Source organism: Actinacidiphila cocklensis (genome assembly GCF_907177275.1).
Taxonomy (GTDB): Bacteria; Actinomycetota; Actinomycetes; order Streptomycetales; family Streptomycetaceae; genus Actinacidiphila; species Actinacidiphila cocklensis.
In genome coordinates this window covers 1-46,170 of sequence record NZ_CAJSLV010000089.1, presented here as the reverse complement: position 1 = coordinate 46,170, position 46,170 = coordinate 1, and the positions used below count along the sequence as shown (strand labels likewise).

Annotated in this window: 38 protein-coding genes, 1 tRNA gene, 1 other RNA gene and 1 pseudogene; 10 read left to right on the top strand and 31 right to left on the bottom strand. The window is 73.2% G+C overall.

Features of this window, described 5'->3' with window-relative positions; all coding sequences use genetic code 11:
• Window positions 1–265: DUF2510 domain-containing protein (locus NFU81_RS31985; RefSeq protein ID WP_251497900.1), on the bottom strand; the 265-nt coding region annotated here is incomplete at its 3' end.
• Window positions 266–535: 270 nt separating this feature from the next.
• Between NFU81_RS31985 and NFU81_RS31980 the strand changes: the two genes are divergently transcribed.
• On the top strand, window positions 536–1,006 hold the full coding sequence (locus NFU81_RS31980) for an SsgA family sporulation/cell division regulator (RefSeq protein ID WP_251497897.1): 471 nt from the start codon (window positions 536–538) through the stop codon (window positions 1,004–1,006).
• A 15-nt stretch (window positions 1,007–1,021) separates the two neighbouring features.
• Here the strand turns inward: NFU81_RS31980 and NFU81_RS31975 are convergent, their stop codons facing one another.
• Together NFU81_RS31975 and hppD are read right to left on the bottom strand one after the other, a co-directional pair.
• Window positions 1,022–2,389, bottom strand: a complete 1,368-nt coding sequence (locus tag NFU81_RS31975) for an FAD-binding oxidoreductase (protein ID WP_251497894.1) — start codon at window positions 2,387–2,389, stop codon at window positions 1,022–1,024.
• An 85-nt stretch (window positions 2,390–2,474) separates the two neighbouring features.
• Window positions 2,475–3,599 (bottom strand): 4-hydroxyphenylpyruvate dioxygenase, encoded by a 1,125-nt coding sequence (gene hppD / locus NFU81_RS31970; RefSeq protein ID WP_251497891.1) that lies wholly within the window; start codon window positions 3,597–3,599, stop codon window positions 2,475–2,477.
• A gap of 131 nt (window positions 3,600–3,730) precedes the next feature.
• Here hppD and NFU81_RS31965 point away from each other — a divergent pair, with 131 nt between their 5' ends.
• From NFU81_RS31965 to NFU81_RS31955, 3 genes are all read left to right on the top strand, one after another.
• Window positions 3,731–4,201: an Lrp/AsnC family transcriptional regulator gene (locus NFU81_RS31965; RefSeq protein WP_251497909.1), complete on the top strand. Its 471-nt coding sequence runs from the start codon at window positions 3,731–3,733 to the stop codon at window positions 4,199–4,201.
• A gap of 100 nt (window positions 4,202–4,301) precedes the next feature.
• Complete coding sequence (locus tag NFU81_RS31960; protein WP_251497888.1) at window positions 4,302–4,907, top strand: winged helix-turn-helix domain-containing protein; 606 nt, start codon at window positions 4,302–4,304, stop codon at window positions 4,905–4,907.
• A gap of 35 nt (window positions 4,908–4,942) precedes the next feature.
• Window positions 4,943–6,217, top strand: coding sequence for an MFS transporter (locus NFU81_RS31955; protein ID WP_251497885.1), 1,275 nt, complete (start codon window positions 4,943–4,945; stop codon window positions 6,215–6,217).
• 9 nt (window positions 6,218–6,226) lie between these two features.
• Here the strand turns inward: NFU81_RS31955 and NFU81_RS31950 are convergent, their stop codons facing one another.
• From NFU81_RS31950 to NFU81_RS31935, 4 genes are all read right to left on the bottom strand, one after another.
• Window positions 6,227–7,015 carry a S16 family serine protease gene (locus NFU81_RS31950; protein WP_251497881.1) on the bottom strand — a complete coding sequence of 263 codons (789 nt, stop codon included), beginning with the start codon at window positions 7,013–7,015 and terminating at the stop codon, window positions 6,227–6,229.
• 57 nt (window positions 7,016–7,072) lie between these two features.
• Entirely contained in the window at window positions 7,073–7,867 is a 795-nt protein-coding gene (locus tag NFU81_RS41430) for an IclR family transcriptional regulator (protein WP_251497878.1), read from the bottom strand.
• A gap of 244 nt (window positions 7,868–8,111) precedes the next feature.
• On the bottom strand, window positions 8,112–9,893 hold the full coding sequence (locus NFU81_RS31940) for a DEAD/DEAH box helicase (RefSeq protein WP_251497875.1): 1,782 nt from the start codon (window positions 9,891–9,893) through the stop codon (window positions 8,112–8,114).
• Between the two features lie 270 nt (window positions 9,894–10,163).
• Window positions 10,164–11,723 (bottom strand): MFS transporter, encoded by a 1,560-nt coding sequence (locus NFU81_RS31935; RefSeq protein WP_422665342.1) that lies wholly within the window; start codon window positions 11,721–11,723, stop codon window positions 10,164–10,166.
• Window positions 11,724–11,788: 65 nt separating this feature from the next.
• On the opposite strand from NFU81_RS31935, the gene NFU81_RS31930 reads away from it, so the two are divergent.
• The 3 genes from NFU81_RS31930 to NFU81_RS31920 all read left to right on the top strand — a co-directional run bounded on the left by NFU81_RS31930 (window position 11,789) and on the right by NFU81_RS31920 (window position 12,988).
• Window positions 11,789–11,863, top strand: a tRNA-Cys gene (locus NFU81_RS31930).
• A gap of 99 nt (window positions 11,864–11,962) precedes the next feature.
• Window positions 11,963–12,109, top strand: a complete 147-nt coding sequence (locus tag NFU81_RS31925) for a hypothetical protein (protein ID WP_251497868.1) — start codon at window positions 11,963–11,965, stop codon at window positions 12,107–12,109.
• Window positions 12,110–12,232: 123 nt separating this feature from the next.
• The gene (locus NFU81_RS31920; RefSeq protein ID WP_251497865.1) at window positions 12,233–12,988 is read left to right on the top strand and encodes an isocitrate lyase/PEP mutase family protein; all 756 of its coding nucleotides are present in this window, start codon (window positions 12,233–12,235) and stop codon (window positions 12,986–12,988) included.
• Window position 12,989: 1 nt separating this feature from the next.
• Here NFU81_RS31920 and NFU81_RS31915 read toward each other — a convergent pair whose 3' ends face one another.
• The 7 genes and pseudogenes from NFU81_RS31915 to NFU81_RS31885 form a co-directional block, all read right to left on the bottom strand.
• Window positions 12,990–15,287: a xanthine dehydrogenase family protein molybdopterin-binding subunit gene (locus tag NFU81_RS31915; RefSeq protein WP_251497906.1), complete on the bottom strand. Its 2,298-nt coding sequence runs from the start codon at window positions 15,285–15,287 to the stop codon at window positions 12,990–12,992.
• Window positions 15,288–15,423: 136 nt separating this feature from the next.
• Window positions 15,424–16,200: pseudogene (locus NFU81_RS41425) on the bottom strand ((2Fe-2S)-binding protein); the annotation flags it as partial.
• Between the two features lie 506 nt (window positions 16,201–16,706).
• Window positions 16,707–17,579 (bottom strand): FAD binding domain-containing protein, encoded by an 873-nt coding sequence (locus NFU81_RS31905; protein WP_251497860.1) that lies wholly within the window; start codon window positions 17,577–17,579, stop codon window positions 16,707–16,709.
• A gap of 265 nt (window positions 17,580–17,844) precedes the next feature.
• Window positions 17,845–19,452 carry a beta-N-acetylhexosaminidase gene (locus NFU81_RS31900; protein ID WP_251497857.1) on the bottom strand — a complete coding sequence of 536 codons (1,608 nt, stop codon included), beginning with the start codon at window positions 19,450–19,452 and terminating at the stop codon, window positions 17,845–17,847.
• Window positions 19,453–19,940: 488 nt separating this feature from the next.
• Complete coding sequence (locus tag NFU81_RS31895) at window positions 19,941–21,206, bottom strand: tetratricopeptide repeat protein (RefSeq protein ID WP_251497854.1); 1,266 nt, start codon at window positions 21,204–21,206, stop codon at window positions 19,941–19,943.
• Window positions 21,207–21,233: 27 nt separating this feature from the next.
• Window positions 21,234–21,536, bottom strand: a complete 303-nt coding sequence (locus NFU81_RS31890) for a DUF3039 domain-containing protein (protein WP_033176250.1) — start codon at window positions 21,534–21,536, stop codon at window positions 21,234–21,236.
• 11 nt (window positions 21,537–21,547) lie between these two features.
• Window positions 21,548–22,126 (bottom strand): YqgE/AlgH family protein, encoded by a 579-nt coding sequence (locus NFU81_RS31885; RefSeq protein ID WP_251497851.1) that lies wholly within the window; start codon window positions 22,124–22,126, stop codon window positions 21,548–21,550.
• A gap of 214 nt (window positions 22,127–22,340) precedes the next feature.
• Here NFU81_RS31885 and murA point away from each other — a divergent pair, with 214 nt between their 5' ends.
• Window positions 22,341–23,708: a UDP-N-acetylglucosamine 1-carboxyvinyltransferase gene (gene murA / locus NFU81_RS31880; protein WP_251497848.1), complete on the top strand. Its 1,368-nt coding sequence runs from the start codon at window positions 22,341–22,343 to the stop codon at window positions 23,706–23,708.
• A gap of 74 nt (window positions 23,709–23,782) precedes the next feature.
• Here the strand turns inward: murA and NFU81_RS31875 are convergent, their stop codons facing one another.
• The 11 genes from NFU81_RS31875 to ftsE all read right to left on the bottom strand — a co-directional run bounded on the left by NFU81_RS31875 (window position 23,783) and on the right by ftsE (window position 36,705).
• Entirely contained in the window at window positions 23,783–24,064 is a 282-nt protein-coding gene (locus NFU81_RS31875; RefSeq protein WP_016645140.1) for an HU family DNA-binding protein, read from the bottom strand.
• Window positions 24,065–24,278: 214 nt separating this feature from the next.
• Window positions 24,279–25,730: an NAD-dependent malic enzyme gene (locus NFU81_RS31870; protein ID WP_251497845.1), complete on the bottom strand. Its 1,452-nt coding sequence runs from the start codon at window positions 25,728–25,730 to the stop codon at window positions 24,279–24,281.
• A 587-nt stretch (window positions 25,731–26,317) separates the two neighbouring features.
• Window positions 26,318–28,609, bottom strand: a complete 2,292-nt coding sequence (locus tag NFU81_RS31865; protein ID WP_251497843.1) for a HelD family protein — start codon at window positions 28,607–28,609, stop codon at window positions 26,318–26,320.
• A 154-nt stretch (window positions 28,610–28,763) separates the two neighbouring features.
• Complete coding sequence (locus NFU81_RS31860; RefSeq protein WP_251497841.1) at window positions 28,764–29,342, bottom strand: CGNR zinc finger domain-containing protein; 579 nt, start codon at window positions 29,340–29,342, stop codon at window positions 28,764–28,766.
• 418 nt (window positions 29,343–29,760) lie between these two features.
• Complete coding sequence (locus tag NFU81_RS31855; protein WP_251497838.1) at window positions 29,761–30,933, bottom strand: uroporphyrinogen-III synthase; 1,173 nt, start codon at window positions 30,931–30,933, stop codon at window positions 29,761–29,763.
• A gap of 131 nt (window positions 30,934–31,064) precedes the next feature.
• Window positions 31,065–32,429 (bottom strand): nitrate/nitrite transporter, encoded by a 1,365-nt coding sequence (locus NFU81_RS31850; protein ID WP_251497834.1) that lies wholly within the window; start codon window positions 32,427–32,429, stop codon window positions 31,065–31,067.
• Window positions 32,430–32,621: 192 nt separating this feature from the next.
• Window positions 32,622–32,991, bottom strand: a transfer-messenger RNA (tmRNA) gene (gene ssrA / locus NFU81_RS31845).
• A 148-nt stretch (window positions 32,992–33,139) separates the two neighbouring features.
• The gene (gene smpB / locus NFU81_RS31840) at window positions 33,140–33,619 is read right to left on the bottom strand and encodes an SsrA-binding protein SmpB (protein ID WP_251497831.1); all 480 of its coding nucleotides are present in this window, start codon (window positions 33,617–33,619) and stop codon (window positions 33,140–33,142) included.
• Window positions 33,620–33,637: 18 nt separating this feature from the next.
• Window positions 33,638–34,897, bottom strand: a complete 1,260-nt coding sequence (locus NFU81_RS31835) for a S41 family peptidase (protein ID WP_251497828.1) — start codon at window positions 34,895–34,897, stop codon at window positions 33,638–33,640.
• A 122-nt stretch (window positions 34,898–35,019) separates the two neighbouring features.
• The gene (ftsX, locus tag NFU81_RS31830) at window positions 35,020–35,937 is read right to left on the bottom strand and encodes a permease-like cell division protein FtsX (protein WP_251497825.1); all 918 of its coding nucleotides are present in this window, start codon (window positions 35,935–35,937) and stop codon (window positions 35,020–35,022) included.
• A gap of 78 nt (window positions 35,938–36,015) precedes the next feature.
• Window positions 36,016–36,705, bottom strand: coding sequence for a cell division ATP-binding protein FtsE (gene ftsE / locus NFU81_RS31825; protein ID WP_251497822.1), 690 nt, complete (start codon window positions 36,703–36,705; stop codon window positions 36,016–36,018).
• A gap of 284 nt (window positions 36,706–36,989) precedes the next feature.
• Here ftsE and NFU81_RS31820 point away from each other — a divergent pair, with 284 nt between their 5' ends.
• On the top strand, window positions 36,990–37,181 hold the full coding sequence (locus NFU81_RS31820; RefSeq protein WP_073493555.1) for a hypothetical protein: 192 nt from the start codon (window positions 36,990–36,992) through the stop codon (window positions 37,179–37,181).
• Between the two features lie 38 nt (window positions 37,182–37,219).
• On the opposite strand, the gene NFU81_RS31815 is transcribed toward NFU81_RS31820, so the two are convergent.
• The 6 genes from NFU81_RS31815 to NFU81_RS31790 all read right to left on the bottom strand — a co-directional run bounded on the left by NFU81_RS31815 (window position 37,220) and on the right by NFU81_RS31790 (window position 44,808).
• Complete coding sequence (locus NFU81_RS31815) at window positions 37,220–37,474, bottom strand: DUF6332 family protein (protein ID WP_251497819.1); 255 nt, start codon at window positions 37,472–37,474, stop codon at window positions 37,220–37,222.
• 30 nt (window positions 37,475–37,504) lie between these two features.
• Window positions 37,505–37,891 carry a VOC family protein gene (locus NFU81_RS31810; RefSeq protein ID WP_251497903.1) on the bottom strand — a complete coding sequence of 129 codons (387 nt, stop codon included), beginning with the start codon at window positions 37,889–37,891 and terminating at the stop codon, window positions 37,505–37,507.
• Window positions 37,892–38,315: 424 nt separating this feature from the next.
• A complete protein-coding gene (locus NFU81_RS31805) occupies window positions 38,316–39,005 on the bottom strand; it encodes a hypothetical protein (RefSeq protein WP_251497803.1) in 690 nt (229 codons plus the stop codon).
• 239 nt (window positions 39,006–39,244) lie between these two features.
• Complete coding sequence (gene prfB, locus NFU81_RS31800; protein ID WP_251497800.1) at window positions 39,245–40,363, bottom strand: peptide chain release factor 2; 1,119 nt, start codon at window positions 40,361–40,363, stop codon at window positions 39,245–39,247.
• Between the two features lie 104 nt (window positions 40,364–40,467).
• Complete coding sequence (locus tag NFU81_RS41420) at window positions 40,468–42,663, bottom strand: protein kinase domain-containing protein (protein WP_422665341.1); 2,196 nt, start codon at window positions 42,661–42,663, stop codon at window positions 40,468–40,470.
• A gap of 315 nt (window positions 42,664–42,978) precedes the next feature.
• Window positions 42,979–44,808, bottom strand: a complete 1,830-nt coding sequence (locus NFU81_RS31790; protein WP_251497797.1) for a serine/threonine-protein kinase — start codon at window positions 44,806–44,808, stop codon at window positions 42,979–42,981.
• Between the two features lie 592 nt (window positions 44,809–45,400).
• Between NFU81_RS31790 and NFU81_RS31785 the strand changes: the two genes are divergently transcribed.
• On the top strand, window positions 45,401–46,170 hold a 770-nt coding region (locus tag NFU81_RS31785), incomplete at its 3' end, for an FHA domain-containing protein (protein WP_251497793.1).

Sequence of the window (46,170 nt, the reverse complement as noted above, 5' to 3'; positions counted from 1 at the left end):
GTGCCGGCGGCGGGGCCTCCGGGACGCCCTGCACCGCGACCGGCGCGCTGGGATCGGCGTCCAGGAACATCGGCCCGGACTCGTCCACCGCCTGCTGCGCCGGCGCGGGTTGCACACCCTCGGGCGCGGGCCGGCTCGTCCCCGGAACCCAGCCGGAACCGCTCCAGTAGCGGATGTAGTTCGGGATGGACGGGTCCGGGTAGTAGCCCGGCGCCGGGGACGCGGACGACGAAGAACCGGAGGAGCCAGAAGGAGGTGCGCTCATGGTTCACAGGTTCCGTATCTGCTCGGCCAGGGTGTGCAGCGTCCAGAGATACCAGACCGGCGGACCCGGCGGGACCGCGCCGCCGCACACCACCCTCTCTGACACGTCCTTACCCTCACACGGAGCCGCGCGCCCTCTCTTCACGAAATTTGAACCCAATCCCGCGAAGCCGCGTAATGGTGGGAGAGGCACGCGCTCTCTCCAGGTGCAGGCCCCGATCGCGAAACCCGCCAACAGGGGCCGCCGCGCCAAGGAAAGGACGTCGACTCGATGCAGACCGTGGTGGAACGCGAACTCGAAATGCAGCTGGTGCTGTCGCCCGAGCGCAGCATCCCCGTACCGGCGAAGCTGGCCTACCGCACGGAGGACCCCTTCGCGGTGCACGTCACCTTCCACGTGGGTTCCGACACGCCGGTGAACTGGACGTTCGCCCGGGAGCTGATCGTGGAGGGGGTGTTCAGGCCGTGCGGGCACGGCGACGTGCGGATCTGGCCGACGAAGGTCAACGGCCGCAGCGTGCTGTGCATGGCGCTCAGCTCGCCGGACGGCGAGGCGCTGCTCGAAGCGCCGTCCTCGCCCGTCGCGGCCTGGCTGGAGCGCACCCTGCGGGTGGTGCCGCCGGGCACCGAGCACGAGCAGCTCGGCATGGACGACGGCCTGAGCCGGCTGCTCGCCCCCGTGGCGGGGGACGAGCTGTGGCTGCAGGGCCGGCAGGACGACACCCCGGACGCGGGTGCGTAGCCGGCCCTGCCGCGGTCAGAAGACCTTGCCGGGGTTCAGCAGCCCCAGCGGGTCGAAGACGGCCTTGATGCCGCGCTGCAACTCCAGTCCCGTGGGGCCGAGTTCCTGGGCCAGCCAGTCCCTTTTCAGCAGCCCCACCCCGTGCTCGCCGGTGATGGTGCCGCCCAGTTCGAGGCCGAGCGCCATGATCGCGTCGAAGGACTCCCTGGCCCGGCGGGACTCGTCCGGGTCGTGCGCGTCGAAGCAGACCACGGGGTGGGTGTTGCCGTCCCCGGCGTGCGCGCACACGCCGATCGTCAGGTCGTACTCGGCGGCGATCGCGGCGACCCCGTCCAGCATCTCGCCGAGCCGCCCGCGCGGTACGCACACGTCGTCGATCATCGTGGCGGTGGAGATCCGCTCCAGCGCGGTGAGCGACAGCCGCCGTGCCTGGAGCAGCAGTTCGGACTCCGCCGCGTCCTGCGCGGGCACCACGTCGGTGGCTCCCGCCGCCGTGCACAGCTCGCCGAGCGCGGCCAGGTCGGCCGCGGGGTCGGGGGTGTCGAACGCGGCCAGCAGCAGCGCCTCGGTGGACTCCGGCAGCCCCATCTGCGCCATCGCGTTGACCGCGCGGATGGTGGTGGCGTCCATCAGTTCGAGCAGTGACGGTACGTGGCCGCCCTCCATGATCGCGCAGACCGCGGCGCAGGCGGCCGCCGTCGAGGGGAACTCGGCGACCAGCGCGAGCTGTTGCGGCGGCGCGGGCCTGAGGGCGACGACCGCCTTGACCACGACGCCCAGGGTGCCCTCGGAGCCCACGAAGAGCCGGGTCAGGTCGTAGCCCGCGACGCCCTTGGCGGTGCGCCGCCCGGTGCTCAGCAGCCGGCCGTCGACCAGGACGACGTCCAGGCCGAGGACGTACTCGGCGGTGACGCCGTACTTGACGCAGCACAGGCCGCCCGCGCCGGTGCCGATGTTGCCGCCGATGGTGCACTGCTCCCAGCTCGACGGGTCCGGCGGGTAGTACAGCCCCTGCTCGGCGACCGCGCGGGACAGCACCGCGTTGACGACGCCGGGTTCGACCACGGCGATCCGGTCCACCGGGTCGATCTCGACGATCCGGTCCATCTTCCGCAGCGACAGCACGATGCAGCCGTCCACGGCGTTGGCGCCGCCGGACAGCCCGGTCCGCGCGCCCTGCGGCACGACCGGCACGCGGGCGGCGGTCGCGGTGCGCATGACGTGCTGCACGTCCTCGACGGTCCGCGGCGTCACGACGGCGAGCGGCTCGCCGACCGCGGAGAAGCTCGCCATGTCCCGTGCGTAGGAGGCCATGACCTCCGGGTCGGTCACCAGCGCCTCTGCGGGCAGCCCCGCCGCCAACATCTCGATCACGTCACCCATCCCCCCACCCTGGCACCCTGGCGGGTGCCCCCACCAGGGGCGCGGGGGGACTGCGCGCGACGGGGACCGCGGTCCGGCGCGGGGCCTACAGGTTGCCGCGGCGCTCCTGCTCGCGCTCGATCGCCTCGAAGAGCGCCTTGAAGTTGCCCTTGCCGAAGCCCATCGAGCCGTGCCGCTCGATCATCTCGAAGAAGACCGTCGGCCGGTCCTGCACCGGCTTGGTGAAGATCTGCAGCAGGTACCCGTCCTCGTCCCGGTCCGCCAGGATCTTCAGCTCGCGCAGCTGGTGCAGCGGCACCCTGGTGTCGCCGACCCACTCCCCGAGGGTGTCGTAGTACGAGTCGGGGGTGTCGAGGAACTCCACGCCCGCGGCCCGCATCGCCCGCACCGAGGCGACGATGTCGTTGGTGGCCAGCGCGATGTGCTGGACGCCGGGGCCGCCGTAGAACTCCAGGTACTCGTCGATCTGGGACTTCTTCTTGCCCACCGCCGGCTCGTTGAGCGGGAACTTGACCTTCAGGGTGCCGTCGGCGACGACCTTCGACATCAGGGCGGAGTACTCGGTGGCGATGTCGTCGCCGACGAACTCCTTCATGTTGGTGAAGCCCATGACCTCGTTGTAGAAGGTCACCCACTCGTTCATCCGGCCCAGTTCGACGTTGCCGACGCAGTGGTCGATGGCCTGGAAGTACCTCTGGGCCGGGGGTTCGACGACCGGCTGCACCGCGTCGTAGCCGGGCAGGTAGGGGCCGTCGTAGCCGGTGCGGTCGACGAGGGTGTGCCGGGTCTGGCCGTAGGTGGCGATCTCGGCGAGCACCACGGTGCCGTGATCGTCCTTCAGCTCGTACGGCTCGGCGAGCCCGCGCGCGCCGTGGGCGACGGCGTAGGCGTAGGCGGCGCGGGCGTCGGGGACCTCGATGGACAGGTCGACGACGCCGTCGCCGTGCGCGGCCACGTGGTCGGCCAGGAAGCGGCCGTGCTCGGTGGCGGGCTTGATGACGGAGGTGAAGACGAAGCGCGCGCCGCCGGACTCCAGGACGTACGAGGCGGTCTCGCGGCTGCCGTTCTCCGGCCCGGAGTACGCCACCCGGCGCATCCCGAAGGCGGTCGAGTAGTAGTGCGCGGCCTGCTTCGCGTTGCCCACCGCGAAGACGACGGCGTCCATGCCCTTGACGGGGAAAGCGTCCTTGGCGTCCTTGGTCTCAGTCATGGCAAAAGCGTCCCGCCGCAGCTCAGGGTGCGCAACAGTTCCGGTTTTCGCTGGACAGTCTGCACAGCGCAGGTGACGATCGACGGGTCAATCTGTGCAGGATGACCATGGCGAAGGGCAGGCGGGCGGGGATGGGCATCGACGCGCTGGACGGGCGGCTGATCACGCTGCTGGACCGGGAGCCGCGGATAGGCGTCCTGGAGGCGTCGCGGCGGCTGGGGGTGGCGCGCGGCACCGTGCAGGCCCGCCTGGACCGGCTGCAGGCGCAGGGGGTGATCCGCGGCTTCGGTCCGCAGGTGGACCCGGCGGCGCTGGGCTACCCGGTGACGGCGTTCGCGACGCTGGAGATCAAGCAGGGGCTGGGCGCGGACGTCCGCGCCCATCTGGCGTCGGTGCCCGAGGTGCTGGAGCTGCACACCACGACCGGCGAGGGCGACATGCTGTGCCGGCTGGTGGCCAGGTCGAACGGGGATCTGCAGCGGGTGATCGACAAGGTGGTCGGCTTCGAGGGGATCGTGCGCGCGGCGACCGCGATCGTGATGGAGAACCCGGTGCCGCTGCGGATCATCCCGCTGGTGGAGCAGGCCGCGCGGGACGTCTGAGCCGTCCCCCGGTGGTCGCCGGGCGGACTCCCGACCCGTGTGCAAAGCTTCCTTTGCAAAATCCGTTGCAAAGCAAGCTTTGCATTCGTAGTCTGCCATCGTGCCCGAGAACACCCCTGAGAACCCCGCGTCCCACGCCGACGTACGACCGCTCGATCCGCGCACCCTGCGCGGCCTGGCGCATCCGCTGCGGATGCGGCTGCTCGCCGCGCTGCGCGAGGACGGCCCGGCCACCGCCTCCGGCCTGGCCGCCCGGCTCGGCGAGTCCAGCGGCGCCACCAGCTACCACCTGCGGCAGCTCGCCGCGTACGGCTTCGTCGCCGACGACCCGGACCGCGGCACCGGCCGCGAGCGCTGGTGGAAGGCGGTGCACCGGGGCAGCCGGGTCGACAGCATCGACGAGTTCCTCCACCACCCCGACCCCGAGGTGCGCGGCGCCGCCGCCACCTTCTTCTACGAGCACGCCGCCGTGCACGCCGAGCAGGTCACCACCTGGCTCGGCACCATGCACGAGTGGCCGCAGGAGTGGCAGAGCGCCTGGGACCTGAGCGACTTCACCATCCGGCTGACCCCGCAGATGGCGGAGGAGCTGACCGGCCGGGTCCACGACCTCATCCAGTCCTACCGCGACCGGCTGCCCGAGCCCACCGACGAGGCCGCCCGGGTCCGCATCCACCTGCACGCCTTTCCGCGCCGCGCGGACTGACCTCGCGCCCGCACGACTTCCCACGGGGGGAACCCATGCCAGACACCGCCCGCGACCGCCGCCCGCTGGCCGTCCTGCTCACCGCCAACGTCATATCCGTCACCGGCAACATGCTGACCGCGGTCGCCGTGCCCTGGTTCGTGCTCCAGACCACCGGCAGCCCGGCCAGGGCCGGCCTGGTCGCCTTCGCCGCGACGCTGCCCGTGGTGCTCGCCGCACTGCTCGGCGGACCGCTGATCGACCGGCTCGGGCAGCCGGTCAGCAGCGTGCTGTCCGACACGGTGTGCGCGGTCGCGGTCGGCGCGATCCCGGTGCTGCACATGGCCGGGGCGCTGTCGTACGGGGCGCTGCTCGCCCTGGTGGCCGTCAGCGGGCTCTTCCACGGACCCGGCGAGACCGCCCGCGAGGTGCTGATGCCGCGGCTGGCCGCCCGTGCGGGCACGACCGTGGCGCGGGCGTCGAGCGGCTACGAGAGCGCCTCGCGCGGCGCCAGGATGCTCGGCGCACCGCTGGCCGGCCTGCTCATCTCGGTGACCGGCGCCGCCGACGCGCTGCTGGTCGACGCGGCGACCTTCGCCGCCTCCGCCCTGCTGATCGGCCTCGGCGTCCGCGGCGAGCCCGCCCCCGAGCGCCCCGCCGGGCCGACCACGGCACGCGGCTACCTCGCGGAGCTGCGCGAGGGGTACGCGTACCTGGTAGGCGCCCGGCTGCTGTTCGCCGTCGTGGCGATGGTGATGGTGACCAACGCGCTGGACCAGGCCTGGTCGGCGGTGCTGCTGCCGGTCGACGCGCGCGAGCACCTGGGCGGCGCGACCGGCATCGGCCTGGTCACCGGGACCTTCGCGGCCGCCGCGCTGACCGGCTCGCTGCTCTACGGCGCCGTCGGGCACCGGCTCCCGCAGCGCGGCCTGTTCATCGGCGCCTTCCTGGCCTGCGGCTTCCCCAAGTCCGCGGTCGCCGCCTTCCTGCCGGGGCTGGCGCCGCTGATCGCGGTGTGCGCGGTCTCCGGGATCTTCGCGGGGGTGCTGAACCCGATCATCGGCACCGAGATGGTCCGGCTGGTCCCCGAGCGGCTGCGCAGCCGGGTCTTCGGCGCGGTCACCTCGGGGGTGCTGGTGGCGGTGCCGATCGGCGGGCTGCTCGGCGGCTACGTCGTGCAGTACGCGGGCCTGCGCACCGGTATGGCGGCGGTCAGCGCGGTCTACCTGCTGACCACGCTGAGCCCGCTGGTGCTGCCCGCCTTCCGCTCCTGGGACACGCCCGCGCCCGCCGCCGCCCGCACGCCCGTGGTGGCGTCCACGCGCCCCTGAGCGCGGCCGTCAGCAGGTCGGGGTCTGCCGGCCCGCGTCCAGTGCCGCCAGCGCCGCCAGGGCGCCGTCCAGGGTCTCGACGGGGATGAGCCGCAGGCCGCCGGGCAGCTGGGCGGTGGCGTCCGAGCACTCGGCGCGCGGCACCAGGAAGACGGAGGCGCCGTCCTTGCGCGCGGCCAGCTCCTTGAGCGGGACGCCGCCGACCGCGCCGACGTTGCCCTTGGCGTCGATCGTGCCGGTGCCGGCGACGCTCCGGCCGCCGGTCAGGTCGCCGCCATGGCCGTTGCCGTTGATCTTGTCGATGATGCCGAGGGAGAACAGCAGCCCGGCGCTGGGGCCGCCGACGTCGGCGAGCCGCAGGTCGACCTTCACCTTCTGCGGTGACAGGCCGAGGTGGGTCAGCGCGGCCGTGGTGGCCGCGTCCTGCGAGTCGGTCATCTCCTTGAGGTTGGCCTTCTCGATCTCCTTGACCGACCCGCCGCTGGGGTAGACCGAGTCCCGCGGCATCACGGCTTCCTTGCTGTTGAACCACGCCTTGGCCACGTCGGTGAAGTGCACCGAGGCGTCCGGCGAGGTCGCCGCGATGGTGACCATCCGCAGCTGCCCGCTGGTGGCGCGCACCGGTGCCCCGCTGACGGTGATGACCTCGGTGCCGCTCTTGGCGCCCAGCACGTTCACGGTCAGGCCCGGAACCACGATGGACACCGGCAGCGGCGCGAAGGCGGCCACGGCCAGCAGGACGGCCACGACCGCCCCGCACACGGCGAGGGTCAGGGACCGGCGGGAGAGCGTAGGCATGCGCCCGACCCTATTTCACCGCCGGGCCTGACCCGAACCCGCCCGTTCCCCACCCGGTCAGCGCAGGGCGTCCGACACCTCGGTCGCCGCCTCCACCACCCGCGGCCCGACCCGCTCGGGTACGGCCTCGGAGAGCATCACCACACCGACGCTGCCCTCCACGCCCGGCACCCCGAGCAGCGGGGCCGCGGCGCCGCTCGCGCCGGCCTCCAGCTCGCCGTGGGTCAGGACGTAGCGGACCTGGTCGGTGGCCAGGCTGGTGGCGACCGAGGCGGTGCCGATCCTGGCCATGGAGCCGCGGTCGTCCTCCGGCTGGTCCTGGCCGCCGTCGCGCCCGTCGAGGTCGTCCCCGCCGTCGTGCGCGTCCGCGAAGCGCTCCCAGCGGCTGCCGTCCGGCGTCGGCTGCATGCCGCGGCCCGCGAGGATCGCCCGGCCCGCCGCACCCCGGTCCAGCGGGTGGCGGAAGCCGGTGCGGTAGGCGACGTGGTAGTCGGTCCAGGTCGGCTCGACCACGGCGACGGCCAGCGCCTCGCTGCCGTCGACCAGGGTCAGATGGGCGGTCGCCCCGATGTCCTCGGCCAGCGACCGCAGCGCGGGCAGCGCCGCCTCGCGCAGCAACGGGTGGACCTGGTGGGCGAGTCCGAGCACCCCGAGCCCGACCCTGGCGCGGCCGCCGAGGTCGCGGCGGACGAGCGAGTGCTGCTCCAGGGTGGCGAGCAGCCGGTAGACGACCGTCCGGTTCACCCCGAGTTTGGCTGCCAACTCGGTCACGGTCAGGCCGTGATCGGTGTCGGCGAGCAGTTTCAGGACCCGCAGGCCCCGGTCCAGTGTCTGAGACGTCTCCGCGGTCACGACGCCCCCTCCTCATAGAATCGGCGGCGCTTGTCACGGAGACGACGCACCACCGGTCCCGCGGCAGTGCGCGGAGAGGCCGCCGGTTGTCGGCTTACCGGCTGCGCTCCGCGGCGGCTCTGCCACGGCGCGTGCGTGATCGGCACGGTAGCGAGGTTGTACCGCTCAGCGGAAGAGGCCGTCCACAATCCGGGCAGTCCGATGACGCCTCGTCGCTTGTCATATCCGCGTAACACAGCGGAAATCATCGCATTCGGGTGGCCCATTCCTGCACCTTCTTGATCCGTTCGCCGAGCTGCCCGGCGGTCGCCTCGGCGCTCGGCGGACCCCCGCAGACCCGGCGCAGCTCGTTGTGGATCACGCCGTGCGGTTTGCCGCTCTGATGGTTGTATGCGGCCACCAGGGTGTTCAACTGCTTTCTCAGCTCCAGCAGCTGGCGGTGCGAGACCACCGGGCGCCGCTCGGCGGGGAGCTCCAGCAGGTCGGCCTCCTCGTCCGGCTTCCTGCGGCTGTGCGCGATCTGCCGGGCCTGCCGCCGCTGCAGCAGGATCTGCACCTGGTCCGGTTCCAGCAGCCCGGGGATGCCGAGGTAGTCCTGCTCCTCCTCGCTACCCGGGTGCGCTTGCATGCCGAACTCGGCGCCGTCGAAGAGGACCCGGTCGAAGACCGCGTCGGACTCCAGCGCCTCGAAGGGCAGTTGGTCGTCCTCGGTGTCCTCGTCCTCGGCCCGCTCGGCGTCCGCGAGGAGCTGGTCCTCCTCGGCGAAGGGGTCCTCCTCGCCGGCCTTCTTCGGCTTGTCGAGCACGTGGTCGCGCTCGACCTCCATCTCGTTGGCGAACTCCAGCAGCATCGGGATGGTCGGGACGAACACCGACGCCGTCTCGCCGCGCCGCCGCGACCGTACGAAACGGCCCACCGCCTGCGCGAAGAACAGCGGCGTCGAGATCGTGGTGGCGTACACCCCGACCGCCAGCCGCGGTACGTCCACACCCTCGGACACCATCCGCACCGCGACCATCCACCGGTCGTCGGACGCGCTGAACTCCTCGATGCGCTTGGAGGCGCCGGTGTCGTCGGACAGCACCACGGTCGGCTTGTGCCCGGTCAGCTCGCGCAGCAGCTTGGCGTACGCGCGGGCCGAGTCCTGGTCGGTGGCGATGACCAGGCCGCCCGCGTCAGGGATGCCCTTGCGCACCTCGGTCAGCCGCTGGTCGGCGGACTTGAGCACGTTGGGGATCCAGTCGCCGGTCGGCGACAGCGCGGTACGCCAGGCCTGACCGGTCGCGTCCTTGGTCATCGGCTCGCCGAGCCGGGCCGCGATCTCGTCACCCGCCTTGGTGCGCCAGCGCATGTTGCCGCTGTAGGACAGGAAGATCACCGGGCGGACGACGCCGTCGGCGAGCGCGTTGCCGTACCCGTAGGTGTAGTCCGCCGAGCTGCGCCGGATGCCGTCGTTGCCCTCCTCGTACGCCACGAACGGGATCGGGTTGGTGTCCGACCTGAACGGCGTGCCGGTCAGCGCCAGGCGCCGGGTCGCCGGGTCGAACGCCTCCAGGCACGCCTCGCCCCAGGACTTGCTGTCGCCCGCGTGGTGGATCTCGTCCAGGATCACCAGCGTCTTGCGCTGCTCGCACCGGTTGCGGTGCAGCATCGGCCGTACGCCGACACCGGCGTACGTCACCGCGACGCCGTGGTACTCGCGCCCCACGGGGCCCGCGCTGTACTGCGGGTCCAGCCTGATCCCTATCCGCGCTGCCGCGTCCGCCCACTGCGTCTTGAGGTGCTCGGTCGGTGCGACCACGGTGATCTGCTGGACCATGTGGTTGTGCAGCAGGTACGACGCGAGCGACAGGGCGAAGGTGGTCTTGCCCGCGCCGGGGGTCGCCACCGCGAGGAAGTCCTGCGGCTGGCGCGCGACATAGGCGTCGATGGCCGCCTGCTGCCAGGCCCGCAGCTTGTTGGCCGTGCCCCAGGGCGCACGGCCGGGGAAGGCGGGAGACAGGTGGTGGGGGTGCGAGGTAGACACGGTCTCCGGGGTGAGGGTAGGGCGGCGGCCGCCCCCATGTCCCGGCGGCACGGCCCGTACGAAAACCGCCTCAGCCTACCGGCCACCGGCCTGCGGCCCGCCCCCCAACACCACCCCCTCCCGGGGTGCGACCCATCTCACACCCCCGCCCCCCACGGCGGGTGGCCTGCCCTCTGCGCAGAGGGCAACCCTCAGGGGCGCCTGGGGGTACCCCCCACGCGCCCCTGAGGGGCACCCTCCGGGGCGGGGTGCGGCTCAGGGTGCGCCCCGCTAAGGGGAAGTGCGGAGGCGGGTGGCCACGAACGCCGCCGCGCAGGCGAGCGCGGCGGCCGGGAGGAAGACCGCGGCGAAGGCGGCCGGGTGGGACGCGACCGCGGAGGTGGCCGCGGACGCGGAGGGCGCGAGGGACCCCCCGCCGAGCGCGGCGAAAGCCGTACCCGCGGCGGCCACGAACACCACCTGCGCCAGTGCGTCGCTGACCTGCAGGGCGGCCGAGTTGGTCCCGGCGTCCTGCGGCCCCGACACCCGCATCATCAGCACCGAAAGCGTGGAGATGACCATCCCCATCCCCATGCCGGCCAGGCACCAGCCGACGGCCACGATCCACACCGGCACCGCGTGGTCCAACGCCAGTGGCACCAGCGCGATCGCGGTCGCGGTCAGCACCATCCCGACCGGCACCAGCCGCTCGCGCACCAGCTCGAACCGCGGCCTGGCCTGCACGTACGACCCCAGCGCCCAGGTCAGGCCGCCGCCCGCGAGCGACAGGCCCGCCATCGTCGCGGACAGCCCTCGCTGGGTGACCAGCATCAGCGGGATGAAGGTCTCGGCGGCGGCGAACGTCCCGGCCGCGAGACCGCGCATCAGCACCACCGCGGGCAGCCCGCGCACCGCGCGGAACGTGCCCGCGGGCAGCAGCCGGCGTGCGGCCGGCACCAGCAGCGCGGCACCCGCGAGCGCGGGCACCGCGGACAGCGGCCGCAGGTCCTGGCCCGCGTACTGCAGCAGCACCGCTCCCGCGGCCAGCGCGACCGCCAGCCAGATCCGCCGCCCGTCCATCCCCGGCCGCGGCCCCGCGTCGTGGTGGCCGGGCGCGGCCACCGTCCGCCGCAGCGCGGGCAGCATCACCGCCAGCGGCAGCACCACCAGCACCGGGATGGACAGGAAGACCCAGCGCCACCCCAGTTGCTCGGTCACCGTCCCCGACACCAGCGGCCCGACGATCGACGGCACCACCCAGGACGCCGCGAACGACGCCATCACCGAGGGCCGCAGCCGCTCCGGATACGCCAGCCCCACCACCACGTACAGCGCGACGATCACCAGCCCGCCGCCGAAGCCCTGCACGGCCCGCCCCAGCACGAACGTCCCCATCGTGCCCGCCGTCCCGCTCACCACGAGCCCCGCGGCGAAGGCCGCGATCCCCGCGGTCAGCGGCGCCAGCGGCCCGCTGCGGTCGCACCACTGGCCGCTGACCACCATCGCGAGCAGCGAGGTCGTGAAGTAGCCGGAGAAGCCGAAGGCGTAGAGCCCGAGGCCGTGCAGGTCGCGGGCCGCGATCGGCATCGCGGTGCTGACGGCGGTGGCCTCGAAGGCCACCAGCAGCACCACGGACACCACCCCGAGGGTCAGCGCCCGGTACTCACGGCCCAGGATGCCGCCCGTCCCCTCTTCGGGTATCAGGCGCTTCAGGGTGTCCTCTTCGGCAACGGTCACCGGCCCAGCGTAAGGGGCAACAGGCCATTTCACCCCTGCCGCGAGACCGTACCCGCCTCGGCCTTCCGTCCTACTCCCCCGGTCGGTTTTGTAAACGGCGTATGGCAGTCCCATGGCACGCCCGCACGCACCATTGACCGCGACCGCCCGCACCCGTCATCGTCGGAGCAACACACCACGGCCGTGTGCCCGAGTGGTTCAGGGACTCGTCTGCAAAGCGAGATACACCGGTTCGAATCCGGTCACGGCCTCCAGACCGACTTCTCCGCACGTCCGGGGAGCCCGCTCCTGGACAGCGTGGCGACAGCTGCCCTACGGTGCGGCGACAGCCCGCAGCGGGCACCTTGACGCCCGTGAGGAAGTCCTTGTCCACACCCCTGCCCCCCGGGCAGTACCGCGACGGCGGGCGGCTCGCCGCGACCACCGTGGCCATGCTCTGCGTCGTGTTCGCCGGCGACATGGCGAGCGTCCTCATACAGCGGCCGCGGGGAGTGCCGTAGCGCCGCGGGCGGGACGGCTCAGCCCGGTGCTCGGGGCGGACGTCGCCGGCGGGTGATTGGCCCACATATTCCGCTGCCCAGTGGCACAGCCGCTGCGGCGCGGGAGCACGTAGCGTCTGGCCCATGACGCAGGAGACGAAACACACAGCGGTGGGTACGGGCGCGGACGTGCTGCGGGCGCTGCACCATGGGCGGGCGGCGGGGGATCCGCTGGTGCTGCCGGGGCCGTGGGACGCGGCCAGTGCGCGGGTCTTCGCCGACGCGGGCTTCCCCGCGCTGGCCACGCCCAGCGCCGGGATCTCCGCCTCGCTCGGCTACGAGGACGGTGAAGGCACCCCGCCGGACGAGATGTTCGGGGCGATCCGGCGTATCGCCCGGGCCGTGGACGTGCCCGTGACCGCGGACGTGGAGGCGGGCTACGGCCTGCCCGCCGCCGAGTTGGTGGAGCGGCTGCTGGAGGCCGGGGCCGCGGGATGCAACCTGGAGGACACCGACCCGGCCACCGGGGCGCTGGTCGAGCCGGCGCGGCAGGCCGACCGCCTGGCCGCGGTCCGTGCGGCGGCCGGTTCCGCGCTGGTGCTCAACGCGCGCGTCGACACCTACCTGCGCGGGGAGCGGACGCCCGCCGCGGCGGTGGAGCGCGGGCTGCTCTACGCCGCCGCCGGCGCCGACTGCGTCTACCCGATCCTCGCGCCCACGACGCACCTGACGACCATCGCCGAGGCGCTCGCCGTCCCGGTCAACGCGCTGTGCAGGCCGGGCACCCCCTCCCCCTGGGAGCTGGGCGCCCTCGGCGTCACCCGCGTCACCTTCGGCGGCACCCTCCACACCGAGGCCCTGGAGTCGGTCCGGTCCATCGCCTCGGCCCTCACCCGCTGACCTACGCCGGGGGTTTGACGATCGCGGCCTGGGGGCGGATGGGGAGGCGGGAGATGGGGCGGCCGGTGGCGGCGCGGACGGCCGCCGCCACCGCGGCCGGGGACGTCACGACGGGCACGGCGCTGACGGCCTTGGCCCCGAACGGGGCGACGACGTCGCGCTCCTCGACGAGCTTGACGATCCGCACCTCGGGCGCGTCGAGCGCGGTGGGCAGCGCGTAGCCGGTGAGGCTGGGGCGCTTGACGATGCCCCGGGGCGCGCGCAGGTCCTCCATGAGGGCCAGCCCGACGCCCTGCGTGACCCCGGCCTCGATACGGGCGGCAAGCTGCCGCGGGTTGAGGACCCGGCCGACGTCCTGGGCGACGGCCAGCTCCACCACCCGCACCGCGCCCAGCTCGATGTCGACGTCGACGACCGCCCGGATCGCGCAGAAGGTCAGCCCGACGAAGGCGTCGCCCTGGCCGGTCTCGTCGAGCCGGTCGGTGGGGTGCGGCCGGCACTGCGCCGTCGCCCACAGCTCCTTGCCGTCCAGCGTCTCGGCCACCGTCGTCGAGAGCACCCCGTCGTACGAGGTGATCTTCCCGTCGGCGATGGTCAGCAGCTCCACGGACATGCCGAACTTCGCGGCGAGCGGCTGCAGGAGCTGGGTGCGCACCATCTTCGCGGCCCGCTCCACCGCCCCGCCCGAGACCCAGGTGTGCCGGCCGCGGGCGGCGGGCCCGGCGGGCGGCTGGTCGGTGTCGGAGGGCAGCACCCGCACGTCCTCGACGCCGAGCACCTCCTGGACGATCTGCCGGGCCAGCGTGGTGAAGCCCTGGCCGGTCTCGACGGCGGCGCAGATGACGGTGGCGCGGCCGTCGTGGACCCGTACGGTCGCGGTGGACACCTCGTCGGTGCCCTCGGCGCCGAGCACGTGGACCATGCCGAGCGCGTAGCCGACGCCGCGGCGCACCGCACCGGGTTCACCGGCGCCCGAGGTGCCGCCGGGCAGCAGCCACTGCGACTCGTCGTCGCCGTCGGGCAGCGGCGGCAGGTCGGCGTCGCGGACGGCCTTGAGCAGCTCGCCGACCGGCGCGGGGCAGGTGACGGACTGCCCGGTGGGCAGCAGGTCGCCGGTGGCCAGGACGTTGCGCATCCTGATCTCGGCCGGTTCCAGGCCGAGTTTGGCGGCGAGCTTGTCCATCTGGCCCTCGTAGGCCGTGCAGACCTGGAGCGCGCCCTCGCCGCGTACGTGCCCGGACGGCGGGTTGTTGGTGCGTACCGCCCAGCCCTCGACGAAGACGTGCGGGACGACGTAGGGGCCCGCGGCGAAGGCCACCGCGGCGGCGAGCGCGTCGGAGGAGGCGTCGGCGTACGCGCCCGCGTCCAGCAGGATCTGCGCCTCGACCTTCACCAGCCGCCCCTCCGCGTCCGCGTGGTGGCGGTAGCGCAGCAGGGTGGGGTGGCGGTGGGCGTGCCCGAGGAAGGACTCCTCGCGGGTCGCGACGAACTTCACCGGGCAGCCGGTCCGCAGCGCCAGCAGGCCGAGCGGCAGCTGGATCCCGGAGTCCTCGCGGTCGCCCATGGCACCGGGCACACCGGTGACGACGACCTTGACGTGGTCGGCCTCAAGGCCGAAGCAGGCCGCGGCGATGTCGCGGTCGGCGTGCGGGTCTGTGGAGGCGACGTACAGCTCGACGCCGCCGTCCGGGCGCGGCACCGCAAGGCCCGCCTCGGCGCCGATCGGGGCCGGGTCCTGGCGGCCGACGCGGTACAGGCCCTCGACGATGACCTCGCCGACGGTGTCGGGGTCGCCGAAGCGCAGCGGGATGTGCCGGATCAGGTTGCCGTCGGGGTGCAGCGGTTCGGCCGCGAAGGCCTTCTCCGGGTCGGTGACGGGTTCGAGCACCTCGTACTCGACGAGGATGGCGGCGGCCGCGAGCCTGGCGGTGTCCGGGTGGTCGGCGGCGACGGCGGCGATCGGCTCGCCGTGGTGCCGCACGATGTCCTTGGCGAACACCGGCCGGTCGGCGACGAGCCGCCCGTGCATGGCGTCCCCGGGCACGTCCTCGTGCGTGAGGACGGCGCGCACGCCGGGCATCGCGGCGGCCTCGCCGGTGTCGATCCGCACGATGCGCGCGTGCGGGTACGGGGAGCGCAGGACCGCGGCCCACAGCAGGCCCTCGGCCCACAGGTCGGCCGCGTACGGATACGTGCCCTGCGTCTTCGCCGGCGCGTCGGCCGACGGCAGGGAAGTGCCGATGCCGTGCGGGGTGCCCCCGCCGGCCAGGCTCTCCGTGACGGCCCCTGGCCCGTCGATGACGCTCACCGCGCGCCTCCCCCGCGTACGGCGCCCGCGGCGCCCTGTGGGCGTGTGCCCGTCGTCGTCAGGCCCCCTCGCGGGGGCACGCCTCCGCCCGCGGCCGCGCGGCCGCGGGAGAGCGGGGGTCGGGGGGTCATACGGCGGCCTCCGGGGGGCCCGGCTGGTTGGGGATGCGGGGGGAGGCCTGCGGCTCGTCGGCGTCGCGGGTGGCGACGACCTGGCGGACCGCCTCCACGACACCGCGGTAGCCGGAGCAGCGGCACAGGTTGCCCGACAGGGCCTGGCGCGTCTCCAGGTCGGTGGGGCGGTGGTTGCCCTCCAGCAGGTCGTGCACGGTCATCGCCATGCCCGGGATGCAGAAGCCGCACTGGACGGCGCCGCACTCCACCAGCGCCTGCTGGACGTCGGAGAGCCGGCCGTCGGCCGACAGGCCCTCGACCGTGCGGACCTCGCTGCCCGCGGCGGTGGCGGCGGGCACCAGGCAGGACGCGACGAGCCGCCCGTCCACCTGGACCGAGCAGGCACCGCACTCGCCCTGCTCGCAGCCGTCCTTGGCCCCGGCCAGGCCGAGGCGCTCGCGCAGCACGTACAGCAGCGACTCGCCGAGCCAGGCGTCCGTCACGGGCCGCTCGGTGCCGTTGACCCGCAGCAGGTAGGAGGCCAGCGGGTGTTCGCTGCGGGTCGGCTCGGCCTCCGGTTCCGGCTCGGCCTCCGGCTCGTGCCCGGGCGCCGCTTCCGGCTGCTCCGGCCCGGCGGCCTCGGCGGGCTCGAAAGCCTCCGCGGGCTCCGCGGGCTCGAAAGCCTCGGCGGGCTCGAAAGCCTCGGACGGCTCCGGTTCCTGCGCCGGCTCGTGCGCCGGCAGGGCCTCTGCCCCCGATTCGACGTCGGTGCCGGCGTCCGGCACCTCGTCGACCACCGAGGACCACGCGGCCTCCGCCGCCGCCTGCTCGACCGGCTGCCACGGCAGCGCCTCGCCGCCGAAGGCGGCCCACTGCCTCTCGGGCTCGGCCGCGGCCTCGGCGGGCTCCGCCGACTCGGGGGCGGGCGCGGGCGCCTGCGCGGCCGCGGCCTGCGCCGCCGCGCCCTGCCCGAACATCCCGGCGGGGAAGGACTGCGTGGGCGCCGCGGGCGAGGGCGCCCGGTCCCACGAAGAGGTGAAGGCGCCGACCGAGTACTCGCCCGAGTCGCTCTCGGGCTCGTCCCTTATCACCGGGATCGTCCACTGCGTGGCCGGGTCGGTGTCGCCGACCGGGCCGTGCGCGATCAGCGGGTCCTCGCCGGGGAGCGGCTCCGGCGGGAGTTGGGCGGCGAAGGAGACATGCATGGTCTGGTCGGGGTCGTAGTCCCCGCCGCCCGGAACGGGCTGCCACGCCCCGGTGTTGCCGGGGGGGCCGCCCCGCTGCTGCGGCTGGTCGGTCATGCCAGTGCCCTCCCGAGCGCTCGGCGGGACAGTGCGGCCACCGTGCGGCGCAGCTGGACGGCGGCCGGGGGCAGTTCGACCCCCGGCTGGTCGGGGATGCACGCGGCGGCCACGTACTCCCCGAAGGCGGTGCAGGCCTCGGGCGCGAGGTTGCGCTCGCCGTCCCAGTCGATCAGCCCCGCCACCCACTGCTCGGCCTCCAGCGGCCGCAGCGGCACCTGGGCGACCGCGCCGACCGCGCAGCGCACCTGGCGCCTGGCCGGGTCCACGACGAGCGCGACGGAGGCGACCGCGCGGCCCGGTCCTGTGCGGCCGGTGGCCTTGAGGAAGGTCTGCGGGGCGTGCAGCAGCGGGATGCGGACGAAGGCCAGCAGCTCGCCGGGCCGCAGCGGGTCCATGCCGGTCAGCAGGTGGCTGACCGGGATCTCCCGGTCGGCCTCCGGACCGGCGAGGATGACGCTCGCCTCCAGCGCGGCCAGCACCGGCAGCGCGTCGCCGGTGGGCGCGGCGGAGACGATGTTGCCGCCGAGCGTGCCCGCGTTGCGGATCTGCGGGGGTCCCGCGGAGCGCGCGGCCGCGGCCAGCGCGGGGATGAGTGCGGCGAAGTCCGGCCGGCCCATGCGCGCGTGGGTGAGGCCCGCGCCGAGCAGCGCGGCCCCGTCGGCGTACTGCCAGCCGCGGATCTCCGCGATCCGCCCGAGGCCGACGAGCGCGGCCGGCCGCAGCAACCCGGCGTTCACCGACGCCATCAGGTCGGTGCCGCCCGCGACAGGCACGGCGCTGGGCATGGCGGCGAGCGCCGCCACCGCCTCGTCGAGCGAGGTCGGCAACGTGACATTCTCCGCGGTCTGCTGTGCATACGTGCTCACGCAGCTGCCCCTTCCCGGCCTTCCTCCGTCACGCGGTAGCCGTACCGTACGTGCTGAGCGCCCGGACGTGGCAACTCTGGCACATCTTCCCCCGGGGTCGGCGCGAGGGTCCACGAAGTACCGATCCGTCCGCCACGCGTGCGATCGTACGTCTCCCGCGGAAATTGACACAGTGCCGGAATTGCCATCCTTCGTGTGTGTTACGGCTGTTACGGGTCCACGGTGCCAGGTTCGCTGCGACCCGGTACAGATGTTGCGCGATTGGTCACACGATCGGGGGCGGACCCTCCGACGGCCGCCCCAGGACGCCCGGGCGGCGCTGCCAGGGACGCGGGCCGCCGGGCGGGCGGTACTCGACGCCCAGGGCGTCGAGCCGGGCGTAGTGCGTGCGCATCCGCGCCTCGAAGCCGGCCCAGTCGCGCTCGGCGGGCGGCGGCAGCGGCGACCAGGCGACCTCGGCGAGCGCGGCCAGTCGCGGGTAGACCGCGTAGTCCACCGCCCGCGGTGAGTCCAGGACTTCGGTCCACACGTTGGCCTGGGTGCCGATGACGTGTTCCGCTTCCGCCGCGGTCAACTCCGCGGGCACCGGCTCGAAGCGGTAGACGTCCTCCAGGGTCCGCACATGGGCGATCGGCACCGGCTCGTCGGCGCCCGGTGCCTGCCGCCAGTCCAGGTACACCTGGCTCTGCGGGCACATCACCACGTCGTGCCCCGCCTTGGCCGCCGCGACACCGCCCGCGTAGCCCTGCCAGGACGACACGGCGGCGCCCGGCGCGAGCCCTCCCTCCAGGATCTCGTCCCAGCCGATCAGCCGCCGCCCGCGGTCCGCGAGCCAGCGGTCGAAGTGCCGGATCAGCGCGCTCTGCAGCCCGTCCTCGTCCCGCACCCCCAGCTCGGCGATCCGCGCCTGCGCGGTGGGCGAGGCCCGCCACTGCTCCTTGGGGCACTCGTCGCCGCCGATGTGGACGAAGGTGCCCGGGAAGATGTCCAGCAGCTCGGTGAGGACGCCCTCGTAGAAGCGCAGGGTCGCCTCGGTGGGCGCCAGCACGTTGGGGTTGACCCCCCAGTGGTCGAGCACCGGCAGGGCGGCGGTGTCGACGACGTCGCTGTTGCCCAGTTCCGGATACGCGGCGATGGCCGCCTGCGAGTGGCCCGGGATGTCGATCTCCGGCACCACCGTGATGTGCCGGCTCCCGGCGTACGCGACGATCTCCCGGAGGTCGTCCTGGGTGTAGTAACCGCCGTGCGGCCGCTCGTCCCACAGCGGGGACTCCTTCAGGCCGACCTTCGTGCGGTGCCTCCACGCGCCGACCTCCGTCAGCCGCGGGTAGCGGGTGATCTCGGGCCGCCAGCCCTGGTCGTCGGTGAGGTGCAGGTGCAGCACGTTCAGCTTGTGCGCCGCCATCAGGTCGAGGTGGCGCAGGACGCCGTCCTTGGGCATGAAGTGGCGTGCGACGTCGAGCATGAAACCGCGCCAGTGGAAGCGGGGCCGGTCCGCGATGTCGCAGACCGGCAGGGTCCAGGGGGCCGCCCCGGGCGACGGTGCCCGGCGGTACGCCGCCGGGGCCAGCAGCTGGCGGACGGTCTGGGTGCCCCAGAAGACACCCTGGGCGTCGCCGCCGGTGAGCCGGACGCCGTCCGGGGTGACGGTGAGGCGGTACGCCTCGGGGCCGAGGTCCGGGTCCACGGCGAGCCGTACGGCGGGGCCGTCGGCGTCGGCGTCGAAGTCCACGCCGAGTGCCGGTGCCAGCACCGTCCGCATCCACCGTGCGGCCCCTTCGGCCCCCGCCCCCGCCTCCAGCCGCACCCGGCTCCCCAGCTCGACCGAGCCGCCCTCTGTCCGCACCAGCCGCGCCTGCGGGATGAGATCCATGCGGTCATCCTCCCCCGCGGCCCCCACCTTCCCTCCGGGGGGGAGCCTTGCCCCTTGCGGTGGGCTGCCTGCCCGCGGCCGCGTCGTGGCTGAGCGCGCAGTTCCGCCCCCAGCACTTCGCCTGGGGGGACCCCCAGCGCCCCTTCAGGCCCTGCCCCTAGCGGCGGGCTCGCACCTCTCGGTACGTCGCGGCTGAGCGCGCAGTTCCTCGCGCCCCCAGGTGGGTGCCACCTGCTGTGGCGTTGCATCCTCCCCGCCGCTCGGACTGGGCGCGCAGTTCCGCCCCCAGCGCTTCGCCTGGGGGACCCCCAGCGCCGCTTCTGGCCTGCGTCCTCCAACGCCCGGCAGTCGCCCCTGCCAGGGGCTCGCCCTCTGCGCAGAGGGTGACCGTTTTCGGGGGCGGGGGAACTGCGCGACAATCCACGACGCGGCCGCAGGCAAGCTACGCAGCGCAAGGGGCAGGACCTGACGGGGCGAGGGGAGCAGGGTCAGAGGGCGCGGGCGCGCAAGGTGCGGGCTCGGGCCGAGAAGGTGGCGCCCGCCGCGAGGGAGACGGCCAGCCAGCCCAGGTGCGCCAGCGCCAGGTCGCGCCAGGTGGAGCGCGCGGCGGAGCCCGCGACCGCGGCCGCGAGCGTGGCACCGAGGAGCAGGGCCGGCAGGACGATCTGGAGCCGCCCGAACCACGAGAAGAGGAAGGCCCGGCGGGCGAATTCCGCGCCGTACCACCAGTGGACGCCGGCCACGGCGAGGGCGACCCCCGCGACCCCGGCCACGGTCACCGGCACCGCGGCCCACAGCGGCCACAGCTCCCGCCGCCAGGCGCGATCGGCGATCAGCCCGGTGGTGAGCAGCGGCGCCACGGGAATGGCGGCGCCGACGTGCGCGGCACGGATCTGCCAGAGCCGGTCGTCCGCGGCCAGCTCCGTGCGCACCGTCGCCCGGATTCCGCGCAGCCGCGCCCGCGCCCCCGTGCCCGTACGCCGGGCGTGGACGCGTACGACGACCGCGAGCAGCGCCACGGTGGCGAGCAGCACGACGCCCGCGGCGACGAACTGCCAGTCGTCGCCGGTCTCGATGCGGTAGAGCTGGATGCCCCAGAGCAGGGCGACGGCGAGCCCGCCGGTGAGCACCCCGGCGCGGGGTGCCTGCAGCTGCCCGGGGTCCGCCCCGAGCATCAGCGAGCGCTCGACCGCGGCACGGTGCTCGGGCCGCAGCCGTCGCGGTATCCGGCCCAGGATGCTGCGGCCGGCGCTCAGCGAGCGGGCCAGCGCGACCTGCGCCTCGGCCTCCTGCGGTGCGAGGTCGACGGCCCGCCGGGCGGCCGCGACCGCGTCGGGGACCCGGCCGAGCCGCCGGTAGACGTCGGAGAGCAGGACGGCCGGCTCCCAGCCGTCCGGGTCCGCCCCGGTGGCCCGCAGCGCGACGATCAGCGCGTCGTGGGCCTCGTCGAGTGAGAGAAGGACCACACCGGCGAGCACGAAGACGTCCGCCGCCTCGGCACGCCCGGCCAGCGCCAGCGCCCAGTCGACGGCCTCGCGGGCCTCGGGGCCGCGCTTCTCCTGGGCGAGGACCCAGGCGCGCAGCAGGTAGCCCGCGCTGCCGTTGCGCTCGACGAAGGCGTCGCCGACGACGGCGTGCGCCTCCGCGAAGCGGCCCTGTCCGACCAGCGCGTGCACGCGCTCGCCGCTGGTCGAGTCGTCGTCGGGCGCGTCCGGCGTACCGAACACGCCCCCGTCACCCTCGTCGCCTTCCACGGGCCTCCCCTGTCCGCCGGAAGGGCGTCAGGCGTTGCCGCCGCTGCCCTTGCCGGACTTGTCCTTGTCTCCGCCGCCGCCGAGCGGCATGCCCTCGTAGATCTCCTTGCACATCGGGCAGACCGGATACTTCTTCGGATCGCGGCCGGGGACCCAGACCTTCCCGCACAGGGCGACGACGGGCGTGCCTTCCAGCGCGCTCGCCATGATCTTGTCCTTCTGGACATAGTGCGCGTAGCGCTCGTGGTCGCCGTCACCGTGGGAGAGCTGCGGAGTCGGCTCGACCAGAGTGCCGGTGCCCGCCCCGCGCTCGGGCTCAAGAGTGCTCATAAGAGTCAAGACTAGTTGAGAGACGGATCGTCGGGATACGTGGCCACCATGGCCAGCTCGTTGCGCTGCCGCCGCAGCACCGACCGCCACAGCCTTTCCGGGTCCGGTGCGGACACGTCGCCGGGCTCGGACTCGACCACGTACCAGGCGCCGTCGACCAGCTCCCGCTCCAGCTGGCCCGGCCCCCAGCCGGAGTACCCGGCGAAGATCCGCAGGGACCCCAGCTCGGCAGCGAGCAGTTCCGGCGGGGCCTCCAGGTCGACCAGGCCGATCGCCCCGTGCACCCGGCGCCAGCCCAGCAGGTCGGCACTCTCGCCGGGCCGCGGCTCGCCGGGCACCACGGCCAGGCCCAGCGCGGAGTCCAGCGAGACCGGGCCGCCCTGGAAGACGACCTGGGGCAGGACGGCGAGCGCGGCCCAGTGCTGGAGCACGTCGCCGACGCCGACCGGGGTGGGGCGGTTCAGGACGACGCCGAGCGACCCCTCCGCGTCGTGGTCGAGGAGGAGCACCACCGCCCGGTCGAAATTGGGGTCGGCCAGCTTCGGGGTGGCGACGAGCAGCCGCCCGGTGAGCGAGGACACCTCCGTCATGGTCCACATGATCCCGCATGCCGGGCCGCCGCGGAGGGGGCGCGTGCGGGACCGGTGCGGGCCGAGGGCGTACGCGGTTGGTAGGAACCCGGCGGCGGGGGCAGGAGGGGACCGTGCGGCCCCGCCCGGCACGGGCCATCGGCGGGGGTCGCGGGGCGCATTACCATTTCCTCTGTTCTCCCTGGCACTACCCGTTCCGACGATCGCGAGATCCATGACCGACATCGCCGATGTACTGCTTGTCCATGGCGGAACCCCCCTCGAAGGCGAGATCCGGGTCAGAGGCGCGAAGAACCTCGTGCCCAAGGCCATGGTCGCCGCCCTCCTCGGCAGTGAACCCAGCCGGTTGCGCAACGTGCCCGACATCCGCGACGTCAGAGTGGTGCGCGGACTGCTCCAGCTGCACGGCGTGACGGTCAACGCCGGCGAGGAACCGGGCGAGCTGGTGCTCGACCCGACCCGGGTGGAGAGTGCGAACGTCGCGGACATCGACGCGCACGCGGGTTCCTCGCGCATCCCGATCCTGTTCTGCGGCCCGCTGCTGCACCGGCTGGGCCACGCGTTCATCCCCGGGCTCGGCGGCTGCGACATCGGCGGCCGGCCGATCGACTTCCACTTCGACGTGCTGCGCCGGTTCGGCGCGACGATCGAGAAGCGGGACGACGGGCAGTACCTGGAGGCGCCGCAGCGGCTGCGCGGCTGCAAGATCCGGCTGCCGTACCCGTCGGTGGGCTCGACCGAGCAGGTGCTGCTGACCGCGGTGCTCGCCGAGGGCGTCACGGAGCTGTCGAACGCCGCGGTCGAACCCGAGATCGAGGACCTGATCTGCGTCCTGCAGAAAATGGGCGCGATCATTTCCATGGACACCGACCGCACGATCAGGATCACCGGTGTCGACAAGCTGGGCGGGTACACGCACCGTGCGATTCCCGACCGCCTTGAGGCCGCCTCGTGGGCGAGCGCGGCGCTGGCGACCGAGGGCGACATCTACGTAAGGGGCGCGCAGCAGCGCTCGATGATGACGTTCCTGAACACCTTCCGGCGGGTCGGCGGCGCCTTCGCCATCGACGACGAGGGCATCAGGTTCTGGCACCCGGGCGGCCCGCTGAACGCCATCGCACTGGAGACCGACGTCCACCCGGGCTTCCAGACCGACTGGCAGCAGCCGCTCGTGGTGGCCCTCACCCAGGCGTCGGGGCTGTCCATCGTGCACGAGACGGTCTACGAGTCCCGGCTCGGCTTCACCTCCGCACTCGGCCAGATGGGCGCACACATCCAGCTCTACCGCGAGTGCCTGGGCGGCAGCGCCTGCCGCTTCGGGCAGCGCAACTTCCTGCACTCCGCGGTGGTGTCGGGGCCGACCAAGCTGCAGGGCGCCGACCTGGTGATCCCCGACCTGCGCGGCGGCTTCTCGTACCTGATCGCGGCGCTCGCCGCGCAGGGCACCTCGCGAGTGCACGGCATCGACCTGATCAACCGCGGCTACGAGAACTTCCTGGCCAAGCTGGAGGGCCTGGGCGCCCACTTCGAGCTGCCCGGCGCACCCGCGCACGCGGTGAGCGCCGCCGCGGCGGTCGCCTGACGCGGACCGCCGGCACGACGGAAGGGCGGCCTCCCCGGCACCGGGGAGGCCGCCCTTCGACGCGCTCCGAGGCTTTACTTGCCCTTGGCGGCTTCCTTGAGCTTGGAGCCCGCGGAGACCTTCACGCTGTACCCGGCCGGGATGTTGATCGGCTCACCCGTCTGCGGGTTGCGGGCGGTGCGGGCGGCACGGTGAGTGCGCTCGAAGGTCAGGAAGCCGGGGATCGTGACCTTCTCGTCGCCCTTGGCCACGATCTCACCGACGGTCTCAGCGAACGCGGCCAGAACGGCGTCGGCGTCCTTACGGGTCACCTCTGCACGGTCGGCCAGGGCGGCCACCAGCTCACTGCGGTTCATATCTGTACTCCCGTGTTCTTTCTGCCATGGGGGCGCGAGCTCGAAGCTGTTGCTGTGTGCCTCACTGCCCAGGTGTGCATCCTGCCCCCATATATGGGCGGAAAGCCAATCGCCTGCCCGCGCGAGTCGCGGAAAAACCGTTGCGGCACGGCGGGGATGACGGATTGTCGTCACATGCTCGACGCTGGGAATACGAATCCTGCTCTTTCCCGGCCTACAACCCTTGGCCCGCCGACGGGGGCGCGGCGGCCGACACCGCGGGACCCTGCGCCCTGGCCGCGTCGCGTACGGCGTCGGCGACCGTGCCGGCCACCTTGTCGTTGAAGACGCTGGGGATGATGTAGTTCGCGTTCAGCTCGCCGTCCGCGACCACGGCCGCCAGCGCGCGGGCCGCGGCCAGCATCATCTCGGTGTTGACCGTGCGGGACTGGGCGTCCAGCAGGCCGCGGAAGACGCCGGGGAAGACCAGCACGTTGTTGATCTGGTTGGGGAAGTCGCTGCGGCCCGTGGCGACCACGGCCGCGGTCTGCCGGGCCACCGCCGGGTCGACCTCGGGGTCGGGGTTGGCCAGCGCGAAGACGATGGCGCCGTCCGCCATGGCAGCGACGTCCTGGCCGTCCAGCACGTTGGGCGCGGACACCCCGATGAAGACGTCGGCGCCGGCCACCGCCTCCTTCAACGTGCCCGTCACGCCTTCGGGGTTGGTGTTGTCGGCGATCCAGCGCAGGGCCGACCCCGCGGGCGCGTCGACCAGGTCCTCGCGGCCGGCGTGCACCACGCCGTGGATGTCGGCGACCACCGCGTGGTTCACGCCCGCCGCGATCAGCAGCTTCAGGATCGCCGTACCGGCCGCGCCCGCCCCCGACATGACGACCCGTAGGTCGCCGATCTGCTTGCCGACCACCCGCAGCGCGTTGGTCAGCGCCGCCAGCACCACGATGGCGGTGCCGTGCTGGTCGTCGTGGAAGACCGGGATGTCCAGCGCCTCGCGCAGCCTGGCCTCGATCTCGAAGCAGCGCGGCGCGGAGATGTCCTCCAGGTTGATGCCGGCGAAGCCGGGGGCGATCGCCTTGACGATCGCCACGATCTCGTCGCTGTCCTGGGTGTCCAGGCACAGCGGCCACGCGTCGATCCCGGCGAAGCGCTTGAACAGCGCCGCCTTGCCCTCCATGACCGGAAGCGCGGCCTTCGGCCCGATGTTGCCCAGGCCCAGCACCGCGGAGCCGTCGGTGACCACGGCGACGCTGTTGCGCTTGATGGTCAGCCGGCGGGCGTCCTCGGGGTTCTCCGCGATGGCCATGCAGACCCGGGCGACACCGGGGGTGTAGATCATGGACAGGTCGTCACGGTTGCGGATCGGGTGCTTGGACTGCATCTCGATCTTGCCGCCGAGGTGCATCAGGAACGTACGGTCGGAGACCTTGCCGATCGCGACACCCTCGATACCGCGCAGCTTGCCGACGATCTCGTTGGCGTGCTCGGTGGAACTCGCGGCGACCGTGACGTCGATCCGCAGCCGCTCGTGGCCCGACGCGGTGACGTCCAGACCCGTGACCGACCCGCCGGACGACTCCACGGCGGTGGTCAGCGCGCTGACGGCGGTCCCGCCCGCGGGGACCTCCAGCCGCACCGTGATCGAGTAGGAGACGCTTGGCGCCGTTGCCATGACGACCTTCTTCCGGTTCCTGCTGAGGGTGTTCGTACCCGTGGAAGACTACTTCCACGATGTGAAGACGCCGCAACACCCCGGTTTTGGCAGGCACGGGAAGAGCTTCGGCCAACCGTTTGTTAGCCTGGGTACGACACCGGCCCGATCCAAGCCCCCGGGCCCAACCTTAGGCGCTTCGAGCGCCCACTTGCCGCGAGGCGAGCATGGCGGGTCGGTGTCACCAACCTCTCCCATTCTGCGTTGTACGCAGCGACCACCGGCCGGTGGTCCGGGCCACGGCCGCCCGTGCGTGCCGCCTGCCGTGGCCGGCCGGCTTTCCCCCGGTGTGGGTGTGCCCGAAGTGGGTGCCACTTGCTGTGGCGTCGCTTCCTTCCCGCCGTCTCGGCTTGTCGCGCAGTTCCGCCCCCAGAGCTTCGCGCTGGGGGTACCCCCAGCGCCCCTTCTGGCCTGCGCCCTCCCCCGCACCGAGTTCGCCCCTGGCAAACGCTCACCCTCTGCACAGAGGGTGAGCGTTTGCCAGGGGCGCTGGGGTACCCCCGGGCCAAGCTCTGGGGCGGGGTCCGGGGGCGGCCCGGGGAAAACGGTCAGGCCAGGGGGCGGAGGAGGTCGGGGACGCCGGAGGCGTCAGGAGCGTCGCGGTCGCCCGCGAGGACGGTGAGCCGCTGAGTGGCCCGGGTGAGGGCCACGTACAGGACCCGCAGCCCCGCAGGGGACTCCTCCGCGATCTCCGCCGGGGAGACGACGAGCGTCGCGTCGTACTCCAGCCCCTTCGCCTCAAGGCTGCCCAGCGCCACGACCCGCTCGCCGAGCCCTTCGAGCCAGCCGCGGGCCTGCGCCCGCCGGTTCATGGCCACGACGACCCCGACGGTCCCGTCGACCTCGGAGAGCAGCCGCGCGGCGGCGGCCCGTACGTCCGCCGCCAGGTCCGCGCCGGCCACCTCGTAGCGCGGGAGGATGCCGGTGGAGCGGACCGCCCGCGGCGACTCCATGCCCGGCATGGCCAGCGCCAGCACCGTCGAGGCGACCTCGGCGATCTCCGCGGGGTTGCGGTAGTTGACGGTCAGGGTGAAGCGCCGCCGGGGCCTGCTGCCCAGCGCCTCGTCCCGCGCGCGGGCCGCCTCCTCCACGTCGGACCAGGAGCTCTGCGCCGGGTCGCCGACGATCGTCCAGGTCGCCGTACGCCCCCGGCGACCGACCATCCGCCACTGCATGGGCGTGAGGTCCTGCGCCTCGTCCACGATGACGTGGGCGTACTCCGTGCGCTCCTCGTCCAGCCGCTCGGAGCGGCCGCGCCGCCCGCCGGACATCCGGTCGGCGTAGGTGGTGACCTCGTCGAGCCCGGTGAGCTGGTCGAGCGGGTCGGCCTCGCGCCGCTTGGGCCGGGGCGCGGGGCCGAGCAGCATCTCCAGCTCGTCCAGCAGCGCCACGTCGTGCGCGGTCGCACCGTCCCTGCGCAGCGACCGCGCCACCCGCCGCACCTCGGGCGGCGTCAGCACCCGGCGTGCCCAGCGCGCCAGCCGCTTCTCGTCGGCGAGCGCCGCCAGCACCCGGCGCGGTTCGAGCACCGGCCACCAGGCGTCGAGGAAGTCGATGAAGTCCTGCTCGGTGGAGATGTCCTCGTCGAAGCCCTGCCGCTCCTCGGCGGCGAGTTCCGCGTCGTCGAAGCGCCGCCCGGTCTTGCGCCACAGAGTGTCGAGCAGCAGCCGCCGGGCGCGCGGGCGCAGCAGGTTGACCGGGGCGGTGCCGCTGAGCGCGGTGTGCCGTACGTCGGCGAGCTCGCCCGCCGACAGCTCGACGCGCCGCCCGAAGGCCACCACCCGCAGCGTCGCGGGGGCGTCCGGGCCGGCGGCCAGGTCCAGGCAGCCGCGTGCCGCGTTGCGCAGCACCTTCTGCATCCGCAGGGAGCCCTTGACCCGGGCGGTGGCCGGCTCGTCGTAGAGGTCCGCGCTCACCCCGTCGACGAGCGAGCCGACCGCCCGGATCGCGACCTGCCCCTCCTCGCCGAGCGAGGGCAGCACGCCCTCGGTGTACGCGACCAGCAGCGGTGTCGGGCTGACGCACAGGATGCCGCCGGAGTAGCGGCGCCGGTCCTGGTAGAGCAGGTACGCGGCCCGGTGCAGGGCCACCGCGGTCTTGCCGGTGCCCGGCCCGCCGGTCACCTCGGTGACGGACGCCGCGGGCGCCCTGATCACCATGTCCTGCTCGGCCTGGATGCTGGACACGATGTCCCGCATGGTGTGCGTCCTGGCCTGCCCGAGCGCGGCCATCAGGGCGCCGTCGCCCACCACGGGCAGCCCCGTGGTCAGCTCGGGGCGCAGCAGGTCGTCCTCGACGCCCAGCACCCGGCGGCCCTTGGACCTGATCACCCGGCGCCGTACGACCCGGCCGGGCGCGACGGGCGTCGAGCGGTAGAACGGCGCGGCCGCCGGCGCCCGCCAGTCGATGACCAGCGGCGCGTAGTCGGTGTCGAGGACGCCGATCCTGCCGATGTGCAGGGTCTCGGCGATGTCGGCGGTGGCGTCGTCGCGGATCGCGTCGTCCGCCGGGTCGACGGAGGTGAAGGCGCCGTCCACGCCCTTCTTGCCGTCCTTGCCGCGCAGCAGGTCGATCCTGCCGAACAGGAAGTCCTCGAACTCGCTGTTCAGCCGGTTCAGGTGCACCCCGGCCCTGAAGACCTGCGCGTCCCGCTCGGCGAGCGCACCCGGCGTTCCCGCCTGGCCCTTCTTGGCGGCGTCGCTCATCAGGAACTCCGCCTCGTGGATCTTCTCCTCAAGACGGCGGTAGACCCGGTCGAGGTGCTGCTGCTCGACGGCGATCTCCTGCTCCCTGACCCCGCCGCCCCCCTGCCGGTCCTGAACTGCGGTCTGCGCGCCCACGCAGGACCCCCTTCTCTGTACGTCGTGCGCCGCCCCGCGGGTTACCGTTCCGCGCGAGGGGCAGCCTGCAACCGTACGCGACCTGCGCCCTTCTGCCCACCCGGCACATCCGCCCGCCCCCGTTTTCCCCGCGAAATGCCCCGCCCGGCGCGCTTCAGGCGTTCCGCAGCGCCGGAGCCGTCCGCCGCCGGTGCCGCGCGACCCGCTCGCGGTTGCCGCAGACCTCGCTGCTGCACCAGCGCCTGCGGCGGCCGCGGGAGGTGTCCAGGTAGACCAGGGCGCAGTTCTCGCCCTCGCAGCGGCGCAGCTGGGAGCGGGCGACGGGGTCGGTGAAGAGGTCCACCGCGTCCCTCGCCACGGCTGCGAGCAGGCCGGCCCCGTCGGGCGGCACCGCGAGCGCCCTGGCCAGGGTGCCGTCCTCGCCCGCGACGGCCTGCGGGGCGGGCGGGGCGGCCCGCGCGAACCCGTTGAGCCGCGCCACCGCCTCCGGCGGGTGCGGGGTGCCGTCGAGCTGTGCGCTCACCAGCGCCTCCAGGAGCGTGCGGAGGTCCTTCAGGCCCTGCGCCCAGCCCGGGTCGGCGTCCACGGGTGTCCCCGGCGGGACCAGCCCGGCGCCGTACACCCACTCGACCACCCGCTCGACCCGGTCGAGCCGCTCCCCGACGGGCCGCGCCACCCGTGTCGCCACGAGGTCCAGGCACACCCGCCCCCCGTCGAACCTCAACTCCCCCATCGCCCCCTCCCTCCCAAACGGTCGCCCCCCAGAGTGCCCGGCGACTCCCGTCGGGGGCTAGAGCCGTACACCTCCCGGGGTACCCCGTCGGTGTACGGTCCCCTTCTCCCGGCGGGGTGCCCGTTGCTGTGGCCTCGCACCTGCCGGGTCCCGTCGTGGCCGGCGCGCAGTTCCCCACGCCCCTGAAAAACGCTCACCCCCTCCCCCCGAAGGTTCGCCCCTGCCAGGGACGAACGCAGTACGCAGGAGGACGCAGCCCAAAAGGGGCGCTGGGGGTACCCCCAGGCGAAGCTCTGGGGGCGGAACCGCGCGACAAGCCGCAGTGGCGCTGAAGGCGGCAGCCCGCCGCAAGGGGCAGTCGCCCTGGCCCACCCGCCCGGGGGAAGGTCCCGGGACCGGGGGCGGGGGCGCCCGGGGGCTAGAGCGCGGCGCCCGGGGCGTATTTGTCGGCGTGGGGGTCCAGCGAGAGGCGGTACCCCCGCTTGACCACCGTCTGAATGAGCTTCGGAGCCCCCAAGGCCGAGCGCAAGCGAGCCATCGCCGTCTCCACGGCGTGCTCGTCCCGGCCGGCCCCGGGAAGGACCCTCAACAGGTCGGCCCGGGAGACGACCCACCCCGGCCGGCGCGCGAGAGCGCGCAGGAGCGCCATCCCCGCCGGCGGCACCGGCCGGAGCAGGCCGTCGACGACCGCGGCCTGCCCCCGGATCTCGACCTGGTGGCCGGCCACCGGCAGCGGGCGCACCCGCCCGGGCAGCTCCCTGGCGAGGAGCTGCACGAGCGGCCCCAGCCGGAACCGCTCGGGCTGGAGCGTGGGGATGTCGTGCGCCTGCAGGGGCAGCGCGGTCACGGGACCTACGCACGCGACGAGCACGTCGCGCCGGAACGCGGCGATCAGCTCGTCGAGCTGCCCGCGCTGCCCGGCGCGGTCCAGCAGCGACGCCGCCGCCGGTGCGCTGGTGAAGCTGACCGCGTCGATCGACCGGGCGCACACCGCGTCGAGGAGCCGGTCCACGGGGCCGAGGTCCTCCGGTGGCATCCAGCGGTAGACGGGGACGGCCACCACCCGCGCCCCGGCGACCCGCAGCGACTCGATGAAGCCGGGCAGCGGCTCCCCGTGCAGCTGCACGGCGACGCGGCGCCCGTCGACGCCCTCGTCGAGGAGCCGTTCGAGCACCTCGGCCATCGACTCGGAGGCGGGCGACCACGCCTCGGTGAGCCCGGCGGCGCGGACGGCGCCGCGCACCTTGGGGCCGCGGGCGAGGAGTTCGGCCTCGCCGAGCCGCCGCAGCAGCGCCTCGCCCAGGCCCCAGCCGTCGGCCGCCTCGATCCAGCCGCGGAAGCCGATCGCGGTGGTGGCGACGACGATGTCGGGGGCGCCGTCCAGCAGTTGCTTGGTCTTGGCCAGCAGCTCCGTGTCGTCGATGAGCGGCACGATCCGCAGGACCGGCGCCCGCAGGACGGTCGCGCCGCGCCGCTCCAGCAGCGCGCCCAGCTCGTCGGCACGGCGGGCCGCCGTCACGCCGACGGTGAAGCCCGCCAGCGGTGCCACCGCTTCGGGTCCGCCGTTCCCGCTCACCTGCTGCGCCTGCATCGCTCCGCCCACCTTGCTGCTGAGGTTCCACGTTCCGTCCCGCCACCCCGCGGGGTTCCGGCATCGTCCCAAGGCGGGGTGACGGGTTCGGTTCGCCGGGATTTCCCGGATGTTACGTACGCGTCAGGCGCTCAGACCTCCGCGTAGGCGGCCGCACCGGTCGGGGCGGCCTGCTCCGTACCCGCCGCGGCCCCGCCGGCCCGCCGCAGGTATACGGCCCAGGTGACCGCGAAACAGACGGCGTAGTAGGCCAGGAAGGACACGAAGGCGGGGGTGCCGGAGTGGCTGTTGAGGAAGCTCTCCCGGAAGGCCAGGTTGATGCCGACTCCGCCGAGCGCGCCGACGGCCCCGATCAGGCCCATGGACGCACCGGACAGCCGCCGCCCGTGTGCCGCCGCGGCCTCCCCGGTCAGGCCCTTGGCCTCGGCCTTCTTCTGGAAGATGCCCGGGATCATCTTGAACGTGGACCCGTTGCCCAGGCCGCTGAGCACGAACAGCGCGATGAATCCGGGCAGGAACAGCCCGAGCGACTTCTGCTGCGAGGCCACCACGACGACCCCGGTGGCGGCGGCCATGCCCAGGAAGTTCCACAGCGAGATCCGCGCGCCGCCGAAGCGGTCGGCGAGCCGGCCGCCGAGCGGCCTGATCAGCGAGCCGAGCAGCGGCCCGATGAAGGTCAGGTACGCCGCGTGCAGCGGGGTGCGGCCGAACTGGTTCTGCAGGACCAGGCCGAAGGCGAAGCTGTAGCCGATGAAGGAGCCGAAGGTGCCGATGTAGAGGACCGCCATGATCCAGGTGTGCGGGTCCTTGGCGGCGTCGATCGCGGCCCCGGTGTCGTTCTTCACCGTCGTGAGGTTGTCCATGTACAGCGCCGACAGTGCGGCGGCGACCACGATCAGCGGGATGTAGACGGCGAGGATGACCCGCGGGTGGGTGGCGCCCGCGGTGGCGATGACCAGCAGGCCGATCAGCTGGATCGCGGCGACGCCGATGTTGCCGCCGCCGGCGTTGAGGCCGAGCGCCCAGCCCTTCTCACGCAGCGGGTAGAAGGAGTTGATGTTGGTCATGGAGGAGGCGAAGTTGCCGCCGCCGACCCCGGTGAGGGCCGCCACCAGCATCAGGGTGCCGTAGGAGACGCCGGGCTTCATCACGAAGGACGCGGTCACGGTCGGGACCAGCAGCATCAGCGCGCTGACGATCGTCCAGTTGCGGCCGCCGAACTTCGCCACCGCGAAGGTGTACGGCACCCGCAGCACCCCGCCGACCAGCGTCGGCATCGCGACCAGGAAGAACTTCCCGGCCGGGTCCACGTGGTACTCGGGTCCCATGAAAAGCACCATCACCGACCACAGGCTCCAGATGGAGAACCCGATGTGCTCGGACAGCACGGAGAACACCAGGTTGCGCAGCGCGATCCGCTTGCCGCCGCCCTCGTTCCAGAACCGCTCGTCCTCGGGATCCCACTGCTCGATCCACCGGCCTGTCCATCGACTCATGGCGCCTCCCTGTGACCTGGTCCTGTGCTCCGCCGGGTGTCGTCCCGACGATAGGAACGGCGCGTTACCGCCCTGTGCCAGCAGGTCACACGAGCGCAACCGTGCTCTCATTCGCCCTTCGCGGGCGCTGTGAGCGCCCGGAAACGCCGAACGGCGCCCCCCGTCTGGGAGGCGCCGTCCGGCGCATGGGATGAGTGGAGATGGCGGGAATCGAACCCGCGTCCTGTGGTGCGGAAACAGGGCTTCTCCGAGCGCAGTCCGCTGTGCTTTTCTCGGCCCCGGCAGTCACGCGGACAAGCCGCCGACAGGCCCAGTCACTGTTTGATTTCCTTCCAGGACCCGTGACCGGTCCTAGAAGTTTAGATCCCTTGATGATGCCAGGATCCGGGTCGGGATCACCCCCGGGCTGACACTTCGCAAGTCGCTACTTAGGCAGCGAGGGCGAAGGAATCGCGCTTGGTGTTGGCGATTATTGGTTGCGACATATGGTTAACGAGATCATTGCCGCTTCCTCGGCTCGCTTCCCCTGCTTCGACATCCCCAGTCGAAACCGATCATCCCCATGTGGTGTTTTCAATGTGCAGACCGGGCTCACCATGGCCCGGTGCCGCTGGACCTATCGTACGTGATCAGCGCACGGCGCGGCCAGCGTATTCCCGGCGCATCCCCCGGAAGGGGGCGCCGGGCGCCACACCTCGGGCGCCGGCGTGTCAGGCGCGCTGGCGGCGGCGGGCAGCGGAGATCACGCGGTCGGACTCGCGGCGGTCCTGCTTCTCCCGCAGCGTCTGCCGCTTGTCGTACTCCTTCTTGCCCTTCGCGAGCGCGATCTCGACCTTCACCCGGCCGTCCTTGAAGTACAGGGACAGCGGCACGATGGTGTGGCCGGTCTCCTGGGTCTTGTGGACGAGCTTGTCGATCTCGGCCCGGTGCAGCAGCATCTTGCGCTTCCTGCGGGCGGAGTGGTTGGTCCAGGTTCCCTGGACGTACTCCGGGATGTGCACGTTGTGCAGCCACGCCTCGCCGCCGTCGAGCTGCGCGAAGCCGTCGACGAGCGACGCGCGTCCCAGGCGCAGCGACTTGACCTCGGTGCCGGTGAGCACCAGGCCCGCCTCGAACGTGTCGAGGATGAGGTAATCGTGTCGCGCCTTCTTGTTCTGCGCGATGAACTTGCGACCGGTCTCTTTTGCCATAGCCCGGCCATTCTCCCACTAGGAGGGGGTGCCGAGGCCAGCGAATACTTCACGCGCCTCGGCCGCCGCGTCGTCGCCGCCCGCCACCTGGACGTCGGGCTCGATGCCGTGGCCGTCGACCCCGCGGCCGTCGGGCAGGTCGTAGTGGCCGACGGTCAGCTCCGCGACCGAGCCGTCCGGCAGGGTGCTGGGCATCTGCACCGACCCCTTGCCGAAGGTCCGCGAGCCGACCACCACCGCCCGGCCGCGGTCCTGGAGCGCCCCTGCCAGCAGCTCCGCGGCGCTCATCGTGCCGCCGTCGACCAGGACGACCAGCGGTTTGGCGGTGTCGCCGCCGGGGGCCGCGTAGAGCGCCTGCTGCTTGCCGTGCACGTCGTAGGTGGCGACCAGGCCGCCGTCGAGGAAGGCGGACGCCACGGCGACGGCCTCCTCGACCAGGCCGCCGGAATTGCCCCGCAGGTCGAGCAGCACGCCGTGCTTCGCGGCGGCGGCCGCTGCCTGCACCTGCTTGCCGGTGCCGAGCGTGAAGGCGTCGATGGCGATGTCGGTGGGTCCCTCGGGGCCGTCGGGGCTGCTCACGGTGACCGCCTCGGTGGCGAGCGTGGCCCGCTGCATCGTGACCGTCCACTCGCGGCCGCCGCGCTGTACGGCGAGGCTGACCGTACTGCCCGGTACGTTGCCGCCGCGCAGGGCTGCGACCACTTCGGTGACCGCGAGGCCGGTACATCGGGTGGAGTCGATCGAGTCGAGTACGTCGCCGACCCGGATGCCGGCCCGCCCGGCGGGGCTGCCGGACTGCACCCGGGCGATCTGGATGCGGCCGCCGTCGATCCGCCGCACCCACAGCCCGGTGCCGACGTAGCGGCCGTCCAGGGCCTCCTGGAGGCCCGCGTACTCCTGCGCGGTGTAGAAGGACGACCAGCGGTCGCCGCTGCGGCTGACCAGCTTCTGCACGGCCTGCGGGCCGACCTTGCCCTGGGCGATCTCCTGGGCGATGCGTTCGCTGTCGGCCTTCTGCTTCATGCCGCCGCCGGACTTCCCGCCGTTCCTGGCGCCCTTGGCGTCGCCGCCGGCGCTCCAGGCGTCCGTGCGGGCCGAGTCGGTGCCGGGCCGGCCTGCGTCGGCGGGGGCCGCGGCGACCCGGGGCCGGGCGCGCTGCTGGGGTTCCGCCAGGCTGCCTGCGGCGGCACCGGTGGCCAGCATGGTGCCGAAGACCAACGTCAGGGTGGCCCCGCGGCGGATACGGCGGGGCGTCCCGAACAGCAACGGGCCGGACATGGCCGGAAGTCTAGGCGAGAATCGGGCGGCGTACGGAAAGATACGACGACCGCCGGCGGGTCCCGTGGACACCCCCGGCAGTCGCCTTGCCGTCGCCCGGCCGTCGCCCGGCCGTCGTCGGATCAGACCCTCAAGTACCGCCGCAGCGCGATGAATGCGGCGCACGCCGGCATCAGGAAGCCGATCAGCAGCACCAGCGGCAGGACTTGGATGACGGAGTCCCAGCCGAGGAAGGACACCAGCGGGATCTTGTCCTGGAGTTTGAGGCCGGCGTCGATCATGAAGTACCGCCCGCCGAGCAGCATCACGCTGGCGACCGCGGCGCCGACCAGGCCGGCGAAGGCCGCCTCCATGATGAACGGCATCTGGATGTAGAAGCTGGACGCGCCCACCAGCCGCATGATGCCGGTCTCCCGGCGGCGGCTGAACGCGGACACCCGCACGGTGTTGATGATCAGCAGCATCGCGACGGTCAGCATGAAGGCCAGCACCACGTACGCGGCCTTGGTCATGCCGCCCAGCAGCGAGAACAGGTTCTTCAGCACCGCGCGCTGGTCCTCGATCGACTGCACACCCGGGCGCCCCTGGAAGGCGCTGGCGATGACGGTGAACTTCGTCGGGTCCTTGAGCTTGACCCGGTAGTTCTCCTGCATCTGGTCGGGCGTGATGGACGAGGCCATGGGCGAGTTCTTGAACTGCTGCTCGTAGTTCTTGTACGCGCCCTCCGCGGTCTCGTAGTAGACCTTCTCCACGATCGGGAGCTTCTTCAGGTCCGCGAGGATCTGCGCCTTCTGGTCGTCGGTCACCGCGCCCTTGGCGCAGCTGGGCGTCGAGGTCGCGTCGCCCTTGTTGCACATGTAGACGGTGACCTGGACCTTGTCGTACCAGTAGCCCTTCATCGAGTCGACCTGCTTGTTGGCAAGCAGGGCGCCGCCGGCGAGGGCGAGCGAGAGCGCCACGGAGATGATCACGGCGAAGGTCATCGTGAGGTTGCGCCGGAGGCCGACGCCGATCTCCGACAGGAAGAACTGGAGGCGCATGGGGGTCGAGGTTCCTTTCGGAAGGGGGACGATGTCCTGCGGACGGCCTGCGGCTGGTGCCGGCGGCCGTGGACGCGGCTAGTGCTGGTAGCCGTAGACACCGCGCGACTGGTCGCGAACCAGCCGCCCCTTCTCCAGTTCGATGACGCGCTTGCGCATCTGGTCGACGATGTTCTGGTCGTGGGTGGCCATCACCACGGTGGTGCCGGTCCTGTTGATCCGGTCCAGCAGCCGCATGATGCCCACCGACGTCTGCGGGTCGAGGTTTCCGGTCGGCTCGTCTGCGATCAGCAGCATGGGCCGGTTCACGAACGCGCGGGCGATGGCGACGCGCTGCTGCTCACCACCGGACAACTCGCCCGGCATGCGGTCCTCCTTGCCGGCCAGGCCGACCAGGTCGAGCACCTCGGGCACGGTCTTGCGGATGGTGCCCCGGGGCTTGCCGATCACTTCCAGCGCGAAGGCGACGTTCTGGGCCACCGTCTTGTTCGGCAGCAGCCGGAAGTCCTGGAAGACGGTGCCGAGCTGGCGCCGCATGTGCGGGACCTTCCAGTTCGACAGCCGGGCCAGGTCCTTGCCCAGCACGTGCACCATGCCGGTGTCGGTCCGCTCCTCGCGCAGGATCAGCCGCAGGAACGTCGACTTGCCCGAGCCCGAGGAGCCCACCAGGAAGACGAACTCGCCCTTCTCGATCTCCAGCGACACGTCCCGCAGGGCGGGACGGTTCTGCTTGGGGTAGGTCTTGGTGACGTTGTCGAATCGGATCACGTTCGCACCAGGGGTTTGCGGGGAGAGCGGACAGGGGATGAGGGCGACACTACGCGACGGGTCAAGCCGCGCGCAGTCGTCGTAGCGGGTTGGTGGGCCGTCCCACAGGGCATAACCGGGCAAGCCCGTTCATTCCCGCTCTCCCGCCTCCGAGCGCACGGCGCCGCGGAACCTGGCACGATGGAGAGTGCGTACGCAGTGCCGACACCAGGACTGGCGAGCATCCCTCCCGGGAACGATTCACCCACCGGGAGCGTTCACCAGAACGGAGTGAGGAGACCACCATGACAGTCGACCGGCTGGTGTGCGCGAACTGTTCCGGCCCGGTGGCCGAGGGTCGCTGCCCCGTATGCCGCGCGAACCGTGCCCGCATGCAGCAGGAGCCGGGCTGGTCCTCCATATCCCCCGCGACCCTGATCGCCCTCCTGGTGGCCTTGCTGGCCGTCGTCCTGGTCGTGGAGCACGCCACGGCGTGACCTTCCGGTCACTCTCCGCTGTCTTGAGCCGCCTGCTCTCAGCTGCCCTGACGCCGCCACGCCTCGAACCGCCGCAGCACCCGTACGACCCGCCACCCTCCGCACAGGGCCGCCACCCCGGCACTGACGGTGAGCACCCCGTCCCGCGCGCCGCCGCCCACCCCGAGGACCCGCACGCCGGCGTATCCGGCCACGAAGACCACCGCGGCCAGGGCTCCGCCCGTCACGAGGGCGAACACGATCTCCACGGTGACCGCGTCCTTGTCCCGCCGCACTTCCCGCCCACGATCCACCCGTCCAGCCTCCCACGGCGCCGGTCCGCGTCACGCCTGCATGGCGGCCCGGTCGGAGGCGCTGCGCAGGACGCAGAACTCGTTGCCCTCGGGGTCGGCGAGGACCGCCCAGCCCGAGCCGTCGGGCTTGCGGTGGTCGGCGACGAAGCCGGCGCCGAGCGCCAGCAGGCGGTCCACCTCCTCGTCGCGTGAGGTCTCGGGCCGCAGGCAGAGGTGGATCCGGTTCTTGGCCGTCTTGACCTCCGGCACCTGGTTGAAGTGCAGCACCGGCCCGTTGTCCGAGAGCAGCACCTGCGCCTCCGGGTCCCCCGGGAAGTCCTCCGGATGCAGCGGACGCCCCGTTACGCCGCTCCACCACTTCGCCAGCGCATAGGCGTCCGCACAGTCGATCGCGATGTTCTCCACCACTGAAACCATGCGCGCGAGCTTCCCCGATCTTCGCTCGGAGCGCCACTGGATTGCGGCTTCGGCGGCTGCTGTCGCGCTGCGCGACTGAGGGTCGTTGCCCTCCTTCGACTGGTCGAGCAGCAGGGTCCATCGGAAGTCTCTCAAGACGAAGAATTCCGACTTCGTGAACATGAAGACTCTGTTCCAGGGCTTGATGCGACGGAACGCTCAGCCCCACAACAGGACGCAGGTGAGTTTGCCCTATTGGCTCTTCTCGTAGCCTGCGCCCGGCCCGTTCTTGCCAACGCGGCTGTCGCCGTGGGCGATTACCGACGATCTGACGGTGCCCGTGCCGCCGCAGAACTCCGCGCCCCAGCGAGTGCGAGGCAAAAGGGGTGGGGCCGGAACGCGTGTGCGTTCCGGCCCCACCCCTTGGCGCGGGTGCGCGCTGCCGTCAGGCCGCGTCGCGGCGGCCGGCCGCCAGACGCGGGGTCAGGCGGAAGCCGATGCCGCCCGCGATCAGGGTCGCGGCGCCGATCAGCAGGAACGTCGTGCCGTTCGAGCCGGTCTCGGCGAGCTGGCTCGTGGTGTCGCCCTGCGGGACCGGCTGCGTGTTGTCGGTGCTGGTGTTGTTGTTACCGCAGTCGACGCTGTCACCGGTCAGGGTGCAGGTGTTGTTGTTGCCGTCGGGGTTCGTACCGCTCGGCGACGTCGGGCTCGACGTGGAGCCGCCGTTGGCGTTGCCGTTGGACGTGCCGGTCGTGGGCGGCTGATGCGTGGGAGGAGTCGTCGGCTCCTCCGTGGGAGGCGTCGTCGGCGGGTCCGTCGGGTCCGTCGTCGGCGGGTCGGTCGGGTCCGTCGTCGGCGGGTCCGTGGGAGGCGTCGTCGGCGGGTCCGTCGGGTCCGTCGTCGGCGGGTCGGTCGGAGGGGCCGTCGTGGGCGGGTCGGTCGGACCGCCGTCCGCGCCGCTCAGCGGGTCGACCGGACCCGTCGTCGGCCCATCCAGGACGTGGATGGGCGACGTGGACGTACCGTCGTTCGACACGGCCTGGGCCGCGCCCACCGCTGTCAGGGAGGCGCCGCCGGCTATGACGGCCGCCGCGGCTATGCGGGCGACACGCAGCCGCGTGTTGCGCTTGCTCATGAGTCAATTACCCCCAGTAGATGTCTGCTTCGGGCCGCGCAGGCATCGTGAGGGTTGTCACTGGAGGGAATCGCAACGCTCGCCCCCGTGAGCTGACGCCTCAGACATGCGCATGCCGCGCATCACCCTCGCCGCTTTCCCCAGGGGCGTCAAGGCCATTAAGCACACAATGTCCGCATTACCCTCGTGTGCCCGGCACTTCTGCACAAGTCTGTGACATGCCCAATGTCACAGACGGCTCAAGCCGCCGTCTTCTCGCGGGACTTGCGCCAGCGGATGCCCGCCTCGATGAAGCCGTCGATGTCGCCGTCGAGGACGCCCTGGGGGTTGCCGACCTCGTGGTCGGTGCGCAGGTCCTTGACCATCTGGTACGGGTGCAGGACGTACGAACGCATCTGGTTGCCCCAGGAGTTGCCGCCGTCGCTCTTGCCGAGGGAGTCCATCAGGGCCTGCTCCTCCTGGCGGCGCCTTTCGAGCAGCTTGGCCTGGAGCACGTTCATGGCGCTGGCCTTGTTCTGGATCTGGGAGCGCTCGTTCTGGCAGGAGACGACGATGCCGGTGGGGATGTGGGTGATGCGGACGGCGGAGTCGGTGGTGTTGACGCCCTGGCCGCCGGGGCCGGAGGCGCGGTAGACGTCGACGCGCAGCTCGGACTCGTCGATCTCGACGTGGTCGCTCTGCTCGACGACGGGGAGGACCTCGACGCCGGCGAACGAGGTCTGGCGGCGGCCCTGGTTGTCGAAGGGGGAGATCCGCACCAGGCGGTGGGTGCCCTGCTCGACGGACAGGGTGCCGTAGGCGTAGGGGGCCTTCACCACGAAGGTGGTCGACTTGATGCCGGCCTCCTCCGCGAAGGAGGTCTCGTAGATCTCGGTGGAGTAGCCGTGGCGCTCGGCCCAGCGCAGGTACATCCGCTGGAGCTGCTCGGCGAAGTCCGCCGCGTCGACGCCGCCGGCCTCGGCGCGGATGTTGACCAGGGCCTCGCGGGCGTCGTACTCGCCCGACAGCAGGGTCCTGACCTCCATCTCGTCGAGCGACTTGCGGACGTTCTCCAGCTCGGCCTCGGCCTCGGCGCGGGTGTCGGCGTCGTCCTCGGCCTCGGCCAGCTCGAAGAGCACGCCGAGGTCGTCGATACGGCCGCGCAGCGTCTCGACCTTGCGCAGCTCGGCCTGGAGGTGGGAGAGCCGGCTGGTGATCTTCTGCGCGTTGTCCGGGTCGTCCCACAGGGACGGCGCGGCGGCCTGCTCCTCAAGCGCGGCGATGTCGTTCCGCATCCGGTCGAGGTCGAGGACGGCCTCGATCGACCCCATGGTCGAGGACAGGGATTTCAGTTCTTCGGATACATCGACGATTGCCACGGGTCCAGCCTACCGGCTGGCCGAAACGTACTGCTCCGGCCTTGGCGCCGATGGCGCCATCCCGCCGCCGCGGCGGCGGCGGGACGCACCGGCGGGACCTCGGCTCACACCGACGCCGTGGCCCGGCTGAGCGTGCCGGACGGTGTGCGGGTGAATATCTCCAGCACGTGAGGGGAGGCGGCCGCCGCGCCCAGGGCGGTGGGCGTGCCCGGCAGCGGGGCGGTCGACCAGTCGGCGTCGGGGGCGACCGCGGCCTGCCCGCCGGGCGCGAAGGCGTAGAGCCGGCCCCCGGCGGCGACGGCGTCGGGCCTGGCGGTGGCGTCGAGGCCCTGGACGACCGCGGAGGGCCGCCAGGCGCCGCCGGAGTACGGCAGCTGGAGCACGGCGCCGTCGGCCTTGCGGACGACGAAGGCGTCGAGGGTGCCGCGGGTCCTGGAGACCAGGGCGGGGGCGGCGGTGATGCGGCCCGCGGTGGGGACGACGGCCCAGGCGTTCCAGCGGCTGCCGACCAGGGAGGCGGTCACGAGGTCGCCGCCGACCCTGCCGACCAGGTCGATACGGCCCGGCTCCGAGGACGCGGCGGCGGGGGCGGCGTCGAAGTGGGTGCGCTCGTCGACCTGCGACCAGGCGTTCCAGTGGCCGCCGGCCATGGTCCTGCGGTAGAGCAGGCCGTCGGTGCCGAGCGCGAACAGGTCGATCCGGCCCGCCTTCGCGGAGACCGCGGCCGGGTCGTCGGCGACGTTTATGCCGCTGAGCTTGTGCCACGGGCCGTAGCCGGAACCGTCGCGGACGACGTACCAGACGTTCTTGTCCTGGCCGCGGGCGAAGACGTAGGTGCTGCTGCCCACGGCGAGCGCGCGCGGGCCGCCGACCAGCGGGACGCCGGCGGCCGGGACGCCCTGGAAGGCGGACCAGCGGGGCAGCGCGGGGGACGGTCCCGTACGGCTCTGCGGGGCGTCGGCGGCCGCGGTGGGGGCGGCGGGGGTGGTGGCCTTGGGGGTGGTCGTGGCGGGGTCGGTCGTCGGCGTGGCGTCGTCGCGGGAGGTGCCGGGTCCCGCCGAGCCGGAGGAGCCGGCCGCGGCGATGCTCCAGCCGCCGATGCCGGCGACGGCGAGCGCGGCGGCAGCCGCGGCGGCGAAGCGGATACGCCGCTGCCGCATCGCGTCGGAGACCGCACGGTGCCGGGGGCTGGCGGGGCGTCCGGGCGCCGAGGCGCGGCCCTTGCCCGCGCCGCGGGAGGCGGCGCCGTAGCCCGCCAGCTCCTCGGCGGTCGGCAGCTTGATGCTGGTGTGGGTGTCCCGGCTGGAGTCGGGGACCGCGCCCCGCACCAGCGGTACGGCCCCGCGCCTGCGGTCGCCGCCGGCGGGTGCGGGCGGGGCGGGCGGTACGGCGGCGGGCTGCGGCTCGGCCGATGTGTCGGCGTAGCCGCCCTCGTCGCCGGCGTCGCCGGGCGCGGCCACGTCGAGCGCGGGCAGTCCCGCGAGCCGCGGCAGCAGGTCGCGCAGCCGGGTGGCCAGCTCGCCCGCGGTGAGCCGGGAGGCGGGTGCCTTGGCCAGGCAGGCGGTGAGGATGCGTTCGAGGTCGGCGGGCAGCCCCGGCAGCGGCTGTACGGCCTCGGTGACGTGCCGGCGCAGGACCGCGCCGGGGTGGCCGCCGCCGAAGGGGGTGAAGCCGCCGAGCAGCTCGTAGAGCACGGTGGCCAGCGCGTAGATGTCGACCGAGGCGCGCGGCGGGAGGCCCTCGATGATCTCCGGGGCCAGGTAGTCGGGGGTGCCGATGATGCGGGTGGCGCGGGTGCGGCGGGGCGAGTCGACGAGTCGGGCGATGCCGAAGTCGGTGAGCAGCGCGGGCGGGGCGCCGCCGGGGCCTGCGGGGGCGGCGGAGTCCAGCAGGACGTTCTCCGGCTTGACGTCGCGGTGGACCACGCCCGCGGCATGGGCGGCGGCGAGCCCGTCGGCGACGTCCGCTGCGATGGCGACGGCGGCCTCGGGGGCGAGCCGCCGTTCGCGTTCGAGCCGGGAGCGCAGGTCGGTGCCGCGGACCAGGTCCATCACCAGGGCGAGGTCGCTGCCGTCGACCACCAGGTCGCGGATGCCGACGATGTGCGGGTCGTCGAGCGAGAGCAGTGCGGTGCGCTCCTGCACGAAGCGGCCGACCAGGTCCTGGTCGGAGGCCAGGTCCTCGCGCAGCAGTTTGATGGCGACCGGTCCCTCGGGGCCGTCACCGAGCCACACCGTGCCCGCGGATCCCCGCCCGAGCACCTGGTGGGCGGTGTAGCGGCTGCCGATCTTCCTGGCCAAGGCTTGCTCCGACTCCTCCGGCTGTCCGTCGCGTGGGCGACCCCGTGCTGCCGACAAAGCTACGCGGAACAGGGGCCGTTCGGGGTACGGGAGACCGGTGAGTAGGCGTTCTGCACGAGAAATCACCCTTCGGAAGTCGACAAATCCCCAAGGTGGACGCCGAAATGGGTGTACGACGGCCGTCCGCCCGTACGCGGACCGGAGGCGTACGGGCGTGCGGGCGGGCGTGCCGACAGGGCCGGCACAGGGGGCTGCGAACGCGGACAGCGCACTGGGACTGCGGACAGGGACAGCGGACAGGCGGGCGACGAGACGCTAGTTGCCCGTCAGGCCGTTGAGTCCGTCGACGCCGTTCTGCCCGGTGAGGCCGTTCAGGTCGGGCGTGTTGGTGATGCCGGGGTTGTTGTCGCCCTGGCCGCCGCCCGAGTCGCCGGTGATCGAGGAGATCTTGTCCCACGCCGAGTGCGCCCAGCTCGACGTCGCGTCCCACAGGTTGCGGGTGCTGTCGACCCAGTGGGGCAGCGGCGTGGTGTACCAGACGATGACGAAGAGCACGATGATCACCAGGATCACCGTCAGGCAGCCCTTGAGGCAGCCGAGGCCGGGGATCTTGACCGGGTTGGCGCTGCGCCGCCGCGGCTCGTGCTGCCGGGGCGGCTCGGGGGCCGCCGGCGGGCGCTGCTGCGGCTCGTAGCGCTGCGGCTGCGGCTGCTGGTAGCGGGGCTGCTGCTGGGGCTGCTGGTAGCGCGGCTGCTGCGGGGGTCCTGACTGCTGCTGCGGGTAGCCGTAGCCCTGCCCGCCGCCGCCCTGCTGTCGCTGCTGCTGCTGGTACTGCTGCTGTTGCGGGTAGCCGTAGCCCTGCCCGCCCTGCCCCTCGGGCTGTGCGGGCTGGCCCGGCTGGCGGCGCGGGCGGCGGAAGAGCGGGTCCATCTCCGGCGGCAGGTAGCGCGCCTCGGTCTGGTCGTTGCGCTGCCGGGCCGCGCTGAGCTGGGACTCCCAGGGGTGCGGGCCGCCGCCCTGCCCCTGCCCCGCCTGGGGGGCGCCGCCCGGCACCGGCGGCAGCACGCGGGTGCCGTCGGCGGCGCGGTCGGAGCGGTCCCCGGCCTCCGAGGGCAGCACGCTGGTCGCGGCGTTCGGGTCGTACCCGCCGCCCTGTCCGTGCGGCAGCACCTGCGTGGGGTCGGCGTCGGTGCTGGCGCCGCCCGCGCCCTGTGCGGCGCCGAGGCCGGTGCCCGGCACCAGGGTGGGGGTCTCGTCGGGGGCGAGCAGCGCGCCCACGCCGAGGGCCGCCTCGGCCGCCGCGGGGCTGGCGTGCACGCCGACGCCCGCCGCGACGACCCGCAGCGCGCGGGCCAGGCTGTCGGCGCTCGGGCGCTGCGCGGGCTCCTTGCGCAGGCAGCGCTCGATGACCGTCCACAGCGGTTCTGGGACGGTGCTGGGGCGGCGCGGCTGCTGGTTGAGATGGGCCTGCAGCACCTCGATGGCGTTCTCGCCCCGGAAGGGCACGCGCCCGGTGACCAGCTCGTAGAGCAGGATGCCGGCGCCGTAGATGTCGACGGCCGAGGTCTGCGGGCGGCCCTGGGCGGATTCCGGGGCCACGTAGGCGGGTGTGCCGACGAACTCGTGGGTACGGGTGACGCCCGGCGAGTCCGCGAGCCGCGCGATGCCGAAGTCGGTGAGCATCGGGTGCATCCGCTCGTCGCCGTCCTCGCCGGTGAGGGTGGCGAGCAGCACGTTGGCGGGCTTGAGGTCGCGGTGGACGACGCCGTCGGCGTGGCTGGCGGCGAGCGCGTCGGCGACGGCGGCGGTCAGCAGGGAGGCGGCGACCGGGGTGAAGGGGCCGTTCTCGCGCAGGTAGCGGTGCAGGTCGGGGCCGTCGACGAGGTCCATCACCAGGGCGAGCAGGTCGCCCTCGACGACCAGGTCGCGGACCCGCACGATGTGCGGGTGGCGCAGCCGCAGCAGGACGGAGCGCTCGCGCAGGAAGCGCATCACCACGTCGGGGTCGCCGGCCAGCTCTTCCTTGAGCACCTTGACGGCGACCGTGCTGCCCGCCTCGTCACGCACCTGGGCACGCCAGACGGTGCCGGTGGCGCCGCGTCCGAGCGGCTCCTCCAGGAGGTATTTGCTGCCTACCGGCCGCACGTCTGCGCTCCCTGCTCCGTAGTGACCGGGCTGCCGTACGGTGCCCGATTCCGGCCAAGCGTAGTGCCGCGCGGCGGACCGTGGCCGGGCGGCGGCGCCGGGATTCCCGGGTAGGACGCCGGGAAGGGGCCGCTGGTTGCGCGAGCGCGAGCGGAACGGCTTCCGCCGTTTTACGTCACCGGGCGGCCGGGAAGTGGTCGGGAGGCAGCCAGGAACGGGCGCGGAACCGGCTCCGATACGGCCTGGACACGGTCGCGGAACGGCCGGAACAGGTCACTTCACGCCATGCTGCGATCGGTCGACGGACGGTTATCGGGCGCTGAGCGGCGCGGTCGACGGTAGGACAAGATCACCGGAGGTGGTACCGGCGTCATCATGTCGGTGGCGGGTGGGAGGATGCACCCGTACGGTCCGGTGGGGGCAGCGGGGGGCGGCCCTGCCGCTCGTGCCTGCGCGCCGCCGGAATCCGTCCGGTCCGGTGCGCGGCCGGCAGATGCCGCCGGCTGTCGTAGGTGTCAGTGTCAACGCGCTCGTGCGCGGTCAGGGGAGGGTCTTCCCGCCGCGTGCCCGGGCAGAAGGGACCGCGGACGAGATGCAGATCCGGCTGACCGTCCTCGGGCCGCGCAGCGGCCGGGCAGCACGCGGCAGCGACGTGCTCGTCACCGCGCCCGCGGGCACCGTGCTCGGCTCGGTGGCCGGTGCGCTCGCCTCGGCCGCGGGGTCCGGGCAGCCGGGCCGCTCCGCCGGGTCCTCGGTGGCGCTCTACGTCGGGCGGGACCGCGTGCCGCCGACCGCCGTGCTCGGGGTGCCGCCGCTGGTCGACGGCGCGGTGCTGGCGCTCAACGCCCCCGCGGGGCCGTACGACCACGGGCAGTACGGCAGCTTCGGGGAGTACGGCAGCCCGGCTGCCGACGTGGCGCGGCTGCTGGTCGTCGGCGGTCCCGACGCGGGCGGCGTCCATCTGCTGCCCGGCGGCCGGGCCACGATAGGGCGGTCGGCCGACGCGGATGTGCCGCTGGACGACCCCGACGTGTCGCGGCTGCACTGCGAGGTGGCCTTCGGCCCGGACGGCGGCCTCACGGTCGCCGATCTGGGCTCCACGAACGGTACGACGCTGAGCGGGCGGGCGGTCGGCCCCGAGCCGGTGCCGCTGCCCCCGGGCGCGCTGCTCCACCTGGGTGAGTCCACGCTGCGCCTCGACCCGGCGGGCTCCCCCGCCGCGCCCCCGCTCCCGGCCGCCCCGGACTCCGACGGGCACCTGCGGGTCTCGCTGCGCGACACCCCCTGGCCCGCGCGACCGCCGCAGGCCCCCGCCGCGGTCCCGGCCCCGCGCGACGGCACGGCGGACGCCCGGCCCGGCAC

Coding starts and splice junctions, on each gene's coding strand:
- NFU81_RS31980 (WP_251497897.1), top strand. CDS start 536: ATGCAGACCGTGGTGGAACGCGAACTCGAAATGCAGCTGGTGCTGTCG.
- NFU81_RS31975 (WP_251497894.1), bottom strand. CDS start 2,389: ATGGGTGACGTGATCGAGATGTTGGCGGCGGGGCTGCCCGCAGAGGCG.
- hppD (WP_251497891.1), bottom strand. CDS start 3,599: ATGACTGAGACCAAGGACGCCAAGGACGCTTTCCCCGTCAAGGGCATG.
- NFU81_RS31965 (WP_251497909.1), top strand. CDS start 3,731: ATGGGCATCGACGCGCTGGACGGGCGGCTGATCACGCTGCTGGACCGG.
- NFU81_RS31955 (WP_251497885.1), top strand. CDS start 4,943: ATGCCAGACACCGCCCGCGACCGCCGCCCGCTGGCCGTCCTGCTCACC.
- NFU81_RS31950 (WP_251497881.1), bottom strand. CDS start 7,015: ATGCCTACGCTCTCCCGCCGGTCCCTGACCCTCGCCGTGTGCGGGGCG.
- NFU81_RS31935 (WP_422665342.1), bottom strand. CDS start 11,723: ATGGGACTGCCATACGCCGTTTACAAAACCGACCGGGGGAGTAGGACG.
- NFU81_RS31920 (WP_251497865.1), top strand. CDS start 12,233: ATGACGCAGGAGACGAAACACACAGCGGTGGGTACGGGCGCGGACGTG.
- NFU81_RS31900 (WP_251497857.1), bottom strand. CDS start 19,452: ATGGATCTCATCCCGCAGGCGCGGCTGGTGCGGACAGAGGGCGGCTCG.
- NFU81_RS31890 (WP_033176250.1), bottom strand. CDS start 21,536: ATGAGCACTCTTGAGCCCGAGCGCGGGGCGGGCACCGGCACTCTGGTC.
- NFU81_RS31885 (WP_251497851.1), bottom strand. CDS start 22,126: ATGACGGAGGTGTCCTCGCTCACCGGGCGGCTGCTCGTCGCCACCCCG.
- murA (WP_251497848.1), top strand. CDS start 22,341: ATGACCGACATCGCCGATGTACTGCTTGTCCATGGCGGAACCCCCCTC.
- NFU81_RS31875 (WP_016645140.1), bottom strand. CDS start 24,064: ATGAACCGCAGTGAGCTGGTGGCCGCCCTGGCCGACCGTGCAGAGGTG.
- NFU81_RS31870 (WP_251497845.1), bottom strand. CDS start 25,730: ATGGCAACGGCGCCAAGCGTCTCCTACTCGATCACGGTGCGGCTGGAG.
- NFU81_RS31860 (WP_251497841.1), bottom strand. CDS start 29,342: ATGGGGGAGTTGAGGTTCGACGGGGGGCGGGTGTGCCTGGACCTCGTG.
- NFU81_RS31855 (WP_251497838.1), bottom strand. CDS start 30,933: ATGCAGGCGCAGCAGGTGAGCGGGAACGGCGGACCCGAAGCGGTGGCA.
- NFU81_RS31850 (WP_251497834.1), bottom strand. CDS start 32,429: ATGAGTCGATGGACAGGCCGGTGGATCGAGCAGTGGGATCCCGAGGAC.
- smpB (WP_251497831.1), bottom strand. CDS start 33,619: ATGGCAAAAGAGACCGGTCGCAAGTTCATCGCGCAGAACAAGAAGGCG.
- NFU81_RS31835 (WP_251497828.1), bottom strand. CDS start 34,897: ATGTCCGGCCCGTTGCTGTTCGGGACGCCCCGCCGTATCCGCCGCGGG.
- ftsX (WP_251497825.1), bottom strand. CDS start 35,937: ATGCGCCTCCAGTTCTTCCTGTCGGAGATCGGCGTCGGCCTCCGGCGC.
- NFU81_RS31820 (WP_073493555.1), top strand. CDS start 36,990: ATGACAGTCGACCGGCTGGTGTGCGCGAACTGTTCCGGCCCGGTGGCC.
- NFU81_RS31810 (WP_251497903.1), bottom strand. CDS start 37,891: ATGGTTTCAGTGGTGGAGAACATCGCGATCGACTGTGCGGACGCCTAT.
- NFU81_RS31805 (WP_251497803.1), bottom strand. CDS start 39,005: ATGAGCAAGCGCAACACGCGGCTGCGTGTCGCCCGCATAGCCGCGGCG.